Here is a 57671-nt window from a genome sequence, read left to right on the forward strand (position 1 = left end):
TGTGAAGAATCAAACTGAATATCAGCCCCAAGCTATTTAAAGAAAGCTTGAGGCTGGTTAGAAGAGATGGTATCTACGCCGATAATATTATTACCGAGCTGCTGCTCATTGTTAGCAATGGCCTCCCAAAAACCAAAAAAAGCCCTTATAAAAATAGTGCTTTTGTGTAGCAACGTAGTAATTACCTTGTCCTACCTCATCAACAAACAAGATAATTAAACCTTTCTCTCACTAAACCCCATTAAAATAAAATTTACATAGTTAACTTAGTGGTGATATAACTGAATGTGTTTTAGGAACGGAGTTGGTGATAAATCAAACCGTTAGCTGCCCGCTAAAAAATATTACTCAACTAGCTTACCCTCACACCTTTTACTTAAGGAAAGTAAAAACCCTAACTAAAACAGCGTTTACCACATTTTAAAATAACAAAAAGCACAAGTAGGTTGTACTAATGGAAGAGTATTTAATCGTTAAACAAAAAAGTAGATACCCTATCGCTGTTGCGGCTTTATTGCTGTTATTGGTTTTGGGCTATTTAATTAAGATACTACTTTTCTCAAGTGATATTCCTGAACGTTATTTAAAGCCAATACTAGTCTCTCAAGTATCATTACCCAATGTATTAAAAGGAATTGGTACAATAGAGCCTACACAAAGAGAGCTTTTGTCTGCGCCGCTAAAAGGCAATATCAACACACTTACAATTCGTGAAGGGCAAGCTATAAAAAAAGGCCAAGTATTGGCAAAGCTGACTAACTACGAATTGGAACAAGATATACATAATGCGAGTTACGAGCAGCTTAATTTAGAATCTCAAGTGGCTATTGATAAAAGCAATTTAGCAATCAAGCTCTCGCAAATTAAAGTCGACTTATCAAAAGCTAAAATGGCATTGCAACAGCAAGCGCTTGAATTAAATGCTAATAAAGTTTTAATGGAACAAGGTATTATTTCTGCAATTCGCTTTAAACAAAGCGAAATGCTTTACAAGCAAAGTGAACTTGAAGCTAATGCCAAACATGATGAACTTAGTCTATTTACAGAGGCATTCGATCAGCAATTAATTGCGCTTAATAACAAGGTAAACATAGCAAAAAATAAGCTTAGCTATTTAAAAAGGCGTCAAGAGCAACTAACACTCACAGCAAACTTTGACGGCACCGTAAGTCAAAATTTAGCTAAATTAGGCCAAGCGGTCACGCAAGGGCAATCACTGTTTGAGTTAATAGAGACCGACAACTTACTGGCTAAAATACAAGTCCCTCAGTATTCATCTAATCAGTTACGAATAGGCCAAAAAGCAGACATAGTTACACCCAGTGGCACAATTGCAGCTAAGGTTGATTACATTGATACAGTAATAAGAAATGGCGCTATTAATGTATTTTTAGTATTAGACACTCCCCCACCATCATGGCTTAGAAGCAGCCAAGCAATAGAAGCCCATATTTATTTGGAGCAATCTTTAGTAGTTCAAAATATTAAAAAACCGAATGATTTTGATAACTACAGCAAATGGAAGGTCTACGAAATAACACCATCGAGTAAAGCTATTCTTACCAATATAAATTATAAAACGACTGAGCAAGACACCTTGAGCTTTAATGAAACGCTAAAAAGTAATTATGTATTATTACTGCCTGCTGATTATGCCACTGAAAATAACTTTGATTTAATAGGCGCTTTTAAATGAGTTATTCGCTGATAGAGTTTAATAATGTTTTTTATCAATACCCTAATACCAAAATTAATACACTTAAAGCTATAAACTTTAAAATAAACAGTGGTGATTATATTGCAATTACGGGCACCTCAGGCAGCGGTAAAAGTACCCTACTTTCTATTTTAGGCTTACTAAATATACCTAGCCAAGGGCAATACACTATTTTAGGCACTAACACAGCAAACTTAATACCCGATGCGATTGCAGCCATTAAAAACAGAGAACTTGGTTTTATATTTCAAAACTTTAATTTGTTAAATCATTTAAGCGTATTTGATAACGTGGCTTTGCCACTCAGTTACAACAAATCGGTGTTAAGAAAGGATTATCAAAAAAAAGTAGAAGCTGCGCTTAATAAAGTAAACATGCTGGAGTTTATTGATAGAAAGCCAAGCCAATTATCAGGCGGGCAACAACAAAGAGTTGCTATTGCTAGAGCATTAATAAATGAGCCCTCTGTTATTTTAGCCGATGAGCCAACTGGTAATTTAGATTCGAGTAATAGCGAACAAATATATCAGTTACTCAATAAGCTAAACGACGAAGGCAAAACAATTTGCTTAATAACACATGATGAAAACCATGCTAAAACAGCAAAAACGCGTTTGTATATTCAAGACGGACAGCTTAGTGCGCAAGGTTTTTAATGCTGAACTTAATTACTGATCTGACCTTAAACTGGCTAAAATATGCTAAGCAAAATACTAAATTATGGCTTAGCTGTTTGTTGCTGAGTATTCCTTTATGTTTAATTTTAAATATAAGTAATATTCATAGTCAGTTTTTATCAGCCGATTACACGGCAATAAATAACATCCCAAAGATTAAACAAGTTTATTTAAGTGACACTCAAAATGACTTGCCCGTTGATGAGTACATTTTTGATGAAATAACTGTATTGCACCAAGATTTAGTCGGCGTTTTTGAGCGCTCTATTGATTTATCACTAAAGCTTTCGGTTAATCATGATAGTGAGCCTGTTAAGGTAAGCTTTATATCGGGGGGGTATAAACAATTAGGTATCATTCCTGCCTTAGGCAGCTTTGAGAAATTAGATTACCCAAAACAAGGCAGCGCACTAAGTGCCGCGATTAGCTATTCGTTTTGGCATACTCATTTTAAAGGTGTCACTGATATTATTGGCAAACAGCTTGTTGTTAATAATAAAAGCATAAACATTGTCGCAGTAATGCCAAAAGAGTTTAAAAGCTTTAAACGTGCCTATGAACCTAAACTTGTTATTCCTTACTCGCAACTTAAACGTATTTTGCCTCAAGAAAGTAGCCTGACCCCAGATACATTTACGTATATTTTAGGGCACGTTAAAAATAAAACACTCTTTTTAAGCTTGCTAAATAAGCACTTACAAAACGAAATGTTTATATTTGATAATACCGAACTTAAGTTTAGTGATGGTATTGGCGTTAACCCAACTCACTTTAATAAAATAATAAAGCGCCTAAATTTATTGCAGTTACTTTATTATATTTTGCTCTTATTTAGCTTTATTGCCTTTTGTGCATTTTACTGTGCAGAGTCAATTAAAAAGCAACAAGAAGAAACTATACGCAAATTATGCGGAGCCAATAACACACACATTTTTGTGCAGCAAATTACTGATATCGTACTCACAAGCCTACTACTTGTTATTGTAATGTGCGTTTTGTATCCACTGAGCGACCGCATCAGCGCAATTTTATTACCAAGCCTGAACCAGCTAAACAGCTCTTTTTCATTATTTACGCTGGCGGTATTTTACATTGTTATTATTACTTTTTTATCGGCGCTTAGTTATTTTCAACGAAGGTGGATACACAGCAGTATTGGACGCGGCCAAAGTGCAACAACAAGCGAAAAAGTACAAGTGTTCTCATTGCTTTCGCTACTTACTAGCCTTGCTATTACAAGTGTTTACATTAGTAGTTTGGTTATTTACAGCCAGATTAATTTAAATAATAAAAGTATGGGTTTTAATGCAGATAATATTCTAATTGCCAGCTTTAGTTTTCCACAATCACCTAGCGAGGCCTTTAATGCAAATAACTCTGCTCAACAATTAATTCAGCAATTAAATTCACTGCCCATTATTGAAGAAGTATCACTTAGCTCTGCTCCGCCACTATCAGATCGCAGTGGGTTTAGTGCATGGTACACCGTTACCGGACAAGCTATCAGTTCGGGTAAAAGCGCCAGTACCGCAAGCCATAGAGTGAGCCCGCATTACTTTAAAACTATTGGCGCTAAGCTTATCTCAGGGCAAAGCGTGCAATGGCAACAGTATCAAAGCATTGTTGTTAACAGTGCTTTATGGGATCAATACTTTGCAGACACAGAACTAAGCCAAGCTTATTTATTAGCCCAATTTGATACTGGAAAAGTAAAGCATAAAGTAGTTGGCGTTGTTAATGATATTTATAATGAAGGAGCAGATACACCCGTTCAGCCCACTGTGTACAGTGTAATAAGCGCCCTGACAGGTTTTGAAACAATCATAATTAAAACTTATGCGCCCATCACACAAGTTGAAAGTGAACTCCAAACGGCAGTAAAGGCATTAAGTGTAAACTTTAACGATTTATCACTTACCCCCCTTTCGTCTTTAGTAAAAAATGAGCAAGCCCCTAGAAATGCATTACTTATAATTACCGTTGTGTGCTCCTCAATTCTTCTACTCTCTGCGTTTTTATACAACTACAGTAGTATTAAACAACTTACGGCTAAATCATCCACAGAGCTTGCGTTAAGACGTGCTATGGGCGCTCGCAGCTACCAAATATGCTATTTATTTTTAAAGCTCTTTTTCACTGCATTTGTGATAGCCCACATAGTTATTGTTGCACTATTTTTCACCCAACATGAAAAACTACAAACTTTTTTATTTCAACAATCCGTTTTTGACCTAAATATTATACTGATAGTGCATTTAGTCATTTTGTTAGCGGTTATATGTATTATTGCTATAGAGATTAAAAAAACACTTAACAACTCGTGGAATCACTTAACTTAAGGATAAACATGTACAAATTACTACTAGCTACACTACTTATATACGGCGGAAATACATACGCTGAGCAGTACAGTTTCTCTCATTACCAAATGGTTAAATCGCCCATTAATAATACCGCACCACAAATGTTTTTATTTAACAGCAAAGGCGAGCTGATGCATTACTCTGATAAATATTTACCCAATATTTTATCCATTTTTAAAAATAAACAAAGCCATCCTGATTCTGATTTAATTAAAAGTAATTTAGAGCAGCTATTAACAACATTGCCCGATTTTACCCAGCAAAAGTATACGTTGTTTTACACCTCAATAGATGAAGGTATAGGCCCCTGCCCGCCTTGTAGGCAACAAGAAAAAACCATCGACATGCTTAAAAGTAAGTTTTCAGATAAGCAGCTAAAGGTTCATTCAATTTCTATAATTGCCAGTGACTACGGTATATAAAAAAAACCCGCTAAATAACTTTAGCGGGCTTTTTGTTGCGAAGGTTAAATCTTTAAAAAGTTTACAGCGCGTTAAATACGTCGTCAGTTTTAGCCGCGCAAATAAAATCGTTTTTGTGTAGGCCTTTGATTGAATGGCTCCACCATGTAACGGTTACTTTGCCCCACTCGGTTAATAAACCTGGGTGATGGCCTTCGTCTTCTGCCATGTCGCCTACTTTGTTAGTAAACGCGATAGCCTGTTTGAAGTTTTTAAATTTATAAACACGCTCAAGCTGCATAATGCCGTCGCGTACTTCTGGTACCCAGTCTGGGATTTTAGTAATTAATTGCGCTAACTCTTCGTCAGATACTTTTGGCGCATCTACATGACAGGCTTCGCATTTTTGTGCACTTAATGAAGACATTATAAATCCTTACTTTTAGCTTTTTTAGCATTAATGTTTAACTGGCTAATTTTTCTTTTGGTGGAAATTTTGGGTCGTGCAAGCCAAGCTCTTTAGCTCGCTCAACCAAAGTCATAATATCCATTTGCGATATATCAAACAGATCATGAATCGAATTTATGGTGTAGTACTGTGGTTGCATAATATCAATACGGTACGGCGTACGCAGTACATCAAGCACATTCATTGGACTGATTTCTGGCGTGTTTGAATATACGTACTGGGTTTCACCTGGGCTTGATAAAATACCGCCGCCGTAAATACGCAGGCCATCTTCGGTTTGCATTAAACCAAATTCAACCGTAAACCAGTATATACGTGCAAGGTATACACGGTCCTTTTTCTGCGCTGCGTAACCTAATTGCCCGTACTTATGCGTAAACTCAGCAAAGTCAGGATTAGTTAGCATGGCGCAATGGCCAAATATTTCATGAAAAATATCTGGCTCTTGTAGGTAGTCAAATTCTTCGCGGCTACGAATAAATGTAGCTACCGGAAACTGCTTGTTTGCCAGTAATCTAAAAAACTCATCAAAGTCGATAAGCGCAGGCACTGGCGCAACTTGCCATCCGGTAGTGGCAAGTAATACTTCGTTTAATTCGCTTAACTGCGGAATACGATCGTGCGGCAGGTTAATCTTTTTTAACCCTTGCATGTACTCATTGCAGGCTTTGCCTTCTATGCACGCAAGTTGGCGTGCTACAAGCTCAGACCAAATTTTATTTTCTTCATCACTCCAATGTATAACACCATTTTCGTCTGGTGTTTTGGATGTATATTTACTTGCTTTAGCCATAAGTACCTTCTTGGGTGTGAGCCCTAAATCGGTGTCAGTGTGATACTCAAACCTAATGAATATCGAATGACCCCATACTATGCAAAAGTGAAGAAAAGTTTAATAGATAGGCTAACATCAGTATTTGGCACGATCACTACAATCGTAAAGTTAAAGCTACACCTGTGGAACATTAAAAATACATACCTTAAATTAAAGGCCTGCAGCTTGCTTTTATGTGTACACAATTAAATACACCTAACTAATTCGATTAAAAGCTTGGTCTAAATCACTAATAATGTCGTTAACATCTTCAAGCCCAACCGAGAGCCTGATCAGCCCATCACTTATTCCAGCGGCAGCTCGCTCCTCTGGCGTATAAGGCGAGTGAGTCATTGAAGCTGGATGCTGAATCAGTGTTTCAGCGTCGCCTAGGCTTACAGCAAGTGTACAAAGTTTCATACAATCAATAAATTGCGCGCCGTCTTGCTGTGTACCTTTTATTTCAAACGCAATAACACCACCAGCGGCTTTCATTTGGTTACCAATAAACTTATAACCTGGGTGCGATTTAAGCCCTGGGTAATATACGGTAGTTACTTGTGGGTGCGCTTCTAGATATTCGGCTACCGTTTGTGCGCTTTGACAATGGCGCTCTATTCTAATGGCGAGTGTTTTTAGGCCTCGATTAATTAGCCATGCATCGTGCGGGCTTATGGTTGCACCAATATCTTTTAGTACGGTCATTTTAATGTGTGTTATGTGCTCAAGCGATCCACATACAATACCGGCGACTACGTCACCGTGACCATTTAAGTACTTGGTCGCACTGTGCATTATAATGTCGATACCGTATTTTTTGGGTGATTGCAGTAGTGGCGTTAAAAAGGTGTTGTCGACTACACTAATTAAATTGTGCTGTTTTGCAACTGCGCCAATGAGTGCCAAATCAATAACCGCCATAGTGGGGTTAATTGGCGTTTCAACAAATATCATTTTTGAATTAGGTTTGATGGCAGCGCGTAGTTCGTCCTCGTTGGTCATATCAACAAACGTGACTTCGATTCCCCAGCGCGGCAACATATGCGAGAAAAACGCAAAGGTACAACCATACAAAGCACTTGAGGCAACAAGGTGATCGCCCTGCGATAAAAAGCTCAGTACTGAGGCTGATACTGCGCCCATACCTGTTGCTGTTGCAGCAGCGGCTTCACAGCTCTCTAGTTGGGCAACTTTTTGTTCAAGCTCTGTGGTTGTGGGGTTTCCTAAACGCGTATAGATATAGCCAGGTTCGTCGCCTGCAAAACGCGCAGCACCTTGTGCGGCATTTTCAAAATGAAAGGTAGAGGTTTGATACAAAGGAGAAGTAAGTGCGCCGTGCGGGTCGTTTGCTTTTTGTGGTCCGTGAATACACTGGGTGTTTATATGATGCTTGCTCATTGTAGGCTCATTTTTTGATTATTATGTTTTTGCGATTCAACAATCAAAACGTATGCGCTTACAAACAGCAAGCATGCCGGATGCTCAGATGGCTATTTGTGTAAAAACCATGCAGCGCACGTTTGTACACAAATATTGCCACTGCTAATCTAGTGTGTTGGTTCAGCCTTTTTACGGCTCATAATTTTACCTGCAATGCTTTGTACAGTGCCTTTTAGTAAGCTGCGTTTGTTTTCAAGCCTTGGTAATGGGCGGCTAAGCTCCATTGCTTTGTAACCAATACGTGCAGTAAAAATACCCGCGCTTACGCCCTGCGCAGCCCGTCCCGAAAGCTTACCTAGCAGCTCTGCGCTCAGTGCTGTAGCTGCAAGATCAGATACAAGCTCTGCACTGCCTACAAACATCACTTGCCTTATTAACATGCGGTATAACTTTATACGGCTTGCGTAGCCAAAACCAATGCCATAAATTTTACCAATTTGTTCAATTAACTTAGTACCGCGCCAAAGTACGGCCATCATATCCACCAGTGCCAGTGGGCTTAGGGCAACTAGCAGTGCAGATTCGGTCGCAAAACGATTTATAAGCTTTTTAGCTTTGGTGTCTTGGGTTATTAATAAACTGTTGGCGTACAGCGTCATTATTTCTTTGTCGCTGTGATGCATCGCTACTTGGTTTTTAAAGGTTTCAAAGTTATCAAGTTCTTGGTGTTTATTAAGCTTTTCGAGCCAAGGTAATGCACCGCCTACTTGCTCGCTGTTTAAAAGCCTGTCGGCTTCAACTCGGTGCAATTGGTTACGCTTTAAACTGCGCAGCATTCGGTACTCTCGCCACAATAAGCGCCCTATTAGCAGCACACCACTTACAACCGCAGTTAAATAAACACTGCCTAAAATAATTGACTGCTCGAAAGCAAATACTAACGAGTACGCAAACTCTAAAAGCACCAGTACTATAAAACTAATAGCAAACACACCTTTAAGCGTTTGCCACTTTGACTTTTTGTACACAGGCTCAAGATCAATTTCGGGCTCTAATGCTTCATCTTCAAGTTCTTCGTAATCACTTTGTCCGTGCTGAATAATTTTTGCAGGTGCTAAAACGGGTTCGTTTTGCTCAATGCTTTGCGTATCTATACGACGCCCTGCTTGAAATGGTTGGTTTGACTCACTCATGTTAATTTGTCTCCTAGCAGGTACTGCATGACATGATCTAATCGAATATGTTTTAGTTGTTTATCGGGGCTCGGCATTGGAGAGAACGATAAAAACTCAAATCCCTGTGCTGGCCACTCACTTTTATTTAGCATCCGCGTGGGAGGCTGCGGCGGTAAATACGTAAGCCAATCAGGCTCGTTTAATGGTTTACCGTAAATGCAATCAAGCGCTTGGCCTTTGTCGGTAATTTGGCGCGGCTGCGTTGCTGTAATTGACGACATAGCCATGGTTTCTATTTGCACACCATCAAACTTTAAATGATTACTCTGTTCATGCACGAGCGAATCAAGCAGCAGTGCTAAATCTTTATGGTGTTTTGCACTTATGTGGTCTGACTTATTAGCTGCAAATAATATTTTATCTATGTTTGGTTTAAATAAACGTTTAAAAAAGCCTGACTCACCATAGTTAAAGTGCGCGAGTAATTGGTTTATTACACTGCTTTGCTCTTGTAGTGTTTCGTGCCCTTCGTTTAGCGCACTAAGTACATCGACAAGTACAATTTGGCGGTCAAAGTGCCTAAAATGCTCATTATAAAATGGTTTTACAACTTCTTTTATATAGGCGTTAAAACGCTTAATTAAATGCGCTAAATTAGACCCCGCAACGACATTGTCACTGTTTATTTCACCCGATACCGGAAAAAACAATAACAATGGCGCGCCTTGTAAGTCGCCAGGCATAAGCATGCGCCCGGGTTGTAACATGGCAAGTTTGGTATCTTTTTTAAGCCCTACTAACATGCTTTGATAAAGCTGAGCAATATGAGCAAGTGCGTTTTCATCTACAGGCGCATTTAAATCAAGTTGCTCAACAGCAGCTAGAAAATCACTTGATGTATTTACACGCGAAGGCTGAGTTAGTAACGGATATTGCTGTTCGCACCATTGAGAATAGCTTTGCTCAAGCATAGGTAAATCAAGAAGCCATTCACCCGGGTAGTCAATAATATCTAAATAAAGCGTTGATTGCGGCGAAAAGTGCCCGCGCAGCCCTGCATTACTCTGATACTTTATTGCTAAGCGTAGTGTATTAATACGCTCGGTTGATGCAGGCCACGTAGGCATTCCATCGCTGGGTAATAATGAACTTAGCGCGCGCGTATAATTAAATGTAGGGACTTTTAACGCCTCTTGCGGCACAACTTTAGTGGCAACATGGCGATGCTCGCGCATTACATCAAAAAAAGGTAAGTTTTTATCGTCCGCTTGGGTTGTTAAGTGTTTAACAAGCGCGGTAATAAAGGCTGTTTTACCACTACCACTTAGGCCTGTTACGGCAAGTTTTACGTGTTGGTCTAAACTGCGATGAAGGGCTTTTTGTGCTTTGCCTTTAATGCTTTTAAAGGTCTTTTTTGCAAATGATTGGCTCATAAAGTGTCTTGCACCTAATTTGCCGTAATTTATCACGCTGCAAATAAGGTGCTATTAAATCCTTTAAAGTTTGTTAATTTCACGGCTCACCGTAAACTCACTTGAAGTAACATGGCGCTCCATATCTTGAAGGCGAGTATCTACACGCGTTAAACGCTCTTTTAAATCTTGCAATGCGCGGCGCGGTGGCTCGCCCTTTTGCCATACTTTAAATTTTACTTCTAGCGGATCGTCAGTTTTAGTTGAGCTGTTAGTTTGCGCTGTCGCGGGCTCTTTTTTATCTAAAATAAACCAGGCTGCAATATACGCTACCACAAATAATGGGCCACCCGTTAGCAGTACCGCACTAACAAATATAATGCGAACTAACCATAACTCCATATTAAAGTAGTCACTTAATCCCGCACATACGCCGGCTATTTTACCGCGTTGTGGGTCTCTTAATAATTCGCGTTTGGCACTCATACTTTGCGTCTCCATTGTGGTGACTCTTGATCAAGCAATGCTTCTAGTGTTTCGACTCTGTCGGCCATTTTTTCGGCTTTATGTGCAAGCTCAAGTAACTGGCGATGTTCGTGCTCACTTAAACCTTGGCTTACTTGTTTTTTGCTACGGTAATGTAAAATTAACCACAGCGGTGCAACAAAAATCATAAACAAGATAAATGGTGCAACTAGTATCTCTGGATCAAACATAATCCTCTCCTGACAATCCGTTTTGATGTTTTTAAGCAGTGGGGTACTTTAAGTACCCCTTTATAAGTTATTTATCAGCTAGCTTCTTTTTAAGTTCGGCTAGCTCATCATCTATCTTTTCATTTTTTTGTAGATTAGCAATTTCGTCCGCTAACGTCTTTTTACCTAAATCGTAAGACTCAATTTGAGATTCTAGTCCATCAATTTTAGTTTCGTAACGTTCAAAGCGATTAAGTGCGTCTTCTACTTTTGAGCTATCAAGTGTCTTTTTCACTTCAAGGCGCGACTCAGCCGAACGCTGGCGAAGTATAATTGCCTTTTGACGTGATTTCGCATCTGCTAGCTTTTCTTGTAGTGTCGTTACTTCTTGTTGTAGTTTCTCAATATGAGACTCTACATGTTCAAGTTCACTCGCTACTGAAGTAACTGCATCTGCCGACTTTTGCTTTTCAAGTAGGGCTGAACGCGCTAAATCGTCGCGGTCTTTACTTAAAGCCAGCTCGGCTTTATCTTGCCAATCACTTACTTGTGCTTTAAGTGTATCTAGGCGGCGTACGATTTCTTTTTTCTCAGCCAATGTTTTAGCTGATGTAGAACGTACTTCAACAAGCGTATCTTCCATTTCTTGAATAATCAGACGAACCATTTTTTCTGGGTCTTCTGCTTTATCTAAAATGGCGTTGATATTAGAATTAACAATATCTGCAAAACGTGAAAAAATTCCCATAACATTTACCTCTGTAATTAAAACTTAGTTAGTCTGCTATAACTAGTATCAATATGCTTGCCAACTTTTTAAAAGTTAAAATACACTTTATTTTCATTACGTTAAACTAAATATACAAATTTCTTTAGTTATCCCTACTTATGAAATACACTAACTGTTAGTAAAAATGACCAAGAGTTAGGAAATATGAGCCAATATCGCCAACAGGATAATTTACTCGGCCAATCAGATAGCTTTCTGTCTGTATTAGATCAGGTATCGCAACTGGCTAATTTAGATAAACCGGTACTTATTATTGGTGAACGCGGCACAGGTAAAGAGCTAATAGCAGCGCGCTTACACTTTTTATCAAAACGTTGGGATCAAAACTACGTAAAGCTTAACTGTGCAGCGCTTAACGAAAACCTTCTCGAAAGTGAATTGTTTGGCCACGAAAGCGGTGCCTTTACGGGGGCAAGTAAACGCCACGAAGGTCGTTTTGAACGCGCTAACAGCGGCACACTGTTTTTAGATGAATTAGCAAACACCTCAGCTATGGTACAAGAAAAACTACTGCGCGTTATAGAATACGGTGAGTTTGAGCGTGTTGGCGGCAAACAAACTGTAAAAGTAGATACACGCTTAGTGTGTGCTACAAACGAAGACCTCCCTTATTTGGCTGAGCAAGGTGAATTTAGAAGTGACTTACTCGATCGCCTTGCCTTTGACGTAATTACCCTGCCGCCACTGCGCGAACGCCAAGACGATATTATGTTGCTTGCTGAGCAGTTTGCGATGAATATGGCGCGCGATTTAGAGTGGGAACTCTTTAGCGGTTTTACCCGAAGCGCAACAGAAACACTGCTTAGTTATGATTGGCCTGGTAATATTCGCGAACTTAAAAATGTGGTTGAACGAAGCTTATATCGCCACGGTAGTGAACATATCCCCGTTCACCAGATTATTTTAGACCCATTCGACAGCCCATTTAGACCAAAAGCGCGCATTAAAGCACCTGTAGCGACTCAAACTGTTAATGTCGAGCCTATTGTAGTTGCACAGCCGATTGCTCAAGCAAGCGCAGATATAACCCTTGATATTCAATTTCCGTGTAGCTTAAAAGAACGTTCAAACGACTTTGAAATAAACATGATTAATAAAGCGCTCGAACATAGCCAATTTAATCAAAAGAAAACTGCAGAAGTACTTGGTTTAACGTATCATCAATTACGTGGTTATCTTAAAAAATACAACTTGTTGGATCAACAATAGTCAGAGGTTATGCGGGTGCATAAATTATTACTTGTTTTGCTTGCCACCACTTTGGTTGGTTGCCTTGATAGCAAAGAAGAAATCATAGAAGAAAAAAACCAAGGCTTAGTTTACTGCGCTGAAGCCAACCCTGTGTCGTTTAATCCGCAAGTCACGACCACCGGTTCAACTATTGATATAATTGCTAACCAATTATACGACCGTTTAATTAGTATTGACCCTGTTACGGCAGAGTTTCAAAGTGAGCTGGCGACCGATTGGAAAATTAGTAAAGATGGTAAATCGGTTACCTTTACCTTGCGTAAAGATGTAAAGTTTCATACAACTTCTTATTTTACCCCCTCGCGGGATTTTAACGCCGACGACGTTATATTTACCTTTAGCCGATTATTCGATGTCTATAATCCATATCACTTTGTGGGCGATGCCAATTACCCGTATTTTCAAAGTGTGGGGATTGATCAACTTATTCGTAAAATTGTGCGCGTGTCTGACTATCAAGTGCGTTTTGAATTGTTTAATCCTGAAAGTAGCTTTTTAGCCAATATGGCTACCGACTTTGCCGTGGTGCTTTCAGAAGAATACGCCATGAAACTTAAGAAAAACAATCAAGAAAACTTATTTGATCAGTACCCAATTGGTACCGGTCCGTATATTTATAAAGAATATCGTCGAGATCACCTTGTACGCTTTTATCGTAATCCACTTTATTGGAAGCATGACGTTGCTCTTGAACAATTGGTTTACGACATAACGCCTAATGGCACTGCGCGCATAGCCAAAATGCTGACTAAAGAGTGCGATGTAACGGCTCACCCAAGTAGTGCGCAATTAAGTATTTTAGCGCAACGCGATGATATAAATATCGAAAAAGAAACAAACTTAAACATAGGTTATTGGGCGTTTAATACAGAACGTGCCCCGTTTGACGATTTACGCGTACGCCAAGCACTCGCGCATGCAATAGATGTAGATAAAATAATGCAGGCGGTTTATTACGGTAACGGTACTCGCGCACAATCTATTTTGCCGCCAACCTCTTGGGCGTTTGAGCCACAAGAAGATATTCCTACGTTTGATCCAGAACTTGCTAAAAAGTTACTTATTGAAGCAGGCTTACCTGATGGCTTTGATATGACAATATGGGCTATGCCTGTGAGTCGTATTTATAACCCTAACGCACGTAAAATGGCTGAGCTTATGCAAAGCGATTTGCGCAAAGTAGGCGTTAATGTAAGTATTGTAGAATATGAGTGGAACACGTTTATTCAGCGTATTGGCGAGCACAGGCACGACAGCGTGTTACTTGGTTGGGCGGCAGATACACCCGATCCTGATAACTTTTTTAGCCCACTGCTCAGTTGTACCGCTACTTTTAGTGGCAAAAACCCAGCAAACTGGTGTAATCCCCAATTTGATTTATTGCTTACTCAAGCACTCGACACCACTGATTTAAACAAACGTAAAAAATACTACGACGATGCACAAAGTTTGATTATTAAAGAGCTGCCGTTATTGCCTATTGCTCATGGCCTGCGCTTTCAAGCGAGTAGCGCCGATGTGGAAGGCATAACACTTGGCCCGTTTGGCGCTATTTCACTTGCCAATGCGAGGAAAAAATAATGATCTTAGATTATATTTTACGCCGCCTTGGTTTATTCCTTTTTATGATACTAATGCTTAGTGTATTTACGTTTTCGCTGGCGTATTTATTTCCCGGTGATCCACTCAGTAATTTAAGTGGCATACCGAGCAGTAACTTTGCACAGCATAGTGAGCTTGAAGACAAATATTTATACAACAGCAATTACTTTATGCAATACATTGCCTTTTTAGGGCGAATATTTCAGGGTGATTGGGGGCTTTCGTTTGCCTCAGGTAACAGTGTCTTTAGCCATATTGTTGATTTGCTACCGGCCACTTTAGAGCTAAGCGTATACGCATTAATTGTATCGGTTGTTATTGGTGTACCGACTGGCATTTTAGGCTCTGGCTATCATAAACGTTGGCCCGACAAGCTTATAAACTCGACCACTATGTTGGGTTATTCAATGCCTGTATTTTGGCTCGCATTGTTATTAATAATGGTTTTTTCATTAAAGCTTGGCTGGTTTCCTATGTCGGGGAGAATGGGGCTCCTTTACGAAATACCCGCAAATACTGGGTTTATTTTAATTGATATTGCACTTGCTGGCTTTCCGTATAAAGGCATGGCTTTTGTTGATGCGCTGCGCCATTTAACGCTCCCTACAATTGTACTTGCTATGTATCCTACAACCGTATTAATTCGCTTTACTCGCGAGTCGATGCTTAAGGTAATGGATCAAAACTTTATTAAAACAGCTAGGGCAAAAGGCCTTAACCGCCGTCAACTTATCATGCACCATGCACTGCGTAATGCATTACTGCCGGTAATTAAGCAAATTGGTTTGCAATTTAGTACGCTAATAACGCTTGCGATGATTACCGAAGTTATTTTTTCGTGGCCGGGTATTGGCCGATGGTTAATCGATAGTATTTATCAGCGTGACTTTCCTGCAATTCAAGGCGGATTAATGGCGGTATCTTTATTTGTTATTTTAGCTTCTATTACAGCTGAACTTACTTACACTTTATTCGATCCACTCTCGCGGAATCAGGCTCATGGCAAAGTTTAATTTATTTTCTGAAGAGTCGAATAAATCGCCACTCGCGCGACTTTGGCGAAAATTTAAAAATAACCACCCTGCTTTGGTTGGTTTATGGATATTTATGGCGTTTGCACTATTAGCCGCCACCGCTCCTTTTTTAGCCCCGTATGGTGTAAACCAACAACACAGTGATGCACTGCTTATTCCGCCATCGTGGCGAGAAATGGGCGATGTACGCTTTCTTTTAGGTACCGATGATTTAGGCCGTGATGTACTATCGCGCTTAATGAATGGGGCTACGTATACGTTTGGCCTCTCTGTTGTAGCCGCCCTAATCACGACTATTTTTGGTGTGTTAGTGGGTACTTTTGCAGGGATTAGTAAAGGGCTGCGTTCAAGCTTTTTAAATCACTTGCTTGATATAACGCTTTCTATTCCTTCTTTGTTATTGGCAATAATCATAATCGCCATACTCGGCCCAGGTTTAATGAATACCGTATGGGCGATTATTTTAGCGCTACTGCCGCAGTTTATTCACTCAGTGCGTAACCTAATTGTTGATGAATTAAGTAAAGATTACATTACCGCATTTAAACTCGATGGCGCATCTAATTGGCATATTATATCGCGCGGTATTTTCCCTAATATTTATGAACATATTGTGGTTATATTCACGATGGCGCTTTCTACCGCTATATTAGATATTTCAGCACTGGGATTTTTAAAATTAGGGGCTCAGCCACCAACGACCGAATGGGGCGCAATATTAGCCGAAAACCTAGGCCTTATTTATTTAGCGCCGTGGACTGTAGCGCTACCTGGTGTGCTGTTATTTTTAGCCGTGTTATCTACTAATTTAGTAGGCGATGGCCTGCGACAAGTGCTTAAAGCACGTAAGGCTGATTAAATGCAATTACTCGATGTTCGTAACTTAACAATTGAACTACGTACCTCTGAAACTGTAATTAGAGCCGTAGACAGAGTGAGTTTCAGCTTAAAAGAAGGCGAAGTACATGCGCTTGTAGGCGAGTCTGGCTCTGGTAAAAGCCTAATAGCAAAAGCGATTATTGGTGTATTGAACGAACGCTGGGATATTACTGCCGACCGTATTCATTGGCGCGGCGTAGACTTAATGCGTTTAAGCCCAGAGAAGCGCCGTAAAATAGTAAGCCAAGATATAGCGATGATCTATCAAGATCCAAGCCGCTGCCTTGACCCAACCGCTAAAATATTTGATCAAATTGCCGAAACACTCCCTGAGGTAGCAACTAAAGGTTTCTTTTTAAAACGCAACCGCGAAAGAAAAGACAGAGTAAAAGCACTTATTCATAAAGTGGGCATTAAAAACCACGAAGCGGTACTAAGCAGTTACCCTCATGAGCTCTCAGAAGGCGTATGCCAAAAAGTAATGATTGCAATGGCCATTGCTCGCACACCTAAGTTATTAATAGCTGATGAGCCAACTACAGCGCTTGAAAGCACAACTCGCGCGCAAGTATTTAGGTTATTAAAAAGCTTAAACCAGCTTAAAAACATGTCTATTTTAATGATTTCTCATGAACTTGAAGAGATTGCACATTGGTCGCATGGTATTCATGTTTTATATTGCGGGCAAATGGTTGAAGCAGGCCCAACTCATGAAATATTTAAACAGCCTCGCCATCCATACACGCAAGCATTATTAAAAAGTTTGCCAGACTACGAACAAGGTTTAGCGCATAAAGAACCTTTTTATGCACTTAAAGGAACTATCCCTACTCTACAACATTTACCTATTGGCTGCCGCCTCGGGCCGCGTTGTCCGCAAGCACAAAAAGCCTGCGTGGTAACTCCCACCCTTACTAAGCATCATGGTCATAGTTATGCGTGCCATTTTCCGTTAATTAAGGACATGAAATAATGCAACCGCTACTCAAAGTACAAGCGCTATCAAAAACATTTAATGTGCGAGCTGGGCTTTTTTCACGTAAAAAGTTTGAAGTACTTAAAAATATTTCGTTTTGCGTGGGTAAAGGCGAAAGTATTGCCATAATTGGTGAAACAGGCGCAGGTAAAAGTACGTTAGCAAAACTACTTTCAGGAGCTGATACTGCTGATAGCGGGCAAATTTTGCTCGAGAATAATATTATCGAAGATAATGGCGTACGCGATAATCAATGTCGCCATATTCGTATGATTTTTCAAGATTCAGCTGCATCGCTCAACCCGGGGTTAACTATTGGCGAAATGCTTGATGATTGCCTGCAATATAATACTGAGCTTGATGAAGCCGAACGAACTGAAAAGATTGATGCAACGCTTTCAAAGGTGGGTTTGTTAATCGATCATAAACACTACTACCCGCATATGTTTAGTGTGGGGCAACTACAGCGTGTAGCGTTTTCTCGTGCATTAATCTTAGATCCTAAGGTGATTGTGCTTGATGAAGCCGTTTCGTCTTTAGACCCTTCTATACGCGCGCAAATAGTGAATTTATTACTTAAGCTGCAGCGCGACACAGGCCTTACATATGTGATGATCACCCATCATTTAAGTCTAGTGCGCCACATCAGTGATTATGTGGTTGTACTCGATAAAGGCGAAGTAGTTGAATACGGCCCTACTGAAGATGTTTTTCAAAATCCCCAATCAAAAGTAACGCAGCGATTACTTAGCTGCTAAACGCAGCCTAGCGTGTAATGTAATCTCCTTTATGAAGGTCTTTGTTAAATGCGCAATTTAACAACTAAAACCATAAAGAGGATCTATGCTAAAAAAAACATTACTCACAGGCATTTCATCATTAGCGTTACTACTGCTATCAACAACCTCAATAGCTGACGAAAACTCTACCTCTAAAAGTTGGGTTGGTGGCGTTGATCATTTAGGTTTAACCGTATCAAACTTAAATGCATCCAAAGCATTTTTTACTGATGTACTTGGTTTTAAAACGCTAGGAAGTGATCCAACCTACCCCGCTTATTTTTTATCAAACAATAAAATAACCATTACATTATGGCGCGTAAAAAATGATGAAAAACGTGTGGAGTTTAATCGGGCAGAAAATGTGGGCTTACACCATTTAGCACTCAGTGTAGAAAGTATCAAAAAGTTAAGCGAGCTACATACACACTTAGAAATGCAAAATAATATTACTATAGAGTTTGCACCAGAAAACTTAGGTAAAGGTCCAACCCAACATATGATGATAAGAGAGCCTAGCGGCAATCGGATTGAGTTTATTGCCAGAGGTAATTAATACCAATCCGCAATAATACTTAATTAAGCGAATTGGTAATATACCAACTTTATTTAAGACAATAAAAAAGGCGCTTTAAAAGCGCCTTTCTTTATGAGCTAAAATTAATTATTCAACAGTTTGTGTAGCCGTTGGTAAGTTAAGTTCAGCATTGGCTTTAAGCGCTTCAATAAATACCATGTAGTTTTTATTAGCTTGCGCCATAGTAATGCTTTGTTTTGCTTGAGGGTCAATATTAGCTGCAACTTGTGCATCTGTTACCGACTTAAGCGCAACAATTGCTGCATCACCATTATTTAAATTAACAAGCTCAACTACTGCCGAATCTGCTGGGTGAGCCATCTTAAATGCTTGAGTCACAATAGCAGGTGAAACAGTGTAGCTTTGACGCGTTAACTGCGCTTCTTGGCGAACCGTTAAACTTTGCTCGTTTGCTACATCGTTTAAGCTCTTACCTGCTTGTACTTCCGCAAATAAGCTACGCGCTTTTTCTTTAGCAAGCTCAGATGATTTTTCGTTAACTAAACGCGCTTTAATTTGCTCGCTTACTTCATCCAGTGGTTTAGTCGCAGCAGGTTTATGCTCGTTAATACGAACAATAATTGCGTGCTCTTCACCCAGTTCAATAACTTCAGAGTTTACTTTATCTTCAAGTAAATCAACTGATGTTAGTGCTGTTACAACTGCAGGACTGTTTAACGGCTCTGGTAAAGCATTAAGTGCTAAAAGAGGTGTAGATTTAACTTCTACTTCAGCAACTTCTGCAGCGTCGTCTAAGCGGTCTGAAATTTCAAATGCAAGTGCACCCATCTCAGTTTGCTTTTCGTAAAACGCATCTACTTTTTCAGCTTGTTCTAGTTCAGCACGTAAGTCAGCTTTAACATCATCATAGGCTTTAACTTGTTGTGGTTGAATATCTGTCAGTTTAATTATGTGATAACCAAACTCAGAAGCAACAACTTCAGAAATATCACCTTTGTTTTGAAGTGCGAAAGTCGCGTCTTCAAATGCAGGGTCCATTACGTCACGTTCTATCCATTCAAGATCGCCGCCCATTTCGCCACTAACGATATCGTCAGATGATGATTCTGCTAACTCAGCAAAGTCTGCACCTTGCTCTAGTTGTGCGTGAAGTGCATTAGCTTTTTCTTTTGCTGCGTCATCGTCTTCACTGTTATCAATTAAGATATGTGATACGCGACGCTTTTCTGGCTCAACGTATTGTGCTTTATTTTGCTCGTAATACGCTTTAACGTCATCCTCGGTTACCGATTCAACATTAATATCTGCTGCTTTAAGCTCAATGTAACTTACCGAAATAAGCTCTGGGGACAAAAATTGTGATGCGTTTAGGTCGTAGTAATCAGACACTTCTTGATCTGATACTTCAACGTTCGCGGTAAGCGCTTCTTTGTTTACTACTACATAATCAATACTACGAGTTTGCTGCTGTAGAGCAATTGCGCTTTTAAGCTCGCTCTCTAGTGCAAAGTCTGTACCTGCAACAGCTGATACTACTTGGCTGCGTGTCATATCTTTACGTAAGTATTCACGAAAAGCATCTGGTTGAAAGTTCATTTGACGAATTACTTGTAAGTAACGGTCGTTATTAAATTTTTCACCAATTTGAAAGTACGGTAGTTCTAAAATTGTTTTACGTACACTTTCATCACTTACGCGAAGGCCTAAATCAGCCGCTAGCTGTGATTGCAATTCTTGTTGTACTAAGCGGTCAACTACACCTTGGCGAATTTGCGCCATGTAATTTGGATCAGCAGCAATTTGTGTAAAGTATTCACCAAATTGTTGCTCTAAACGGCTACGTTCATTTTGGTAAGCACGGTTAAAATCGGTTTGACTAATTTTAATTCCATTTACTTCAGCAACGGGTTGTTCTGTGGTTTGACCTAAGTAACTACCAATCCCTGCTAAGGCAAAAGATAAAATCACCGCGCCTAAAATTATTTTGGCTACAGGTCCTTGCGAACCTTCTCTGATTTTCTCAAGCATTTGTTTATCTCTTTTTGATCAAGGTATTTTACCTTGTCACATGTAAAAAAAGCGTATCTTACCAGATACGCTTTTTCACTTGAAGTAACTGGCGGTAAAGTTACTTAATTCATCTGTTGTGGTGAATCAGTAACTTTACACTCGCCATAACTAATGTGTTTAAAACAGTGATTAGTTTACTGCGTCTTTAAGCGCTTTACCGGCTTTAAAAGCAGGAATAGTTGCAGCAGCAATTTGGATTGTTTCACCAGTTTGCGGGTTACGGCCTGAACGTGCAGCACGGTCACGTACTGAGAAAGTACCAAAACCAACAAGTGCAACTGAGTCGCCTTCTTTTAGCGCGCCAGATACAGATTCGATGAATGAATCTAGTGCACGACCTGCAGCCGCTTTAGAAATGTCAGCATCAGCTGCGATTTGATCGATTAATTGAGATTTATTCACAATATCATCCTCTTTCATTGTTATTATCAAGAGCGATGGTTTTTTAAACTAACATCACTGTTTTGAAAATTTTAGAGCAAACTTTTAATGCTCACATGATTATATTTTTCTTAAGCCTACGCCCCATAAGGGCTAGGCTTGAAAACCAGTGCTTAACTTATCATACCGTTTAGATTTGAAAAGCCCTAAAAAGCACTTTTTTTAGCTTTTTTCTTGGTTTTTAGGTGTTTCGACCGAAAAACTCTCAACAGGATGCACTAAAGCAAGCTTTAACACCTCGTCAATCCACGTAACTGGGTGAATATCCAAGCCTGCCAGTACGTTTTCTGGGATCTCTTTTAAGTCACGTTCGTTAATTTTTGGAATGATGACTGTTTTAATTCCACCACGATGCGCTGCCAATAATTTCTCTTTTAAGCCACCAATAGGAAGTACTTCACCACGTAGCGTAATTTCACCGGTCATTGCAACATCTGCGCGTACAGGATTACCTGTTAAACTAGATACAAGACCCGTTACCATTGCTGCGCCCGCACTTGGACCATCTTTTGGTGTAGCGCCCTCAGGTACGTGTACGTGAATGTCACGTTTTTCGTAAAAGTCGCTATTAATACGAAATGTATCTGCACGATTACGTACTACCGTCATTGCCGCTTGAATCGACTCTTGCATTACATCGCCCAGTGAACCGGTATAAGTTAACTTGCCTTTACCTGGTACAGCTGCACATTCGATTGTTAGCAAATCACCGCCAACTTCTGTCCATGCTAAGCCTGTAACTTGACCAATGCGGTCGCCATCTTCAGCTTTACCATAGTCAAAGCGTTGTACACCTAAAAAGTCTTCTAGGTTATCTTGATTGATAGTTACTGTTTTAGTGTCTTTTTCAATTAAGATATTTTTAACTGCTTTACGGCATAATTTTGAAATTTCGCGCTCTAGGTTACGTACACCCGCTTCACGTGTGTAGTAACGGATAATGCCAATAATTGCACTATCATCAATTACAATCTCATGCTCTTTTAAGCCATTGCGCTTAACTTGCTTGGTGATTAAGTGTTCTTTTGCAATGTTTAGCTTTTCATCTTCGGTGTAACCCGATAAGCGAATAACTTCCATACGATCCAATAATGGGCCTGGGATGTTAAAGCTATTTGATGTAGCTACAAACATAACATCAGATAAATCGTAATCTACTTCGAGGTAGTGATCGGCAAAGTGACTGTTTTGCTCAGGATCAAGCACTTCTAATAGTGCTGATGCTGGATCGCCACGCATGTCTGATGACATTTTATCGATTTCATCTAACAAAAATAATGGATTTTTAACGCCCACTTTTGTCATGTTTTGAATTAGCTTACCTGGCATTGAACCAATGTATGTACGACGATGACCACGGATCTCAGCTTCATCACGTACGCCGCCAAGCGCCATACGAACATACTTACGACCAGTTGAACGCGCTATAGATTGCCCAAGTGATGTTTTACCAACACCTGGTGGCCCAACTAAACATAAAATTGGCCCTTTAAGCTTATTAGTACGCTGTTGTACTGCGAGATACTCAATAATGCGTTCTTTTACTTTATCTAAGCCGTGGTGATCGCTATCAAGAATTTTTTGCGCGCCCGCTAAGTCTTTTTTCACTTTAGAGCGTTTTTTCCATGGCACATTAATTAATGTATCAATGTATGAACGCACTACAGTCGCTTCTGCAGACATTGGCGACATCATCTTAAGCTTATTAAGCTCTGTCGTCGCTTTGTCTTGTGCCTCTGCTGGCATACCCGATTCTTCGATGCGTTTTTTAAGTGCTTCAAATTCATCAGGTACATCGTCAAGCTCACCCAGCTCTTTTTGAATGGCTTTCATTTGCTCATTGAGGTAATACTCGCGCTGAGACTTTTCCATCTGCTTTTTAACGCGGGTACGAATTTTCTTCTCAACTTGCAGTAAGTCTATTTCGCCTTCCATTAATGCCATTAAATATTCAAGACGTTCTGTAACGCTTGAAATTTCGAGCACTTTTTGCTTTTCAGGTACTTTAAGCGGCATATGGGCTGCCATTGTATCGGCAAGGCGTGCTGGCTCATCAATACCTGAAACTGAAGTTAGTACTTCAGGTGGAATTTTTTTGTTTAGCTTTACATAGCCTTCAAACTGGCTAATTGCGCTACGAATAAAAATATCTTGTTCTTTCTCATCTACCGAATCAGATTCAATAAATTGAGCATTAGCAACAAAAAAGTCATCGTTATCTACAAATTCTTCAATTTGTGCGCGCTGTGTACCTTCAACTAAAACTTTAACTGTACCGTCTGGTAATTTTAATAACTGAAGTACAGTGGCAATAGTACCGATACGATAAATATCATCTTGCTCTGGTTCATCTACAGTTGCATCTTTTTGTGCAACCAAGAAAATTTGTTTGTCTTTGTCCATTGCCGCTTCTAGGCATTTTATTGATTTTTCACGGCCAACAAAAAGCGGGATCACCATGTGCGGGTATACCACAACATCGCGCAGTGCAAGGACTGGGATTTCGACTCGGTCGGTTCTCTCAAGCGTCATTATAGTTTCTCTTCGCACTTCATTTATTTTAAAGATTACTCAAGTATATGGGGATAACCTAATTAAAGTTCAACAATTTTCCCATACTCGATTAAATTAATTATAAAAAAAGGAGCCTAAGGCTCCTTTTTTCATTCAAATAGCTTAAAAACTATTCTGATGCAGCTTTATCTTGTTTATTATTTTCATAAATCAAGATTGGGTCTGACTCACCTTTAATAACGGTTTCATCAATAACCACTTTGCTTACGTCATCCATTGAAGGAAGTTCGTACATAGTATCAAGTAACACACCTTCAACGATTGAACGAAGACCACGTGCACCTGTTTTACGCTCCATTGCTTTGTGGGCAATCGCAGCTAAGGCATCATCGCGAAACTCAAGTTCAACGTCTTCCATACCAAACAATACTGAGAACTGTTTAGTAATCGCGTTTTTAGGTTCACTCAATATTTGCACAAGAGCAGCTTCGTCAAGTTCTGTTAACGTAGCAACTACTGGCAAACGACCTATAAACTCAGGAATTAAGCCGTATTTAACTAAATCTTCTGGTTCTACGTCTTTAAAAGTTTCACTTAAAGAACGACTCGCCGCAGATTCTTTTACGCTAACGCCAAAACCGATACCGGTATTTTTATGGCTACGTTGCTCAATTACTTTATCTAGGCCTGAAAATGCACCACCACAAATAAACAAGATTTTAGACGTATCTACTTGTAAAAACTCTTGTTGTGGATGTTTACGACCACCTTGCGGTGGAACAGAAGCAACGGTGCCTTCAATCAGTTTAAGTAGCGCCTGTTGAACGCCCTCACCCGATACATCACGTGTAATTGACGGGTTATCTGATTTACGAGAAATTTTGTCAATTTCATCAATGTAAACAATGCCACGTTGCGCTTTTTCAACATCGTAATCGCATTTTTGTAAAAGCTTTTGAATGATGTTTTCAACATCTTCACCTACATAACCTGCTTCGGTTAATGTAGTGGCATCGGCCATAGTAAACGGCACATCAAGTAGACGCGCTAATGTTTCTGCAAGTAATGTTTTACCACTACCTGTTGGGCCGATAAGCAAAATATTACTTTTACTTAATTCAATGTCTTGCTTAGTCGATTGGTTACGTAGGCGTTTATAATGGTTATAAACGGCAACAGACAATACTTTTTTAGCATGATCTTGACCAATAACATAATCATCTAAGTGTTTACGAATTTCTTTTGGTACAGGTAGTTTGTCAGACGTATCATGCTTAGGAGCAATGTCTTTGATCTCTTCCCTGATAATATCGTTACACAACTCTACACATTCATCACAAACGTACACTGAAGGGCCTGCAATTAATTTACGCACTTCATGTTGGCTTTTGCCACAAAAAGAGCAGTATAACAATTTATTACTTTTGTCGCCGTCTGTAGGAGTGTCAGACATTCAGCTACCTCATTTTATTACGTTGGCCACCAAAACTGTTGGCGGCTATTTCAATACGCTTTAACTATACCAAAATTTATTGGTTTTCGCATAGTAACTCAAAGTGGCAAACAGGCAATCCTGTTCGCCAAGCGCTTACTTTTTGTCGCGATTTGTAAACACAGAGTCTACCAAGCCGTAATCTACAGCTTGCGTGGCACTCATAAAGTTATCACGATCTGTGTCTTTAGAGATAATATCTAATGGTTGGCCTGTATGCTCAGCCATTAAGCGGTTAAGCTTATCTTTAATAGACAGAATTTCTTTAGCATGTATTTCAAAGTCAGATGCTTGACCTTGGAAACCACCTAATGGTTGGTGAATCATCACACGTGAGTTTGGTAGGCAAAAACGCTTACCTTTAGCGCCAGCAGTAAGTAAAAAAGCACCCATGCTTGCAGCTTGACCTACACATATTGTACTTACATCTGGTTTGATGAAGTTCATTGTGTCGTAAATAGCCATACCCGCAGTTACTGAACCACCTGGTGAGTTGATGTATAAAAAGATATCTTTATCAGGATTTTCTGATTCTAAAAATAGCATTTGCGCTAAAATCAGATTTGCCATGTTGTCTTCAACTTGACCTGTTAAAAAGATAATACGCTCTTTTAATAATCTCGAATAAATATCATACGAGCGCTCGCCTTTCGGTGTTTGTTCAACAACCATTGGGACCAATGCATTTAGGGGATCTGTAATACCAGTATTCATACTTATTTAATTCCTTATGCGCTTATACTTATCCTTATTATAAGGAAGCATAGTTATCGTTTTTCGCAAATTTAGAGCCAAAAACTAAAATGGCCCGGGCACGCTGTATAAACAGAGTAGCACGAGCCATTTAATCGTTAGCGAGAGCTTAAGTCAATGACTTATTAAGCACCTTGCTGTGGATTCATGATGTCATCAAATGCTTTTTCAACATCAGTAACAACTGCTTTAGCTAAAATAGCTTCAACAGCTTGCTCTTCCATTGCTACATTACGCATTTGCTGCATAAGTTGATCATTACCTTTGTAGTATTCTACTACTTCAGTTGGATCTTCGTATGCAGAAGCTACCGTTGCGATTAATGCTTCAACTTTAGCGTCATCAACTTTAATCTCGTTAGCTTTAATCACTTCACCTAATAAAAGGCCAGTTTTAACACGTGTTACAGCTTGCTCGTGGAACAATTCAGCTGGAAGCTCTGGCATGTTTTGAGCGTCGCCGCCAAAACGTTGAGCTGCTTGCTGACGTAGAGCATCAACTTCTTGATCAACAAGTGCTTTAGGCACTTCGATTTCGTTGTTAGCTAAAAGACCTTTGATTGCTTGGTCTTTAACGCTTGCTTTAACCGCTTGGTCTAGCTCACGTGTCATGTTCTTTTTAACTTCTTCTTTAAGCGCGTCTACGCCGCCTTCGGTAACACCGAATTTAGTTGCAAACTCTTCGCTTAATTCTGGTAATTCTTGCGCTTCAACTTTTTTCACTGTGATAGTGAATTGAGCCGCTTTACCTTTTAAGTTTTCAGCGTGGTAATCATCAGGGAAAGTTACATCAGCAACTACTTCTTCGCCTGCTTTTTTACCTACGATGTTATCTTCAAAACCTGGGATCATACGACCTTGGCCAAGTTCTAATGGGAAGTCTTCAGCTTTGCCGCCTTCAAATACTTCACCGTCGATAGTACCTACGAAATCAACTGTTACACGGTCGTTTTCGCCAGCAGCTGCATCAACATCAGCCCACGCTGCGTGTTGCTTACGAAGTGTTTCTAGCATGTTAGCTAAATCTTCGTCAGTCACTGTTACCGCTGGTTTCTCAACAGTAATTTTATCTAAACCTTGAACTTCAACTTCAGGGTAAACTTCAAACGTTGCTGAGAATTCTAAATCTTTACCTGCTTCAAGTGATTTAGGTGCGAATGTAGGCGCGCCAGCTGGATTGATTTTTTCAGAAACGATTGCTTCAATGTAATTACGTTGCATTACTTCGCCAGCAACTTCTTGACGAACTGCAGGGCCAAAACGCTTGTTAATTACAGATACTGGAACTTTACCAGCACGGAAACCATCTATACGCTGTGTTTTTGACAGTTGTTGTAGGCGTTTTTTTACTTCGGTCTCAACGTTCTCTGAAGGAACGGTGATAGTTATACGGCGCTCAAGGCCTTGGGTCGTCTCAACAGAAACTTGCATGATTTACCTCAATATTCAATTTTGGCGACTGTTCGCCTTCCTTTACAAACAAAGTGATCTGCATGAGTCTTGATAAAGTTTAAGCGGTTTTTCACACTTAAAAGCATCCGTCGCTACCATGAGATACCATTGCTGCTTTGCCCTTCGGGCACTATGTTAAACAATAGACGCGGCATTATAACCTAATATTTATGATAGTCGAGTATAGGGGGCAATTATTTGGACTAGATAAGGGACTATAGAGACTAACTGAATAAAAAACAGGCTAACTAGGCATTGAATGGATTAAAGTAGAAATTATTTAATAGAATTATAGGCTAACAGATTTAGATTTATAACTTAGAGGAATTTACTTATTATTCTTATTAGATAAGAAAATGGTCGGCGATGCAGGATTTGAACCTGCGACCCCTTGGACCCAAACCAAGTGCGCTACCAAACTGCGCTAATCGCCGACATTGAAGAGTTAACTTCTTTTTTCATACTGAACACTTAAACTGAGAGTTTAAGACCATTTTAAGAAAATGGTCGGCGATGCAGGATTTGAACCTGCGACCCCTTGGACCCAAACCAAGTGCGCTACCAAACTGCGCTAATCGCCGAAACTTATTATTGTTAGCGAGTGACCTCGTTGACAACGGGGTGCATAATAGTGATTTGACGGGGTTAGGTCAAACGTTTTTTTAATAAAACCAATCAAGTGCTCATTTTTAGTGCACAATGGTTAAATATTACAATAGTAGGCTGAAATTTAAACTATTTAATAACTCAAATGTTATATACATTAAAAGCAACTTGGCGCTGCTATGCTTTTCTGCGAAAATGGTAGGCACATTATAAAACGAGTTAAATAAAGAGTATGTTTTCTTTATTAGCATTTTTACCCCTATTTTATTATGCATTCGTTTTTAGAGTATCGGTATCTAGTTAATTAACCCCAATTAAAGGTCACCCATGACGGCAAACATCATTGATGGTAAGGCAATCGCAAAACAAGTACGTAGCGCTGTAGCAGAACGCGTAAGTGAACGTGTAGCAAATGGTTTACGTGCACCAGGACTTGCAGTAGTACTTGTAGGACTTGATCCAGCAAGCCAAGTTTATGTTGGTTCAAAACGTAAAGCCTGTGAAGAAGTAGGTTTTATCTCCAAATCATTTGATTTACCAGCAGACACGCAAGAGCAAACTCTTTTAGATTTAATTGACGAGCTAAATAATGATGCCGAAGTTGATGGAATTTTAGTGCAGTTACCACTGCCAAAAGGTCTTGATGCTGAAAAGATTTTAGAACGCATTACCCCACATAAAGATGTTGATGGATTTCATCCATATAACATTGGTCGATTAGCACAGCGTATGCCTGCCCTTCGCCCATGTACCCCTAAAGGTATTATTACATTACTTGATTCAACGGGTGTACGTTATAAAGGGATGCATGCAGTTGTCGTTGGCGCATCAAACATTGTTGGTCGTCCTATGTCGCTAGAGCTTTTATTAGCCGGTTGTACTACCACAGTGTGCCATAAGTTTACTCAAGACTTAGAAACTCATGTTCGCCGCGCTGACTTATTAGTTGTGGCTGTAGGTAAACCTGAATTTATACCTGGAGATTGGATAAAAGAAGGCGCTATCGTTATCGATGTGGGTATTAACCGTTTAGATACGGGTAAATTAGTTGGTGATGTTCAATACAGTGTGGCTGAACAAAAAGCGCATTTTATTACACCTGTACCAGGTGGCGTTGGCCCGATGACGGTCGCTAGCTTAATTGAAAACACACTTGAAGCGTGTGAGAAATATCACAGCTAAGCTGTTAAAAAATTAAAAAGGGTTGCCATTTGGCAACCCTTTTTTAGTTTAACGTGTATTATTTTAAACGCTTATGCTTTACGCCACGTTGTTTTACCGGCTGAATCTTCAAGTATTACACCTAACGCATTAAGCGCATCACGTGCTTCATCAGCAGCAGCCCAGTTTTTACTCGCACGTGCTTCATTACGTTTTACAATTAATGCTTCAATTGTCGCAACTTCGTCGTCATCTTGTCCGCCTTGTAAAAAAGCCTCCGGTGCTTGTTGAGCAACCCCTAGCACTTCACCAAGGCTGCGCAGTATAAACGCTAATTTGCCAGCTTGACCTGCATCAGTGTCTTTCACGCGGTTTAACTCTTTAGCAAGTTCGAACAACACAGGTAGTGCTTCTGGTGTATTAAAGTCGTCATTCATTGCTTTTCTAAATTTAGCAACAAACTCATTGCCTTCTAAATCACACTCTACAGGTTCTACATCACGAAGCGCTGTATAAATACGTTCAAGTGATGAACGCGCTTGGTCTAAATTTTCTTGCGAGTAATTTAGTTGGCTGCGGTAATGGCCTGAAATTAAAAAGTAACGAACAGATTCAGGATCGTATGCTTTTAAAACTTCACGTACAGTAAAAAAGTTATCTAACGATTTAGACATTTTTTCTTTGTTTACTTGCACCATGCCAGTATGAATCCATGTATTCACATACTTGCCGTTATTGGCACAGCACGATTGCGCAATTTCATTTTCATGATGTGGAAACTGTAAGTCAGAACCCCCACCGTGAATATCAAAATGTTCACCTAGATGCTTTGAGCTCATTGCCGAACATTCGATATGCCAACCCGGTCGCCCTTCACCCCACGGTGATGACCATGATGGCTCACCTGCTTTTGCTTTTTTCCATAAAACAAAATCAAGTGGATCGTCTTTGTCTTGCGCTACTTCAACGCGAGAACCTGATTGCAGCATCGTTAAATCTTGCTGAGAAAGCGCACCGTATTGCTCAAACGTTGATACATCAAACAATACATCGCCGTCGGCAGCAACATAAGCATGACCCTTTTCAATCAAACGTTTAACCATAACGATAATTTCGTCCATATGGCTTGTAACTGTTGGCTCTACGTCAGGGCGCAGCATGTTTAAGCTATCAAAATCTTCATGCATTGCTTTAGTCATGCGCACAGTTAAGTCGTTTATTGACTCGCCATTTTCGTTCGCACGTTTAATTATTTTATCGTCGATATCTGTAATGTTACGCACATATTTTAAATCGTAACCAATATGACGTAAGTAGCGCACAATAACGTCAAAACCAACAAAAGTACGTGCGTGTCCAATATGACAGTAATCATAAATGGTGATACCACACACATACATGTCGATTTTTCCTTCGACCATAGGTTTAAATTGCTCTTTTTGTCGCGTGAGTGTGTTGTATATATTTACCATTTACTTTGAGTCCTTGACTATTTACTTGAACAGTTATGTTACCACTTGAAAAGCCCCTGCTCTAGCGCTTTATAACAAACCAAACATCTACTTTGTTAATCTTAGCCAACTACGATAAAATAGCGCCAATATTTAAACCGGATATAGGAAAACACATGGTTGTTCTACACACTAATTTTGGTGACATCACCATTAAAATGTTTGAGAAAGAAGCTCCAAACACAGTTAAAAACTTTTTAGAGTATGCAAATGCTGATTTTTTCAACGGCACTATATTTCATCGTGTAATCGATGGTTTTATGGTTCAAGGCGGTGGTTTTGTTCCAGGTATGGAACAAAAAGACGTAAACGACCCAATTCAGAATGAAGCTAATAACGGCCTGTCTAATAAAGTAGGTACTTTAGCTATGGCACGTACACCTGATCCTCATTCAGCTACAGCACAGTTTTTCATTAACGTGAACAACAACGACTTTTTAAACCACAGCAGCGAAACATCGCAAGGTTGGGGTTATTGTGTTTTTGCTGAAGTAGTAGAAGGCATGGACGTAGTAAATAAGATTAAAGCAGTTGCAACAGGTAGTACTGGTTTTCACCAAGACGTACCTCTTGAAGATGTGATCATCGAAAGCGTTACTGTTAACTAGTAACGTTTACTCATATTATGTGAGTATATAAGCGGGTGTGTACTATTAGTATATGCCCGTTTTTTTAAAACTAGAATAGACTGACCTATGACTCGCCAAACTTACTTTATTGCAGATTTACACCTAAGCGAAAACCGCCCCGACATTAGCGCTGCATTTTTTGACTTTTTAAATACACATATATTAAATAAAGATGTAGATGCACTTTATATTTTGGGTGATTTTTTTGAAGTATGGGTTGGAGATGACTACATTACAGCACTGAGTGCCGATGTAGCAAAACATTTAAGCGCCGTTAATGATGGTGGCACACCTGTTTATTTTATACATGGCAATCGTGATTTCATTATGCGCAAGCAATATGCCGACATGGCCGCAATGACATTACTCGATGAACAAACAGTCATTGATTTATATGGCACGCCTACCGTTATTTTACATGGCGACGAAATGTGCACTCAAGACACTGAATATCAAAACTTTCGTAAAAAGAGCCGTGGTTGGTGGTGGCCAAAATTGATGCTTGCAATGCCGCTTTGGTATCGTAAAAAAATAGCGCGTAATGCCCGCGAAAAAAGTAAGTTAAGCCAAGCTGATAAACCTATCGAAATTTTAGACGTTGTCGATGAGGCTGTACTTGCCACCTTTGCCAAACATAACGTTACGAATATGATTCATGGTCATACTCACCGCCCTAATGTTCATACGTATAAAGTTAATGAACAAACACTTACTCGCACAGTGCTAGGTGACTGGTATACCCAAGGCTCTTATTTAGTCGTTACCCCTCAATCACAAGAATTAATTAGCACGCCTTTCGCATAATTTAAAATTCTGACTATTATTTATCTATATATATGAATAATAGTGAGAGGTTGAATGATTAAGCTGTTAATTTTCATCGTAGTAATTGCCATTCCTACACAAGTATTTAGCAAGCAAACATGGCAAATTGTTACAGAAAACTACCCTCCCTATTTTAGCGAAAACCTACCTAGTAATGGCTGGCTATATGAAATAGCCGAATCAGCGCTTAAAACGCAAGGTATTAATAGCGAACCAGAATTCACGACATGGGATCGCGCTTTAAAGCTATTAGAAAAAAACAGAAAAACCGCTATTTTAGGTGCTTTTTATTCATTAAAAAGAAATGAAGTTTTTTACTACTCTCGTCCACTTGCAGTTGCTCACTCAGGAGTTTTCAAACGAAAAGAGAGTGTTATTAGTTTCGATGGTACAGTTCAATCATTAACACCTTATAGTATTGGCACAGAAGACAATGCCTTTGTAAGCCAAGAGTTTGCTAGAAATAGGGAGCTGGCAATAACGTCCACTAAAAGCCTTCCTACAAGCTTATATTTACTACAACAAGGGCGTATTGATTTAGTCGCGGGTACTAAAGAGGTTGGAAATTATTGGCTTGAACACACTAAAACCGAAGATTCAGATGATAATAATATTGAGTACTTATCGCCAGATCTTGCTTCTCATAAACTATATTTAGTTGTCTCTAAATCAAATTATAGAGCCAAAGAATACTTACAAAAATTTAATAGAGGAATTGATATAATAACTAAAAATGGACGCATTGCTAAAATTATGAAAAAACATAATTTCAGCAATCAGAAAATAGCAGAATATATTAATTTTTTAAAAGAAAATGAGGGTATTTAAACAGTGGGAACACCGCTGTGAAATTTAAAATCAGTATCGGTTGTCGAAATTAACTCTTTTTCTTTTTCACCAAAAAAGTTTACGCGATCGGTAATATCAAAATCAGCAATTTCTTGCGCTAGAGTTAAATAATCTTGGTAATGACGCGCTTCTGAACGTAGCAACGAAATATAAAAATCACCTAAACGTTTGTCAACATGCGGTGCAAGCTTTGCAAAACGCTCACACGAACGCGCCTCAATATAAGCGCCTACTATTAGCTTATCGACTAATGCATCGGGCTCGAACGTTTTAACATGACGAAGCATACCTTTTGCGTAACGACATGGTGTAATACTTTGATACTCAACACCGTACTCGTCCATAATTTCGAGCACTTGATAAAAGTGATGCAGCTCTTCTTTTATCAGCAAAACCATTTTATCGATTAGACCTTGCCCGTATGGAGAACTCGATTTAGGAATTATTGATTTAGTGAGCTTATTTTTAGCAGCCAGATCGCGCCAATTCCCTTCTCGTTTGTAAATAAGCGTTTCAAATGGCTTTAGCCACTCGAGTAATGCATCACTACCCTCTTTATCTACCGCGTATTTACGTATTAAAAACATCGCACTTTGAGCTGCTTTTAATTCACAAATTAAGTGATCTATTAAAATGACTGATAAGTTTTCTTTTTTAATTGCTTGCTCCACCCATTGCTCTGGGGTGGTACACAATAAAAAGTTATTAATCGGCTCTAAAAGTTGGCTATGTGGCACGTTGACTGCTCATTACTAAATAAATTTGATAGACCGTTATTTTAACACGAAATTTTGCTTGGGATAAATCAAAGCCCTTATCTGCGTCTAAATGTTAATAACGAGTTAACTTGACTTTGCAAAATAAGTGAACCATAACTGTACATAGACTGTATAAAAATAAATCAACCAAAACAATAATACGTTCCTTTTATGGAGTAAGTACTATGATACTAAATCACCTCTGGGGCATTTATGCTCACCCACTTGAAGAATGGCAAACAATAGATAATCGCCATGAAAGTTTAACCTATAGTTTGTCGCATATTTTACTGATTGCTTTATTTCCTTCAATAATGGGCTACTACTCATCTGTTTATTTAGGATGGAGCATAGGTGCAGGCAATCCCGTATTTTTAACGCACGATAGTGCACTGCTAATTGCAGGTGCAATGTATTTTGCTTTAATAGCGGGTGTTTTTGCATTGGCGTATTTAGCCCATTGGATGGCGGTTACATTTGGCTCTAAACCTACATTTACACAAACACTTGAACTTGCAGCATATACTGCAACACCAGTGTTTATGTCGGCACTCGCCGCTTTTTGGCCTGTACTTTGGTTTGTAGTGTGTATTGGAATTATTGCACTGGCTTACTCGGTTTATTTACTCTACACCGGCGTACCAATACTTATGCATATCCCAGAAGAGCGTGGCTTTATTTACGCCAGCTCGGTAGTAACGTGTGGATTAATATTACTGATTATTATTTTAGCTGTAACAGCTATGCTTTGGACAAATGGGATTGTTAGCCCAATGTTTACTTAATAAATTTCACCTAAAAAAAGAGTCGTGTTTGATAGAAATGTTCCCTTTCTTTCCTTCGCAAAAAAGGAGCTAATTAGCTCCTTTTTTTATGTTTAATGATTTTTACTAATAACCATTAATCAGCTTCGTTTTCGTCTTGGTTGTGTATTTCTAAACCTGAAGACATTGCACTTTCGCGGGTGCTTTTTGCTGAATCGTTACGTAGCTTATCAATACGGTTTAAATAGTTTTGATCAATATCGCCAGTAATATATTGGCCATCAAATACTGAAGTTTCAAACTTAGTAATTTCAGGGTTTTCTTGGCTAACCGCAGCAATTAAATCTTTTAACGATTGAAAGATTAAACCGTCAGAACCAATACTTGCATTAATATCTTCTACTTCACGTCCGTGAGCAATAAGCTCAGCGGCTGAAGGCATATCAATACCGTACACATTAGGGAAGCGTATTTCAGGTGCCGCTGATGCAAAGTAAACGTTTTTAGCGCCAGACTCTCGGGCCATTTCAACAATTTGTGCTGATGTTGTACCACGAACAATTGAGTCATCAACTAATAATACGTTTTTACCTTTAAACTCGCGATCAATTGCGTTTAGCTTTTGACGCACTGATTTTTTACGCATCTCTTGGCCAGGCATGATAAATGTACGACCAATATAACGGTTTTTAACAAAACCTTGGCGATACGGTAAATCAAGTACACGTGCGATTTCCAGTGCTACATCACATGAAGTTTCTGGGATTGGGATAACTACATCAATGTCTTTATCAGCCCATTCACGTGCAATTTTTTCGCCTAGTTTAGTCCCCATGTTTACGCGTGTTGCGTACACAGACATACGGTCTATTGTTGAATCAGGTCGAGCAAAATAAACAAATTCAAAAATACACGGCGAGTAAGATGCCTTATCAGCACAACTAAGTGAATGGAATTCACCTTCTTCTGTAACATATATAGCTTCACCAGGGGCTACATCACGTACAAACTCAAAACCGTCCGGTTTCAACGCAACGCTTTCTGAGGCAAACATGTACTCAGTACCTTTTTCGGTTTCGCGTTTACCAAATACAAGTGGGCGAATACCATTAGGGTCGCGAAAAGCAACAATGCCGTGGCCGATAATCATAGCAATAGTTGCATAACCACCGCTTACTTTATTGTTTACTTCGGTTACCGCAGTAAAAATATCTTCAGGGTCTAAATGCAACTTATCAGATTTGCTTAATTCATGTGCCATGATATTAAGTAAAATTTCAGAATCTGATGTTGTATTAACGTGACGACGTGCTTCTGAGAATAACTGCTCTTTTAAAGCTTCTGCATTAGTAAGGTTGCCATTATGGGCAAGTGCTATACCAAACGGTGAGTTAACATAAAAAGGCTGTGCTTCAGATGAGCTTGAAGATCCTGCTGTAGGATAGCGCACATGGCCAAGACCAATTGTACCTTGTAGTCGTTTCATATGACGTGTGTGAAAGGCATCTTTCACAAGGCCATTTGCTTTGCGCAAGCTAAACGTATTATTCTCAATGGTAATGATACCCGCGGCATCTTGACCACGGTGCTGCAAAACAGTTAAGCCATCATAAATCGCCTGATTCACAGGGGATGTTCCGACTATTCCAACGATACCACACATGTAATTTATCCTCGCCGATTAACGGTTTACTGAATTTAAAAAGCTCGAGTTGTTTTCTAGGTACGAAAAGAACCATTCAACAACAAAGCCAAATTCTGGAATCAAAATAGAATTGCCCCACCAGTGCGTATTGGGTGCACCAGTAAAAGCATCAAGAAAGAAGAGTAACGCGCTCACGACCAACACGCCTCGTAGAGCACCAAACACTATGCCAAAGACACGGTCGGTACCCGATAAACCAGTACGATGTACAAGTTCACCTAAAATGTAGTTTAGTAAACCGCCTAACAGTAGCGTCGCAAAGAATAATATGGCTATGGCCGCAGCATTTCTTAAAAGGGGTTCAGAAATGGTTGTTAGGAAGGAAGCTAAATATTGGTAAAATAAGCTAGAGATGATAAAGGCGCCAGCCCATACCGCTAATGACATTGCTTCTTTTACAAAGCCGCGTATTAAACCGATGATGGTAGACAATGCAATGATGCCAATAATGGCGTAATCAACCCAGATCATAAGAACCAATTAGTCGCTAATTTGGGGCGCATTCTATACCCAAACATCGTTAGTATGCAAGTTTAAACGGGAGATTACTGGGTTGTAGTCAATACAAAAAATTAACATTATAGAATGGGTATTGTGAGATAAAGATAATGATAAAAACAAATATAAATAAATAAAAAAAGGCTTGTGATACAAGCCTTTTTTTAATTATTTTGTTACTTCGTATTGCGTAACTTTACCATTTAATTTAGTAAGCTCTTTCAGCTGGGGAAGCTGCTTTTGTAATTCATTTTTATCAAGCGAAGGACCAACAAATACCTTGGTTAACGTCCCATTTGGGGTTTTAATCGGTTTAGTAAACGTTTTAAACCCTTCAACTTTTAATTTAGCCTGTAATGCTTTTACATTTGCAACATGTGAAAAACTACCTAATTGAATAACGTAAGCCATACTTGTTAGGTTTTCATCACTTTTACGAGGCGCAATAGGTTTTGGTTTAGCTTGAACCGGTGCCTTAGTGCTCGGTGTAGCTTTGGGTTCAATAGTCGCTTCAACAACTTTATTCTCTACAGCGTAGTCACTCTCATCCATAGCGTTTTGCTGCTCAAAAGCTTCATCGTCAGCTTGAATATCTTCAATTTCATCTTGTTTTAGTGGCTCAGCATTAGCCATGTTTTCATCAATTGACTCTTGAAGATCGATTGTTTTGAACTCAGGGCGATCAGGTATCGCTTTAAAGCCTTCTTTATAATGCACTTTTTCGCCATCGAGTATATTAGGGATAAACACAATTGCTGCGATCACTACTATACTTGTTCCGACTAAGCGATTAATAAAACTTGAGTTCACCGACATCCTCTCTATTTTTTAAAGTAATTAATAGCGCCGGCCACTGTAAAAAATGAACCAAATACAATCAACATAGTATCACTTTGTTGTTTTGGTAAAATTACACTCAGTGCCTGTGCCACACTATCATAGCTATTGATAGTATTATGATGAGATATACCCTGCAGCGCATTTTGTAAATTACTTGCAGTGTCGCCTCGCGGACCACTTAAGCTCGCTAATGACCACTCATCGACCAAGTGACTTACTTCTTTAAGTACACCCACTTTATCTTTATCAGCAAGCATAGCGGCTAATGCATGAATTTTAAAGCCTTTATCTTTATAGCTTGATAACTTATTGGCTAAATAACGCGCCGACTCAGGGTTATGTGCTACATCGGTAAAGACTAAAGGCTCAGCGCTTAACTGCTGAAACCGCCCTTCTACAACTAAATTAGCGAGGCAACTTCGTATGACTTGCTCACTTGGTAATAAGTTTAAAACGCTTAGCGCAGTTAACGCCGTTGCTGCATTTTGACACGGTATTGCTGGCTTATCTATTACAAGATTATGTTCTTTATATTGCCAATTAAAGCTCTCAGTATTCTCTTTGAAAATAAAGTCACTGCCCGACAACGTCATATTGGCATTAATTTCTTTGCCGTAATCAGTCATTGTGTGAGGAATATTTAAATCCCCTATAATAGCAGGCGTATTTTCACGAAAAATACCGGCTTTATCATAAGCCACTAACTCTCGTGTATCACCTAGGTACTCTTTATGATCTAAATCGATAGTGGTGATCACGCTTGCAAAGGGAGTTACTATATTTGTAGCATCAAAGCGCCCGCCTAGACCAACCTCTAGTAATACATAATCGACCTTACAGCGTTTAAAAATTGCCAACGCACCCAAAGTACCATATTCAAAATAAGTCAGAGGAGTGTCTTTACGGCCTTGCTCAAGCTGGTGAAAAGAATCTATATGGAGTTGGTCTGCCAGTTCTTCGCCATTAACTCGTACACGCTCGTTATAACGAATTAAATGAGGAGATGCGTAAGTGCCCACGCTAAAACCTTGCGCTAGTAATAGCGACTCTAAGCAACGTGCAGTGGTGCCCTTACCGTTTGTACCGGCAATAAGAATAATTTTACTTGGAGTGTTTAAAAGGCCAATATTGTTGGCAACATTAGCAACTCGTTCTAAACCCATTGCAATGTTAGCTGGGTGAACACTTTCTAAATAAAAAAGCCAATCATCAAGGCTTGATGATTGGCTAGGAATTGTTTTTGTCATAGCGTGTAATCAGTAAAGCTGAAATTTACGCTACTCTATGCTCTTGTTCCGTAGAAGGCAAGTTCATAAATTTAGCTAAAATGCGTGCAAGGGTATCGCGCATTTCACGGCGGTCAATAATCATGTCAATTGCACCATGTTCTAGCAAAAATTCACTACGCTGAAAACCTTCAGGTAATGTTTCGCGAACAGTCTGCTCAATAACACGAGGACCTGCAAAACCAATTAACGCTTTAGGTTCAGCAACGTTAATATCACCCAGCATAGCAAGTGATGCAGATACACCACCCATTGTCGGGTCGGTCATTACTGAAATAAATGGAAGACCTTTTTCCGTCATTTTTGCAAGTGCAGCACTTGTTTTAGCCATTTGCATAAGCGACATAAGCGCTTCTTGCATACGTGCTCCGCCTGATGCAGAAAAACAAATAAGCGGCATGTTATGCTCTAAACATTGATCAACAGCATCAACAAAGCGAGCGCCAACAACAGAAGCCATTGAACCACCCATAAATGAGAACTCAAATGCTACCGCTGCCACTGGAATACCTTTTAATCGGCCTTTCATAGCTACAAGTGCATCTTTTTCACCACTTGCTTTTTGGGCTGCACTGATACGGTCAGAGTACTTTTTAGAATCTTTAAACTTAAGAATGTCTTTAGGCTCATGTTGTGTACCAAGCTCTTGACGATCACCTTCATCTAAAAAGTGCTCTAGGCGCTTACGGCCACTAACACGCATGTGATGGTCACACTTAGGACATACGTTTAATGACTTTTCTAATTCAGCTTTATATAAAATTGAATCACACGATGTACACTTAGCCCAAACACCTTCTGGGATTTCTTTACGACCTGATGATTTTGTCGTTTTAGGTAAGATTTTTTCTAGCCAACTCATTTGCAACTCTCTTAATACTGTTCTGTGTCGCGAGCCTGCTAATAGCAATTAGCAGACAAATTTTTTCAATTAAAACATGAATTACACTAACGCGGTATAAAAAACTGGTCTTAGTAGTTAAAAGTGCTCATAAAAAGTACTTATACCACATCTATATCAGGCAAAAATAAAGGGCCTAAAGGTGTTTGAGGAATATTAAATTGCTCAGGGTAGTCAACATCCACTAAATACAAACCAGCAGCCTTAGCGGTAGCACTGGCCTTTGCGCGTTCTTTACAATCAAGTAGCTCTTTTATCCATATAGGTTGTTGTTTATGTAAACCAACATCCATTAAGCTGCCTGTGATATTACGTACCATGTGATGTAAAAATGCATTCGCTTTAATATCAATAATAACGTAAGTACCTTGGCGCTGTACCGACAGATGATGAATTGTTCTTGTCGGTGTATTCGCTTGGCAATGTATCGCTCTAAAAGAGGTGAAATCGTGTTTACCTATTAAGTACTGACACGCCTCTTGCATCTTTGTTTCATCAAGATGATGATGAAAATGCGTAACCCCCTCGTTTAATACCGCACCTCGTAGGGGGGAGTTATAAATAACATAGCGATAACGACGAGCTGTAGCACTAAAACGGGCATGAAAGTCATCAGCAACCGGTTGGGCAAAGCGAATAGCAATATCTTTAGGCATTAAAGTATTCATACCTAGTGTAAATGCGACCATATCGCGATCGGCTTGCGTTTCAAAGTGTATTACTTGGCCTGTACCGTGCACACCAGCATCTGTACGCCCTGCACATATAACTTCAACAGGATGATTACAAATACGCGACAACGCTTTTTCTACTTCTTGCTGTACGCTATTTACATGTGATTGACGCTGCCAACCACTATAACGTGCGCCGTTGTATTCAACTCCAAGTGCTACTCGCATAATTACCGTTTTACCTACTGTGCTAATGAACGAGGCATTTTATGCTATCTAACGATGCAATAAAAGGAGACCTGTCGTAATCAAACCAATACACATAAAAAAACCCGTATTTAGCTAAGCTAGATACGGGTTCTTATAAACATTTTAATTATTTTAGTTTAGCTTTTAAGCTAAGTGCTTCCTCTTGAACTTCTTCAGGACCTTTGTTAATGACATCCTCAATAACTTTAAGCGCAGAATCAAAATCATCAATTTCAATATAAGCACGCGCTAAATCAAGTTTAGCTGAGTAGCCACCACTTTCAGCATCAACATCCGTTGGGTTATCACCTGCAAGTAATGCATCAAACTCACTCAAACCGACATCCATATTAACGTCGGTGTAAGGTTCGTGTTCAAGTTCAGCGTCGTCACTTTCTTCTAATAATGAATCAATATCTACAAATTCGTCATTATCAAGTTGCTCAACATCACTACCTTCAACAAGTGACTCTGTTGTAGTTAATGAATCATCTGTCTCTAAGTCTTCTTTTAGCAAGCTGTCAAAGTCAACATCAAATTCACTGCTGTCATCAACACTTAAGTCTTCAGGCTCTGCTAACTCACTAAGTAATGAATCAAAATCAGTTTGCGTCAAATTCGACATAAACTCTTCATCAAGTTCATCGTCAGAGCTAATATCAGTGCTACCCACTTCATCTAAGCTTGTTAACTGTGCTTCGCGCTCTGCATTTGTTTGCTCTTGCGATTCGTCTGATAACTCATCAGTTAGCGCTTGCTCTAAACTATCTTCGTCAAATTCAGCATCTAATTCAGAAAAATCATTTTCAATTAAAATCTCATCATCAAAATCATTTTCTAAACTATCTAAATCAGCATCTGCCATAAGTGCGTTTGCTAAATCTTGCTCAGCTTGGCTGGAAGCGACTCCCGGTGCCTCACCATCTAAATCATCCCCTTGTAATTCTTCAGGGATAAATGGCAACTCACTTTCTAATGTTTCTTGAACTTCATCAAGGTTAAGAGGTTTGATGTCATCTTCAATACTTGGTGGTTCAACAGAATCAACCTCATTATTAATTTCTTGAAGTAAATCATCATCAAGCGACTCATCTTCAATCTCCGTTTCAGTTTCTAATTCAGAGAAGTCATTATCAATTAATAGTTCATCATCAAAATCATCTTCTAAACTATCTAAATCACCATCTGCCATAAGCGCATTTGCGAGATCTTTCTCTGTTTGACTAAGTGCTACTGCATTTTCATCACCCGATGCATCTCCTTTAAGCTCTTGCGGCTCAAACGAAGGCTCATTCTCTAATAATGATTGATCATCGTCTAATTCAAGTTCAGGATATTCATCCAACTCTTCACTTGGCGTTACAAGCTCGCTATCAAGCTGCTCTTCAATTTCAGTAAGATCTGAGTCATCGTCGCCCGCTAGCGGATCGTCACCAAGATCAACTTCTATTTCTTCAAGATCATCATCAAGCTCATCTAAAGACCAATCAGGTGTTTCTATATAGTCGTCATCAGTGGCCTGTTGTAGCTCACTTAAAAGCTCATCAACGCTCTTTAAAGTATCATCTGTGTATTCTTCAAGTGCATCTTCAGGATCAAGAAGCGACTCTGATGTGTCTGAAAAATCATCAACCGTTACATCTATAAGTTCTGGCTCTTCTGCAAGCTCTGGCTCTTCTTCAAGTTCTGGTTCTTCTTCAAGCTCTGGTTCTTCTTCAAGCTCAGGCTCTTCTTCAAGCTCAGGCTCTTCTACAAGTTCTGGTTCTTCTTCAAGCTCTGGCTCTTCTTCAAGCTCAGGCTCTTCTAAAGGCTCAAGTTCTTCTTCAAGCTCTGGTTCTTCTTCAAGCTCAGGCTCTTCTTCAAGCTCAGGCTCTTCTACAAGTTCTGGTTCTTCTTCAAGCTCTGGCTCTTCTTCAAGCTCTGGCTCTTCTTCAAGCTCAGGCTCTTCTTCAAGCTCTGGCTCTTCTACAAGTTCTGGTTCTTCTTCAAGCTCTGGCTCATCGTAAAGCTCTGGTTCTTCTTCAAGCTCTGGCTCATCGTAAAGCTCCGGCTCTTCTTCAAGCTCCGGCTCTTCTTCAAGCTCTGGCTCTTCTTTAAGCTCAGGCTCTTCTTCAAGCTCAGGTTCTTCTTCAAGCTCAGGTTCTTCTGTAAGTTCAGGCTCATCGCCAAGCTCGGGTTCTTCATTTAATGATGAAGCAAGCGACTCAATATCATCAACATTTAATTCTTCTTGAGCATCTGCTAAATCCTCAACTGAGTCTGCTAATGCATTATCAATTTCTGAATCTCTTACATCTGAATTTTTTAGTTCATCATCAATTAGGTTATCTATGTCGTCTAAATCAAAATCATCGCTTTGTTCAACTAATGAATCATCTACAGTATCTACTGCAGCCTCATCAATTAAGCTATCTATGTCGTCTAAATCAAAGTCGTCACTTTCCTCAACTAATGAATCATTTGCAGTATCCACTGCTGCCTCATCAATTAGGTTATCTATGTCGTCTAAATCAAAGTCATCACTTTCCTCAACTAATGAATCATTTGCAGTATCAACTGCTGCCTCATCAATTAGGTTATCTATGTCGTCTAAATCAAAGTCATCACTTTCCTCAACTAATGAATCATCTGCAGTGTCAACCGCTGCTTCATCAATTAAGCTATCTATGTCATCTAAATCAAAATCGTCGCTTTCCTCAACTAATGAATCATCTGCAGTGTCAACCGCTGCTTCATCAATTAAGCTATCTATGTCATCTAAATCAAAATCGTCGCTTTCCTCAACTAATGAATCATCTGCAGTGTCAACCGCTGCTTCATCAATTAAGCTATCTATGTCATCTAAATCAAAATCGTCGCTTTCTTCTAGAAGTTCATCTTCGTCGAGTAACTCTGCATCAATTGAGTCATCTACCACATCACTTTTTGGGTCATTCGCTTCATCAATTAAGCTATCTATATCGTCTAAATCAAAGTCGTCGCTTGTATCAAGTTCAGCTGAAGTGTTATTTGAGGTATCTAATTCTGTTGATGTTTGATCTAATAATTCATCTATATCAAAATTATCATCATCTGCAAGCTCCTCACTTAAAGCCGCCATTTCATCATGAGACTCTAAGCTATCATCCTCTACAGCTTCGCTTGTTTGCGGTGCATCAAACTCAGGTAGACTATCGTCTTCATCAAACAAGCTATCTAAATCGTCATTAGTTAGAATTTCATCATTGTTTATTGAGTCATCAGATAAGTCTAAATCAATATCTTCAGCGTTTTCATCTGAAGGTTGATCAAACCCTTGCTGCATAAAAATATCGAGTTCATCATCGTCATCGGTATTTTCATCATCAAAAACAATGTCATCACTTAGTAGACTTTCAAGCTCATCCTGATCGAGTAAATTCTCACCACCTGAAAAATCATCTAGGCCGTCATCTAAATCATCATCAGGCAACATATCATTTTCGAGATTATCATCAAGTTGAACACTCAAGTCATCTAAAGGGTCGGGTACAATTGGATCGTCATTTAAGCTTGGGCCTAAATCATCATCGCCAGTGTAAATTGGGGTTTGTGGTAAAAAGTCATCATCGTTTTGTGGCTCTTCTTGATTACTTGCTCGTTTGCGTAAAAACATAACAATTGCAAAAATAATCAGTAGCCCAGGAATAAACATTAATAAACCCAGCACTATCGGATTTGAAAATAATGAGCTTAAATCAAACGATTCTTTTGGTACTATCTCTTGTTTTTTTTGCTGTGCAATAATCTCGTTTTGCTTAACAATTAGTTCTTTTAATTGATTTTGAATTTCACTGTCTTGTCCTAACTGTAAGCGTAAGTTTTCGAGTTCGTTTGAAATACCTGATAATTGTTTTTTAAGATTATTATTCTCAACTAAAATTTCTTCTACATTGCTTACAGAATTTTTAAATTGTTGTTGTAACTCAACCAGCTTAGTACTTTGCTCTGTTTTTATTTCATTTAATTCTTTCTGTATCTCTTTTTTGGCATCGTCTACGTCGACTTTACGAGCTTGGGTTACTTTTGTTTGTGCTGAGGTAATTTCGCTTTGCGTAAGTGTGCCATTTTTTTTCTTTTCCCATAATGCATCATCTTGCTCTGAGCGTTGTTTTGCAAGCTGTGTATTTACACCTTTTATTTCGGCTAAAGTAGGGATTTTTAAATAGGCACCATTTTGAATATGATTAAGATTTTGTTCTAAAAATGAGTTGGGGTTTTTGTTATACAAGGCCTGCATAACTTGATAAATGCTGACGGAGTTATCTGGGCGCACTTTAGCCGCTATACGCCAAAGTGTGTCTGTTGGTTTAATTGGCCCAATAGATCGCCCTTGCGCACCATAGTCAACGCCTTTAGGCCCCTTTAATTGGGTACTGTCTTGAGAGTAAACTGGCGTTACTATCAATGCAGACGCTAATATAATAAGTGTAACTAAACCGCGCATGCTGATCCTTTAATATTTAAATATTAACAAAACACTTAAAGCTTAAGTGCATAAATATTGTTGATTATTGCTGTTATCAGCCAAATGACTGACTCGCATTTATTATTACAATCTATTTTTATTGCAAGCTCTATTCCAATTACAAACTATAAACCAGTTAAGGCTTAATATCCATCGCAACACCTTGAAAATAAATGCCTTAAAACATCTTTATAAATATTAATTTATTGAGTGTTATCAATCAGTTTTTATACTTTCAAAAATAAACGGCAAAAAATTGACAAGCTCTATAAACAAAAAGCGGCAAACAAATAATGTTTACCGCTTCGAAAGTGTGTTCAGCGCTATTAACTATTACATGTAATTAGCAATAAGCTCTTCTGCAATTTGAATACTGTTAGTTGCAGCACCTTTGCGAGTGTTATCACTTACAACCCACATGTTTAATCCATGAGGATGAGAAATATCAGCACGTAATCGGCCTATATAAACAGTATCGTTACCACTAGCGTCAGACACTGCTGTAGGGTAATCACCTTCATCATCAATTAGCTCGACACCAGGCGCGTCTTTTAAAAGTTGCTTAACGTGTTCAAAGTCATAAGGCATGCGCGTTTCAATATTAATTGATTCTGAGTGACCAAAAAACACGGGAACACGTACACATGTAGGATTTACTGCAATAGTGGTATCACCCAAAATTTTATGAGTTTCATTTACCATTTTCATTTCTTCGCGTGTATAGCCATTATCCTCAAAGCTATCAATTTGAGGAATAACGTTAAATGCAATTTGCTTCGGAAATACTTTATTATCCATAGGGCGTGCATTCATCAAGTTAGCTGTTTGCTTTGCAAGTTCATCAACCGCTTCTTTACCTGCGCCCGATACAGCTTGGTAAGTAGATACGTTAATACGGTCTATTCCGTAAGCATCATAAATTGGTTTAAGTGCTAACATCATCTGAATAGTTGAACAGTTAGGGTTAGCAATAATATTACGATTCCTAAAATCAGCTAGGCTTGAAGCATTAACTTCTGGCACCACTAGTGGGATTTCAAAATCATTTCTAAAGTGCGATGTATTATCGATTACAATACAGCCGGCATCAGCAGCAATAGGAGCATATTTTTCAGATACACTACCACCAGCAGAAAACAAACCTATATGCGCTTGGCTAAAATCAAAGCCTTCAACGTCAAGTACTTCAATGGTCTCACCACGAAACTTTATGTCTTCACCTGCGCTGCGGCTGCTCGCAAGTAAAAAAAGCTGATCTACAGGAAACTTACGATCTGCTAGCGTTTCAATGATTTGACGGCCTACTAAACCAGTAGCGCCAAGTACGGCAACGTTATATTTTTGCGACATATTTCTTCCTCTATAAACGACATTAAAACAACATCGTTAGTTAAATAATTATTTAGCTATGCTAAAGCCAAGTTGACTAAGTGCTGCTAGTTGTGGGCTATCACCTTGTAGGAATAAGGTGCTAAATTCTCGCCTTACCGGATAATTTTTACGTAAACTATCAAAGCCCTCACCTTCTAAATGACGAAGTAAAATTCCGTCATCGCGGCGTACGTCATAAATTAAATGCACCAAACGGGCAATATCTTGCTCGCTTAGGCTTTGCGTAACAGTTGCATTTGTAATAGCAGGTATTGGTAAAAAATCATCCAACGATTTACTCACCTCTACACCTTTTAGGTCACACAATTTTTGATACAACATTTGTGTACCTCGTGCTTTCCCCTCAAGTGTATGCCCTGCGATATGCACACTGGCATAACGTACATGCTCTAGTAATTCAGTTTGAATATTGGGCTCTTTTTCCCATACATCAAGTACTATATCTAAATCAGCCCCAGCTTCCATTACCTCAAGCAATGCTTGATTATCAATTACGTCGCCTCGGCTTGCATTAATTAGCGTGGTTCCTGGCTTAAGTGATTGTAATCGCTCTTTATTCATCATGTGCAGCGTTTTGTGCTCGCCACCTTTAATAAGTGGAACATGAAAAGTAACAACATCTGATTGCGCTAATAACTCATCAAGCGCTACATGCTCTTGTAGTAAGCCCTGTTCGTGCTTAATTGGATCGCATAACAGTACGTCGACATTTAATGCTTTTAATTTTTGCGACAAACACGTGCCAATGTTACCCATTCCTACAATACCAATTGTTTGACCACACAATGGGCGCGCATTTTCTTGGCTTAATGCAAATAAACTACTAATTACATATTCAGCTACAGCAACTGCATTACAACCAGGAGCACTGGTAAAAGCAATATTTCTATCATGTAGTAATTGCGTATCAATATGGTCAATGCCAATTGTAGCAGTGCCCACAAAGCTCAGCTTGTTAGCTTGTGCCAATAGTTCATGATTAACATTAGTCACTGAACGAGTAAGGAGTACATCTACATTTATTAATTGTTCAGGCGTTAATTTACGACCATCAAAACGCTCAACCTCACCAAAGTCTGCAAAGTACTGCTCAACTAAAGGCATATTTTGATCGGCAAGAATTTTCATCACTGAGTCCGTTTGGCAATTAAGTGGCGCCATTGTAACGAACAACCAAGCCTTTACACAAACTAAAAAGGCGCATTTTAGCTGATACAAATACTTAAAAGTGGTTATGTTGATTGTTTTAAATCAGCAATTTAAATTAGGGATTTAAATTATGTGGATAATAATTTTACTATTGAATATATAAAGGCCGAATCACAGCATGATTCGGCCTTTGTTATGAAAAATAAACGTCAATTACATTGAATTTTATTTACTTGATTTTAGTTTATAGCTCAAAATCTTTTTTGAATTTCAAACCAAATTCACTGCGGTCATTACTACGCATTACACCAACAAAACCTGATTGTTGTAGGCGACCAACATCGTAAACTTCGTTTAGAACGTTTTCACCATACAGTGTAACTTCCATATCGCCATATGGATTAGTGTACGAAATATTAAAACCAACTAGTTCACGAGAATCAATGGTCTCACTTTGGTTGTAAACTGATTGACCTTGCATTTCACTGCGATACGAATAATTAGCATTAAACGCAAGTGTTGCGCCACTCTCTAAATCCATAAAGTAAGAAGGTGCAACCATGACAGTCCAGCGTGGCGTCAGTGCTGGTGAATCGCCTTTACCTATGCCTTGTACACCCTCAGCCACTTCTGTTATTTCAGAATCTAAATAACCAACTGCACTACGAATAGTAAAGTCATCGGTAATAGCAACAGTTGTTTCAAGCTCAATACCTTGCGCTTTAGATTGACCTGCATTTTCTACAATTGTTACAAAGCCACCACCCGCTGTTGGATCTGAAAACGGCAATGCTAAATCGGTGTAATCAGTCACAAATACCGCAAGCATCATAGATACATTTTCGTGTACTTGGCCTTTTAAGCCCATTTCGTAGTTAATCGCTTTTGTTTCGTCAAACGATACAAATTGATCTGGTCCACCAAATGGACGCGGTGGAAAACCACCTGTTTGATAGCCTTTTTGAATCTGGCCATAAACATTCATATTATTGCTAAGCTGATAAGATGCATTTACATCCCACGTAACCGCATCAAAATCTGCACTTACATATTTACGAGTTGGAAATGATGGGAATATAGCATTTGCATCTTTTTCATCTTTTGAATAACGAAGGCCACCACCTACCGTTAAATCGTCAGTTAAATCGTAGCTAGCATTTATATATGCTGCATACGAATTAGTTTCTTGGTTAATTTCAAATTCGCCGTAACCGCCAAATGATTCTGTTACACCATCATTCAACAAGCCATTAGGTGTATTAAATGGGCTAAATACAAACGGGCCTGAACGTGTAAAGCCATCTTCATTAAAAAAGTAAAGACCAGATACAAAGTCCATATTATCGAATGTTGCATTTAGCTGAACTTCAAATGAGTACTGATCAGCACCGCCTTCCTCTGGAAACTCAGACAAGTTTAAAGGTGATGCATCATCATCTAGGCCACCTTCATACTCAGATGTACGGTAGCTTGAGATAAACTTAGTGGTATAAGTATCGTTAATTGCCCAATCGGCTGAAAACGATGTGCCCCAACCTGAGTAAGAGGTAGATTCAATACCCGCAACAGTTGTGCCTAAATCATCAGGGTCTGATGGAATTAAATCTTGAGTCAATAATGGGAAGTCGCCATTAAAAACATCATTTGAGTCTAGTGGGTCTGTCAATTCAATTGTATAAGGCGATTGGCCAGATTCGTTATCAACACCATCTAAAGAAAAAGTGAATGCTAAGTCGGTATTTGCTTGCCATTTAAGTGCAACACGACCACTAAATTCTTCTTCTTCACCAATTTCTTTTTCTGGGTTTGCTAAATTAACAGCTTCGCCCACACCATCACGTGTTTTGTACGATGCACTTGCAGACATACTTACATCATCTGTTAGTGAGTTATTAAAATAAACATCACCGGCAATACGTCCACGACTTCCCAGCTTAGCTGTAGTAGTAACAATCCCTTCATCACCAGGTTGCTTTGTAATTACATTTACAGCGCCCCCTAATGTATTACGACCATATAAAGTACCTTGCGGGCCACGAAGCACTTCAACACGCTCAACATTAGGTAATGATAAGTTAGAACCCATTTGACGACCTAAGTACACACCATCAAGATACACACCCACACCCGGATCGGTAGTTATTATGTGATCTTGCAAACCTATACCGCGGATAAATACAGACGCATGCGCAGAATTGCCCACGCCATAGCGGGTAATATTTAAATTTGGAACATATTTACCAATATCTTCTAGGTTACTCATATTGGCTTTATCAATTAGGTTAGCGCCAATTGAAGTGATAGCGGTTGGAGATTCAAACAGGCTCTCTGTACGTTTACGAGCTGTGACTTCTATCTTTTCAAATGCGTCTTGTTTAGCTGTTTTTTTAGTTTCTTCGGCGTTTACAGAGGTAGTGAGTGCAGCAAAAATTGCTAGACTTAGCTGTGAGAGGTTACGTAATTTCAAAATATTCTCCAAAGGATACCGTGTGATTTAGTTATGCATTTATACTTAAGAGTATAAATTTCAGGCATAAAAAAAGATGCGTAATGCATCTTTCCTCTGGATGGGTATTATATGACGGAATTGTGAAGAAATGTATAAATTATTTGAATAAATGTATAAAGAATAAAAGCAATTTAGACATTGTTAGCTTTAGGTGGATTATCATAAATAAAGAACATTAATATCAACCTCACTAAAAAGCTGTTTTAAAACAAAAAACCGCATAAATACAATTTTAAAAAGCACATAAAACGTACTTTACACATGTACTTTAGTGTATAAAAAAAGAGCTACAACACATTCTCCTATCATTGAAATTAACTAAAAATAAGAATATAGTACTAAAATGTAGTCTATGGATAGAATATTATGAATATTGAAAACACAGCTGATAAAAGCCTCAAATGCTTCACAAATCCAAATTACACTTCACTTTTTTGTGTTGCAGCTGACTTCAACGTTTTACTTGTTAATTATCAAGCTTTAAACGTCATTACCAATTATGAACTTATTAATCAATTCATGCTAAAAAATGGTCACCAAGGACTGGTAATTTTTGATGTCCCAAAAGACTGCGATGTACTAGCATTAAAAGAGTGGCCAAATTTAAAAGGATTGTTTTACGAAGGCACTGACGAAGTACTACTTCAACAAGGATTAGAAGCCATTGAACAAGGAAAGTTATGGTTCCCTCGTGCAGTAACCGATGATTGGATGAGGCAAATGCTAGCGAGTGAACAACAAACTACGCTGCAATCAAACAACTTAACCTGCAAAGAAATGAAAGTATTAAACTTATTATTTTCTGGCTTACATTCAAGTGCAATTGCCGACACTTTATTTATAAGTGAAGCTACTGTTCGCGTTCACCTACACAAGGTTTACCAAAAAATTGCTGTAAAAAATAAGCAACAAGCATTACTTTGGTGTCAAAAAAACTTAAATAGAATTAATAGTTAAGTGGGCTTATTTGAAACCTTATTATGTCAGAATATTCACCGGCAGCTTGCCTTTCAAAATCATTTAGCTGAATTTTTAAAGGTAATAAGTAAACGGTTTGCCCTGAATATGAGAATTTATGTTGTGATACGTTATTTAGTTCAAGCCAACTTCCTGCCAGATCTAGACTGTAATTAATTGCATATTTATCTCTATAGAGACTGTGTATTAATTTACCATTATTATCTGAACTTACAGATAATTGAATATCTGAATTAGTAACAACTTGTAAACTAGGTAACATAGTGTATTCCTTACCCGGTATTAGCTCTCCCAAATTAATAGTATTTGAAAATGTATTATACCCAAGTACAGAAAGACTTGTTCTAGGCACAATATTTTCTTGAATGCTATATTCTCGTTCATCTAACAACTTGCTCCCCTGATCGTATAATTTCATTTGGAGTCTATCTGTATAGACACCAGCTTTAATCGGTGTTCCTGATGGTATTAGTAATGACAATATCGTCGAAGAATTAGTAAAGCTCAACTTTAAAGTTGATGTGCTAACTAACTGACTCTGTATACTTTGCATTTGGTACGGAACACTTTGAAATTGCCCTTTTAACTGAGCTTGGTTCTCACTTGTAATCACGAGCTGTAATTGACAACTCTCATCATTAATAACGCTTATACGTAACTCTTTCTTAGAGTCTATTTGCTGTAAGGCATGGTAGCTTTCAAAATCATCATAAATATGTTCAACCTTATCGAACCTAGCAGCACATTGCGCATGAATTAAAGGCGTAAAAATAAATAGTGCTAAACCACCCAATAATAAACTTACTTTTTTATTGTACATAAATAGCTCCTTTGCGCTGTAATTGTTCACCTTCAGATACTTCAATCGTAAAATATGACTTTTCTGCATTCTTAAGTGTAATTTCATAATTACAGGCGGTTAAACCTGTTAATGCAAATCGTCCTTTTTTATTCGTAAAAAATGTATGCTCTTTCTTACTACTATTATCTAAACAAATAGCCGTTCCAACCTGTAACGATAGTGGCTTTTTTTGTTGGTCGTACAGCGTTGCAATGACTGATATGTTAGCGGCAGTCCCTATTGTAATTGCATGACCCGTTCGATAAGGTGAATAAAGAGTAATAATACCAGAACCTATATCATACCCTGGCGCTAAGTTATCAATATCGACTGCAACGTTGGTTGAGGCGTATGAACTTATATCGTTCAATAAAATAGTCTCGAAGTCTTCATTATCTGCCCTATATTCATCTTCATATTGCCCCAATATAACTTTTTTTCCTTTAAGGCTAGAGTGAGGTTTTACTAAAGCGAAGCTATCGTATATGGGTTTCCCAACAGCCCAACTATTATCTGCAAATGCTATACTTGACGCCAAGCTTAATCGGCTCTGATGGTAAGCTGAGTCCTCATTAAATTGCTCGTAAAAACTCCCATGATCAAAGTTCATAACAAAACGATTCGCGTTATATTGAGTATTTAGATCAAAAATAGCTTCATTTTGATCATTTTTTTCAAGCCCAGCTCTTATGTTCAAAGCTCCAACATAGCGCTGATTACTATCTTGAGAGAATTCTAAACGTGTTTTTTCACGCCTAGATTGATGAGATAATTTAGCCCGTCGAGTATTAGAAAACTTATAAGTGACAGACAACCTTACATCCCATTGACTTTCTTCAGCGAGACCCTCCCACTGCCCACCTAAACTATATCTCCATTGGCTATTATCGATCTCACCAGAAAGACTAACCCCAATTGATTTATCAAATTGAGCTTCATCATATGACCTTGATAAGCTTGTAAAAAAAGATGTTTGCGTATTATCGCCCCAAAAAAAACTATAATTAGCCTGAATATAATGCTCTCTTAAGCGAGAACTAGATTGAGAATCAGGCCGATAACCAAGGCCTGTAAAATATCTTGATGAGTATTCATAACCCACCGTAATGTCAGTGTTATTATCACTATGATTTCTATAGTTACTATAAACAATGCGATAAGCATGGCCTGTTTTTTCATTGAAACTTATCGCATTTTCAAACGCAATCTGTCCAATTTTAGCTGCATAAATATTTTTAAAACCAACCTGCTGAGAATACTCATCACCCTGTACTGCCGCACCAGCTGTCCAGCTAGGTGTAATGCCATAATCAAGATAAAAGCTGGCTAGTGGCTCGTCGTAATCATAATCTAGCTCACTACCTAAGCGTGAAGGAACGCCTAAATGAAACTCATATTCAAGTTGCCCTTGAGCAAAAAGATCTAAACCTGTCGTTACGTCAAAATCAACAAAACGCACAACTCCTGCTATATCAGTGATCCTCAAAGTAATATTATTGCTTCCTTCATTAAGGGGAATATCATCAAGAGAATATATACCTGCGGCTAAATTAAGTTTTTGTACTATCCGCTCGCCAACTAACACCTCTACAGAGGATGGACTCTCTAAGGTAAAGCTACGAGAAGCACTGGGTCTGATAGGTCTGTCAGAAACTAGCGAAAAATCATGTGAAAGCGACAAACCTAGTACCCGTGCTGTTGATTGAAAATAACTACCTGAGCTATAATTATCACCGACTGATATACGTAACCCACTAAGCGGTAGGTCATGTATTATACGAGTACCTAAGCGCCTAATATTTGATGAGGTAGGAGCTACTTCAGATAAATACTCCACTTCGTTTTCTAAAACCCAGCCTTCCCAGCTCACTACCATTTCAGAGCGAATAGCTAAGAGCTCATCTGTTGTGTCCTCGCCTTTATCTTGCTGATAAAAATAGCTTGAATAAGCATTAACAAATCCACTTAGTTTAGCGGGTTCCGATGCTGTTAAATTCCTTGAATCAGATTTTAAACTTAGCTGTTGAGGGCGAGTCAGTGTAAGAGGTACTGATATTTCTAAGCTAAAATCACTCATATCGAATGAAATATTATATCCAAATGACTCTAATGCTTTTGTATCAATGACATTCTTATTAACTTTAGACTCTAAAGAATCAAAATCTTCTGAAAATAAAAGTCGTTCGAATGACACTTTAATTTCACTCCATTTGAGTGATAAATTATCATTTGGGTCAACTGCAAGAGTTAATTTACCAATAGCATTTTTATTCAGTTCTGCTTCAACGCTGAGTTCGATGGTTCTTTTAGACGGGTTAATTTTTGAATAACATAATTGAGTAAAGCTCAATAAAAATATGCATAATAAAACTCGCATAACTAGCGAGCCAGCACTAAACGTAGATGATTTAAACTTCCTTCCTGTAAAGATTGTGGCATAGGGACTTTTATGACACTGGTGCTATGAGGAGCAAAAAAAACATCGTATCCGTTTGCTTTTAATTGATCTTTTAAAATTCGATCGCTCAGGGTTTTATTTTTAGTGATTTTTATTTCATAATCACTTAATCGTCCTGCCCCTTTTCCTTCATTTAATACTTCAGTGACGATAAAGCCATCCTCAACATGAGGCTCTTTTATAGTCAGTTTAGGAACTAATCGAGGTTGATCCAAATGAACAATTAAATTTATATTTAACAACATCGTAAGTTGTGACTGTTTATTTATAGACTGGTTTGCAATGGGCTGCTCAATCAAACTAACTTGATAGCTTTTATCTGTACTAGGAAGTTTTTTATCTAACCATCTAAATTGCAACTGCTGGCTTTGCCCTGGTTGCAAAAATAGCGATGGAGGAAAAACCCACAATGGAGAGTCATCTAAAGAAATTAATTTAGGCGTGCCTTGAGAAAAGTCAATTTCGTAAATTTGGATATCAAAAGCAATGTCTCTTGGTAACTGATTGTGAACCAAGCTAGAAGCGTTACTTGAACGACTATCAGGGGAGAAAGTAACCACCATAGGCGTTACTTCTACACCAAAGGTCGGTGCAATTACAATTACATATATAAGAAAGTAACTGCATATCCGCAGCATTAAAAATTGACCTCAAGATCACTGCTTGCTGCATTAAATTTTGTTGGAATTTTTATTGAGACCTCACGGCTAGATTTTGGTAATAAAATTTTTCCAGTCAGTGCTTTACTCAATTCAGCCCCTTCTAATAATAGCTCTTGATCATCGCCTTTAATAAGCCACTGTGCCTGCGATAAGCGAATATATTTATTGCCTGTATTTTCCAGAAGCACATTCCATGTTTCTGTATCTACTTGGCGTTTATTTTTAATTAATAATTTTGCCTCAGCACCTTTAGGCACCACATTAAATAAAGTCCTAAAGCTAACTGACATACCAACGCCTGACTGCCCCGCTTTCTCTAAATCAACAGATACCTGATCAATGGCTACACGGTACGCTTTCGAATTTTCTAATATTGGTTCCCCAATATATCGAACAATTACCGACTGACTTTTCCCGGACGGAATAATTGTAGTCATGGGAATAATTAAAAAGTCTTCTTCATTCGCTTTTAATGTTTCATCACCGTTAGGTGCAATTAGTAAATCAAAAGCTGATATCTCAATAGTTAAAGAACTATCTGAAGGGTTAGATATACGAATTGTTTGTTGTGATTGGCTACCTGATGATTCAAGCTCTGCGACCATTGGTTTAACTTGAAAAGCCAGTGTAGAATAAGAGCTGAGTAAAAGTATCATTAAAAAGATATAACGCATATAGAGTCCCTCCTGCTAAATTAAAAGGCAGTAATTACTGCCTTTTATTATGCTAATTAGTTAGCTGTTATTGCCAACATCAGCGTATCTGCATAAGTACCGGCATAAACGGGTGCTTGTGTTACAGTTAGTAAAATATTTCCAGCTACGCCACCTGCTGCAAGCGTTGGAGAACCAGCACGGCTTTGCGACTCAGATTTATCATTTTGGCCATTCTCAGCCGAAAGCGTAAAATCAAATGTCCCTGCAGTTAACTTGGCAGTGTAGCCGACACCACGATCTTCATGGTCAGCATTTTGCAAGTGCCCTTCAGATGTTGTTAATGACATTGTTGCACCATCAACATCATTACACTGCAAATCAAAGCCTACATTTTTAGTTGCACCATCTGATAATGTTTGAAAGAATTGTGTAGTGTTAATGTTGCTCACCCCACAAATCGATGACACTGCACCACCTACATTTAGATTTTCAGCAAATGCTGCGCCAGATGTTAGAGTTGCGATTGCTGATAACACGATTAACTTTTTCATTTTAATATTCCTTATCCATGTGACATATTTGTTTATATTTAATAGTTAGTGTTTTACCAAACTCCACCAGATACAACCGATGGTGTCATTTCTATGCGAAGCACATCCTGGTAACTTCCGGCATAAATTAAAGGCTCATCTAGTTTTAACTGTAATTTAGCTACGCTGTTAAATAAAATCTTATCAACATCAAAATTGTACATAGATTTGAGCTCAAGTGCTGTTGCAGAAACGTCGCTTGAAACCCCCTCTATTGACCAATTAATGTTATAAGCATTTATTTGAGTACTTTGCTGATGGCGCAGGCCACCATTTTCAGATTGCATTGATACTCGCATAGGTGAATTACAATTAATCACTAGCTTTGTACTCGCAAGGCCATCTGAAGAAAACTGAAGGTTGTTATTTTGAGTAGTAAAGCCGCACACTGGTGAAATATGACCTACCAGAGTTAAACTTACTTCATCGTTACTGTATGCATTCATTGCAAAGAAACATAATAAAAACCATATTACCTTCTTCATCCGCGCCATCTCCTTTGACCGACCTCGCTAAGACAGGACTGATACTATGATAAAATTGCAGTTTAGAAAGTTGTTATTTGCTTATGATTAGCTTTACTTATTGATAATTTCGACTATGTAACAATATAAAATATAAACATTTAAACTAAATAACTTATGTAAAACACTTATAATTAAATGTTAACAAATCTATATGGTAGTAAATACAATACTTACGGCTTGTAAGTTACATTAAGACGTTATAAACAAAAATCACCAGGCGTATATTTTATATCCAACCCCAGTACTAAACATTTTTAAACACAAACATTCGCACCTGATTAATTAAAAAACAAAATAATATTGACTAAAAATAAAATAAAAACCTTAAACAGTTCTGTTTATTAGATAAATACTCGTTATGCACTTATACTAATAAAGAAATCAACATTTAAATAACAAATAGGAACAACATATGAAAAAGCTATCTGTAGCAGTGGCTGTATGTGCAGTTTTAGCATCTAGCTATGCTAGTGCTGAGGTAAGAATTAATGGTTTTG

General features: G+C 38.7%; 50 protein-coding genes and 2 tRNA genes (1 of these 52 running past the window's edge). 18 read left to right on the forward strand and 34 right to left on the reverse strand.

Annotated elements, in window-relative coordinates:
* Positions 1 to 454 precede the first annotated feature (454 nt).
* Genes I6F50_RS03065 through I6F50_RS03080 form a run of 4 tightly spaced genes read left to right on the forward strand, consistent with a single transcriptional unit; the run spans position 455 to position 5179 of the window.
* Entirely contained in the window at positions 455 to 1696 is a 1242-nt protein-coding gene (locus I6F50_RS03065) for an efflux RND transporter periplasmic adaptor subunit (protein WP_197175296.1), read from the forward strand.
* Positions 1693 to 2373, forward strand: coding sequence for an ABC transporter ATP-binding protein (locus I6F50_RS03070; RefSeq protein ID WP_197175298.1), 681 nt, complete (start codon positions 1693 to 1695; stop codon positions 2371 to 2373). Before I6F50_RS03065 ends, I6F50_RS03070 begins: the two co-directional genes overlap by 4 nt.
* Entirely contained in the window at positions 2373 to 4733 is a 2361-nt protein-coding gene (locus I6F50_RS03075) for an ABC transporter permease (RefSeq protein ID WP_197175301.1), read from the forward strand. Before I6F50_RS03070 ends, I6F50_RS03075 begins: the two co-directional genes overlap by 1 nt.
* A gap of 8 nt (positions 4734 to 4741) precedes the next feature.
* A complete protein-coding gene (locus I6F50_RS03080) occupies positions 4742 to 5179 on the forward strand; it encodes a hypothetical protein (protein WP_165728523.1) in 438 nt (145 codons plus the stop codon).
* A 61-nt stretch (positions 5180 to 5240) separates the two neighbouring features.
* Here I6F50_RS03080 and I6F50_RS03085 read toward each other — a convergent pair whose 3' ends face one another.
* The 8 genes from I6F50_RS03085 to pspA form a co-directional block, all read right to left on the reverse strand.
* On the reverse strand, positions 5241 to 5585 hold the full coding sequence (locus I6F50_RS03085) for a 4a-hydroxytetrahydrobiopterin dehydratase (protein WP_002958326.1): 345 nt from the start codon (positions 5583 to 5585) through the stop codon (positions 5241 to 5243).
* Between the two features lie 37 nt (positions 5586 to 5622).
* Positions 5623 to 6420, reverse strand: coding sequence for a phenylalanine 4-monooxygenase (phhA, locus tag I6F50_RS03090; RefSeq protein WP_002958327.1), 798 nt, complete (start codon positions 6418 to 6420; stop codon positions 5623 to 5625).
* A 237-nt stretch (positions 6421 to 6657) separates the two neighbouring features.
* Positions 6658 to 7839, reverse strand: a complete 1182-nt coding sequence (gene megL / locus I6F50_RS03095; RefSeq protein WP_197175303.1) for a methionine gamma-lyase — start codon at positions 7837 to 7839, stop codon at positions 6658 to 6660.
* 149 nt (positions 7840 to 7988) lie between these two features.
* Positions 7989 to 9014, reverse strand: coding sequence for a TIGR01620 family protein (locus I6F50_RS03100; RefSeq protein WP_197119482.1), 1026 nt, complete (start codon positions 9012 to 9014; stop codon positions 7989 to 7991).
* A complete protein-coding gene (locus tag I6F50_RS03105) occupies positions 9011 to 10429 on the reverse strand; it encodes a YcjX family protein (RefSeq protein WP_197119481.1) in 1419 nt (472 codons plus the stop codon). The genes I6F50_RS03100 and I6F50_RS03105 overlap by 4 nt, the downstream gene beginning before the upstream one ends.
* Positions 10430 to 10492: 63 nt before the next feature.
* Positions 10493 to 10894 (reverse strand): envelope stress response membrane protein PspC, encoded by a 402-nt coding sequence (pspC, locus tag I6F50_RS03110; RefSeq protein WP_149591832.1) that lies wholly within the window; start codon positions 10892 to 10894, stop codon positions 10493 to 10495.
* Positions 10891 to 11124, reverse strand: a complete 234-nt coding sequence (gene pspB / locus I6F50_RS03115) for an envelope stress response membrane protein PspB (protein ID WP_024612319.1) — start codon at positions 11122 to 11124, stop codon at positions 10891 to 10893. Before pspB ends, pspC begins: the two co-directional genes overlap by 4 nt.
* A 67-nt stretch (positions 11125 to 11191) precedes the next feature.
* Positions 11192 to 11851: a phage shock protein PspA gene (gene pspA / locus I6F50_RS03120; RefSeq protein ID WP_197160136.1), complete on the reverse strand. Its 660-nt coding sequence runs from the start codon at positions 11849 to 11851 to the stop codon at positions 11192 to 11194.
* 186 nt (positions 11852 to 12037) lie between these two features.
* On the opposite strand from pspA, the gene pspF reads away from it, so the two are divergent.
* The 7 genes from pspF to I6F50_RS03155 all read left to right on the forward strand — a co-directional run bounded on the left by pspF (position 12038) and on the right by I6F50_RS03155 (position 18970).
* Entirely contained in the window at positions 12038 to 13102 is a 1065-nt protein-coding gene (gene pspF / locus I6F50_RS03125) for a phage shock protein operon transcriptional activator (RefSeq protein ID WP_165740565.1), read from the forward strand.
* Positions 13103 to 13117: 15 nt separating this feature from the next.
* Entirely contained in the window at positions 13118 to 14725 is a 1608-nt protein-coding gene (locus I6F50_RS03130; RefSeq protein WP_165740564.1) for an ABC transporter substrate-binding protein, read from the forward strand.
* On the forward strand, positions 14725 to 15759 hold the full coding sequence (locus I6F50_RS03135; RefSeq protein ID WP_165740563.1) for an ABC transporter permease subunit: 1035 nt from the start codon (positions 14725 to 14727) through the stop codon (positions 15757 to 15759). The genes I6F50_RS03130 and I6F50_RS03135 overlap by 1 nt, the downstream gene beginning before the upstream one ends.
* Positions 15746 to 16639: an ABC transporter permease subunit gene (locus I6F50_RS03140; RefSeq protein ID WP_197119479.1), complete on the forward strand. Its 894-nt coding sequence runs from the start codon at positions 15746 to 15748 to the stop codon at positions 16637 to 16639. The genes I6F50_RS03135 and I6F50_RS03140 overlap by 14 nt, the downstream gene beginning before the upstream one ends.
* The gene (locus I6F50_RS03145) at positions 16640 to 17632 is read left to right on the forward strand and encodes an oligopeptide/dipeptide ABC transporter ATP-binding protein (protein WP_166421609.1); all 993 of its coding nucleotides are present in this window, start codon (positions 16640 to 16642) and stop codon (positions 17630 to 17632) included.
* The gene (locus tag I6F50_RS03150; RefSeq protein WP_197119478.1) at positions 17632 to 18393 is read left to right on the forward strand and encodes an ATP-binding cassette domain-containing protein; all 762 of its coding nucleotides are present in this window, start codon (positions 17632 to 17634) and stop codon (positions 18391 to 18393) included. Before I6F50_RS03145 ends, I6F50_RS03150 begins: the two co-directional genes overlap by 1 nt.
* A gap of 85 nt (positions 18394 to 18478) precedes the next feature.
* Complete coding sequence (locus I6F50_RS03155; protein ID WP_007580948.1) at positions 18479 to 18970, forward strand: VOC family protein; 492 nt, start codon at positions 18479 to 18481, stop codon at positions 18968 to 18970.
* 108 nt (positions 18971 to 19078) lie between these two features.
* Here the strand turns inward: I6F50_RS03155 and I6F50_RS03160 are convergent, their stop codons facing one another.
* The 8 genes from I6F50_RS03160 to I6F50_RS03195 all read right to left on the reverse strand — a co-directional run bounded on the left by I6F50_RS03160 (position 19079) and on the right by I6F50_RS03195 (position 28254).
* A complete protein-coding gene (locus I6F50_RS03160; protein ID WP_197175305.1) occupies positions 19079 to 20980 on the reverse strand; it encodes a SurA N-terminal domain-containing protein in 1902 nt (633 codons plus the stop codon).
* 171 nt (positions 20981 to 21151) lie between these two features.
* Positions 21152 to 21442 carry an HU family DNA-binding protein gene (locus I6F50_RS03165; RefSeq protein ID WP_157823336.1) on the reverse strand — a complete coding sequence of 97 codons (291 nt, stop codon included), beginning with the start codon at positions 21440 to 21442 and terminating at the stop codon, positions 21152 to 21154.
* Between the two features lie 183 nt (positions 21443 to 21625).
* On the reverse strand, positions 21626 to 23995 hold the full coding sequence (gene lon / locus I6F50_RS03170; protein ID WP_165741432.1) for an endopeptidase La: 2370 nt from the start codon (positions 23993 to 23995) through the stop codon (positions 21626 to 21628).
* Between the two features lie 151 nt (positions 23996 to 24146).
* Complete coding sequence (clpX, locus tag I6F50_RS03175) at positions 24147 to 25430, reverse strand: ATP-dependent protease ATP-binding subunit ClpX (protein WP_002958344.1); 1284 nt, start codon at positions 25428 to 25430, stop codon at positions 24147 to 24149.
* 135 nt (positions 25431 to 25565) lie between these two features.
* A complete protein-coding gene (gene clpP / locus I6F50_RS03180) occupies positions 25566 to 26183 on the reverse strand; it encodes an ATP-dependent Clp endopeptidase proteolytic subunit ClpP (protein ID WP_007580937.1) in 618 nt (205 codons plus the stop codon).
* 164 nt (positions 26184 to 26347) lie between these two features.
* Positions 26348 to 27652, reverse strand: coding sequence for a trigger factor (tig, locus tag I6F50_RS03185; RefSeq protein ID WP_007580935.1), 1305 nt, complete (start codon positions 27650 to 27652; stop codon positions 26348 to 26350).
* Between the two features lie 378 nt (positions 27653 to 28030).
* Positions 28031 to 28107: transfer RNA gene (locus I6F50_RS03190), tRNA-Pro, on the reverse strand.
* Positions 28108 to 28177: 70 nt separating this feature from the next.
* Positions 28178 to 28254: transfer RNA gene (locus I6F50_RS03195), tRNA-Pro, on the reverse strand.
* A gap of 352 nt (positions 28255 to 28606) precedes the next feature.
* On the opposite strand from I6F50_RS03195, the gene folD reads away from it, so the two are divergent.
* Positions 28607 to 29461, forward strand: coding sequence for a bifunctional methylenetetrahydrofolate dehydrogenase/methenyltetrahydrofolate cyclohydrolase FolD (gene folD, locus I6F50_RS03200; RefSeq protein ID WP_002958348.1), 855 nt, complete (start codon positions 28607 to 28609; stop codon positions 29459 to 29461).
* A gap of 71 nt (positions 29462 to 29532) precedes the next feature.
* On the opposite strand, the gene cysS is transcribed toward folD, so the two are convergent.
* Positions 29533 to 30912 carry a cysteine--tRNA ligase gene (gene cysS / locus I6F50_RS03205; RefSeq protein ID WP_197118723.1) on the reverse strand — a complete coding sequence of 460 codons (1380 nt, stop codon included), beginning with the start codon at positions 30910 to 30912 and terminating at the stop codon, positions 29533 to 29535.
* 155 nt (positions 30913 to 31067) lie between these two features.
* On the opposite strand from cysS, the gene I6F50_RS03210 reads away from it, so the two are divergent.
* The 3 genes from I6F50_RS03210 to I6F50_RS03220 all read left to right on the forward strand — a co-directional run bounded on the left by I6F50_RS03210 (position 31068) and on the right by I6F50_RS03220 (position 33233).
* The gene (locus tag I6F50_RS03210; RefSeq protein ID WP_197118722.1) at positions 31068 to 31559 is read left to right on the forward strand and encodes a peptidylprolyl isomerase; all 492 of its coding nucleotides are present in this window, start codon (positions 31068 to 31070) and stop codon (positions 31557 to 31559) included.
* An 87-nt stretch (positions 31560 to 31646) separates the two neighbouring features.
* Positions 31647 to 32384, forward strand: coding sequence for a UDP-2,3-diacylglucosamine diphosphatase (locus I6F50_RS03215; protein WP_007580929.1), 738 nt, complete (start codon positions 31647 to 31649; stop codon positions 32382 to 32384).
* Positions 32385 to 32438: 54 nt separating this feature from the next.
* Complete coding sequence (locus I6F50_RS03220; protein WP_165741005.1) at positions 32439 to 33233, forward strand: ABC transporter substrate-binding protein; 795 nt, start codon at positions 32439 to 32441, stop codon at positions 33231 to 33233.
* Here I6F50_RS03220 and miaE read toward each other — a convergent pair.
* The gene (gene miaE, locus I6F50_RS03225) at positions 33230 to 33991 is read right to left on the reverse strand and encodes a tRNA isopentenyl-2-thiomethyl-A-37 hydroxylase MiaE (RefSeq protein WP_010553847.1); all 762 of its coding nucleotides are present in this window, start codon (positions 33989 to 33991) and stop codon (positions 33230 to 33232) included. The genes I6F50_RS03220 and miaE overlap by 4 nt on opposite strands.
* A gap of 206 nt (positions 33992 to 34197) precedes the next feature.
* Between miaE and I6F50_RS03230 the strand changes: the two genes are divergently transcribed.
* Positions 34198 to 34797: a Yip1 family protein gene (locus I6F50_RS03230; RefSeq protein ID WP_197175307.1), complete on the forward strand. Its 600-nt coding sequence runs from the start codon at positions 34198 to 34200 to the stop codon at positions 34795 to 34797.
* A gap of 115 nt (positions 34798 to 34912) precedes the next feature.
* Here I6F50_RS03230 and purF read toward each other — a convergent pair whose 3' ends face one another.
* The 10 genes from purF to I6F50_RS03280 form a co-directional block, all read right to left on the reverse strand.
* Entirely contained in the window at positions 34913 to 36439 is a 1527-nt protein-coding gene (gene purF, locus I6F50_RS03235; protein ID WP_007580920.1) for an amidophosphoribosyltransferase, read from the reverse strand.
* A gap of 18 nt (positions 36440 to 36457) precedes the next feature.
* The gene (locus tag I6F50_RS03240) at positions 36458 to 36952 is read right to left on the reverse strand and encodes a CvpA family protein (protein WP_007376853.1); all 495 of its coding nucleotides are present in this window, start codon (positions 36950 to 36952) and stop codon (positions 36458 to 36460) included.
* Between the two features lie 195 nt (positions 36953 to 37147).
* Entirely contained in the window at positions 37148 to 37789 is a 642-nt protein-coding gene (locus I6F50_RS03245; RefSeq protein WP_165725402.1) for an SPOR domain-containing protein, read from the reverse strand.
* Between the two features lie 11 nt (positions 37790 to 37800).
* Entirely contained in the window at positions 37801 to 39066 is a 1266-nt protein-coding gene (folC, locus tag I6F50_RS03250; protein WP_165728735.1) for a bifunctional tetrahydrofolate synthase/dihydrofolate synthase, read from the reverse strand.
* Positions 39067 to 39091: 25 nt separating this feature from the next.
* Positions 39092 to 39967: an acetyl-CoA carboxylase, carboxyltransferase subunit beta gene (gene accD, locus I6F50_RS03255; RefSeq protein WP_007376856.1), complete on the reverse strand. Its 876-nt coding sequence runs from the start codon at positions 39965 to 39967 to the stop codon at positions 39092 to 39094.
* Between the two features lie 140 nt (positions 39968 to 40107).
* Positions 40108 to 40905, reverse strand: a complete 798-nt coding sequence (truA, locus tag I6F50_RS03260; RefSeq protein ID WP_007584098.1) for a tRNA pseudouridine(38-40) synthase TruA — start codon at positions 40903 to 40905, stop codon at positions 40108 to 40110.
* Positions 40906 to 41053: 148 nt separating this feature from the next.
* On the reverse strand, positions 41054 to 45391 hold the full coding sequence (locus tag I6F50_RS03265; protein ID WP_197175309.1) for a FimV/HubP family polar landmark protein: 4338 nt from the start codon (positions 45389 to 45391) through the stop codon (positions 41054 to 41056).
* A gap of 354 nt (positions 45392 to 45745) precedes the next feature.
* On the reverse strand, positions 45746 to 46762 hold the full coding sequence (locus tag I6F50_RS03270; protein WP_007586655.1) for an aspartate-semialdehyde dehydrogenase: 1017 nt from the start codon (positions 46760 to 46762) through the stop codon (positions 45746 to 45748).
* Positions 46763 to 46810: 48 nt separating this feature from the next.
* The gene (locus I6F50_RS03275) at positions 46811 to 47932 is read right to left on the reverse strand and encodes a 4-phosphoerythronate dehydrogenase (RefSeq protein ID WP_197175311.1); all 1122 of its coding nucleotides are present in this window, start codon (positions 47930 to 47932) and stop codon (positions 46811 to 46813) included.
* A gap of 265 nt (positions 47933 to 48197) precedes the next feature.
* Positions 48198 to 50420, reverse strand: a complete 2223-nt coding sequence (locus I6F50_RS03280) for a TonB-dependent receptor (RefSeq protein WP_197118718.1) — start codon at positions 50418 to 50420, stop codon at positions 48198 to 48200.
* Between the two features lie 408 nt (positions 50421 to 50828).
* Between I6F50_RS03280 and I6F50_RS03285 the strand changes: the two genes are divergently transcribed.
* Positions 50829 to 51419: a LuxR C-terminal-related transcriptional regulator gene (locus I6F50_RS03285; RefSeq protein WP_010553852.1), complete on the forward strand. Its 591-nt coding sequence runs from the start codon at positions 50829 to 50831 to the stop codon at positions 51417 to 51419.
* On the opposite strand, the gene I6F50_RS03290 is transcribed toward I6F50_RS03285, so the two are convergent.
* The 6 genes from I6F50_RS03290 to I6F50_RS03315 all read right to left on the reverse strand — a co-directional run bounded on the left by I6F50_RS03290 (position 51409) and on the right by I6F50_RS03315 (position 57132).
* Complete coding sequence (locus I6F50_RS03290; protein WP_024594058.1) at positions 51409 to 52260, reverse strand: hypothetical protein; 852 nt, start codon at positions 52258 to 52260, stop codon at positions 51409 to 51411. The genes I6F50_RS03285 and I6F50_RS03290 overlap by 11 nt on opposite strands.
* Positions 52250 to 54658 carry a fimbria/pilus outer membrane usher protein gene (locus I6F50_RS03295; RefSeq protein ID WP_197175313.1) on the reverse strand — a complete coding sequence of 803 codons (2409 nt, stop codon included), beginning with the start codon at positions 54656 to 54658 and terminating at the stop codon, positions 52250 to 52252. Before I6F50_RS03295 ends, I6F50_RS03290 begins: the two co-directional genes overlap by 11 nt.
* Positions 54659 to 54660: 2 nt before the next feature.
* Positions 54661 to 55302 (reverse strand): hypothetical protein, encoded by a 642-nt coding sequence (locus tag I6F50_RS03300; RefSeq protein ID WP_231609639.1) that lies wholly within the window; start codon positions 55300 to 55302, stop codon positions 54661 to 54663.
* A gap of 74 nt (positions 55303 to 55376) precedes the next feature.
* Positions 55377 to 56075, reverse strand: a complete 699-nt coding sequence (locus I6F50_RS03305) for a molecular chaperone (RefSeq protein WP_197141442.1) — start codon at positions 56073 to 56075, stop codon at positions 55377 to 55379.
* A 56-nt stretch (positions 56076 to 56131) separates the two neighbouring features.
* A complete protein-coding gene (locus I6F50_RS03310; RefSeq protein WP_024594053.1) occupies positions 56132 to 56608 on the reverse strand; it encodes a hypothetical protein in 477 nt (158 codons plus the stop codon).
* Between the two features lie 53 nt (positions 56609 to 56661).
* Positions 56662 to 57132: a hypothetical protein gene (locus tag I6F50_RS03315; RefSeq protein ID WP_024594052.1), complete on the reverse strand. Its 471-nt coding sequence runs from the start codon at positions 57130 to 57132 to the stop codon at positions 56662 to 56664.
* Between the two features lie 454 nt (positions 57133 to 57586).
* On the opposite strand from I6F50_RS03315, the gene I6F50_RS03320 reads away from it, so the two are divergent.
* Positions 57587 to 57671, forward strand: the 5' end (the start) of a protein-coding gene (locus I6F50_RS03320; protein ID WP_165728728.1) for a porin. It continues 1046 nt past the right edge of the window; the window shows 85 of its 1131 coding nt (coding positions 1–85); the start codon lies at positions 57587 to 57589; the stop codon falls past the right edge of the window.

Source organism: Pseudoalteromonas sp. NZS127_1, assembly GCF_015864295.1.
Classification (GTDB): domain Bacteria; phylum Pseudomonadota; class Gammaproteobacteria; order Enterobacterales; family Alteromonadaceae; genus Pseudoalteromonas; species Pseudoalteromonas arctica.

Coding starts and splice junctions, on each gene's coding strand:
- I6F50_RS03315 (WP_024594052.1), bottom strand. CDS start 57,132: ATGAAGAAGGTAATATGGTTTTTATTATGTTTCTTTGCAATGAATGCA.
- I6F50_RS03265 (WP_197175309.1), bottom strand. CDS start 45,391: ATGCGCGGTTTAGTTACACTTATTATATTAGCGTCTGCATTGATAGTA.
- I6F50_RS03270 (WP_007586655.1), bottom strand. CDS start 46,762: ATGTCGCAAAAATATAACGTTGCCGTACTTGGCGCTACTGGTTTAGTA.
- pspB (WP_024612319.1), bottom strand. CDS start 11,124: ATGTTTGATCCAGAGATACTAGTTGCACCATTTATCTTGTTTATGATT.
- I6F50_RS03135 (WP_165740563.1), top strand. CDS start 14,725: ATGATCTTAGATTATATTTTACGCCGCCTTGGTTTATTCCTTTTTATG.
- megL (WP_197175303.1), bottom strand. CDS start 7,839: ATGAGCAAGCATCATATAAACACCCAGTGTATTCACGGACCACAAAAA.
- I6F50_RS03230 (WP_197175307.1), top strand. CDS start 34,198: ATGATACTAAATCACCTCTGGGGCATTTATGCTCACCCACTTGAAGAA.
- clpP (WP_007580937.1), bottom strand. CDS start 26,183: ATGAATACTGGTATTACAGATCCCCTAAATGCATTGGTCCCAATGGTT.
- pspF (WP_165740565.1), top strand. CDS start 12,038: ATGAGCCAATATCGCCAACAGGATAATTTACTCGGCCAATCAGATAGC.
- purF (WP_007580920.1), bottom strand. CDS start 36,439: ATGTGTGGTATCGTTGGAATAGTCGGAACATCCCCTGTGAATCAGGCG.
- I6F50_RS03285 (WP_010553852.1), top strand. CDS start 50,829: ATGAATATTGAAAACACAGCTGATAAAAGCCTCAAATGCTTCACAAAT.
- I6F50_RS03140 (WP_197119479.1), top strand. CDS start 15,746: ATGGCAAAGTTTAATTTATTTTCTGAAGAGTCGAATAAATCGCCACTC.
- I6F50_RS03220 (WP_165741005.1), top strand. CDS start 32,439: ATGATTAAGCTGTTAATTTTCATCGTAGTAATTGCCATTCCTACACAA.
- I6F50_RS03290 (WP_024594058.1), bottom strand. CDS start 52,260: ATGTACAATAAAAAAGTAAGTTTATTATTGGGTGGTTTAGCACTATTT.
- I6F50_RS03300 (WP_231609639.1), bottom strand. CDS start 55,302: ATGGTGGTTACTTTCTCCCCTGATAGTCGTTCAAGTAACGCTTCTAGC.
- I6F50_RS03160 (WP_197175305.1), bottom strand. CDS start 20,980: ATGCTTGAGAAAATCAGAGAAGGTTCGCAAGGACCTGTAGCCAAAATA.
- I6F50_RS03240 (WP_007376853.1), bottom strand. CDS start 36,952: ATGATCTGGGTTGATTACGCCATTATTGGCATCATTGCATTGTCTACC.
- cysS (WP_197118723.1), bottom strand. CDS start 30,912: ATGGTAAATATATACAACACACTCACGCGACAAAAAGAGCAATTTAAA.
- folD (WP_002958348.1), top strand. CDS start 28,607: ATGACGGCAAACATCATTGATGGTAAGGCAATCGCAAAACAAGTACGT.
- I6F50_RS03165 (WP_157823336.1), bottom strand. CDS start 21,442: ATGAAAGAGGATGATATTGTGAATAAATCTCAATTAATCGATCAAATC.
- I6F50_RS03215 (WP_007580929.1), top strand. CDS start 31,647: ATGACTCGCCAAACTTACTTTATTGCAGATTTACACCTAAGCGAAAAC.
- accD (WP_007376856.1), bottom strand. CDS start 39,967: ATGAGTTGGCTAGAAAAAATCTTACCTAAAACGACAAAATCATCAGGT.
- I6F50_RS03155 (WP_007580948.1), top strand. CDS start 18,479: ATGCTAAAAAAAACATTACTCACAGGCATTTCATCATTAGCGTTACTA.
- phhA (WP_002958327.1), bottom strand. CDS start 6,420: ATGGCTAAAGCAAGTAAATATACATCCAAAACACCAGACGAAAATGGT.
- I6F50_RS03310 (WP_024594053.1), bottom strand. CDS start 56,608: ATGAAAAAGTTAATCGTGTTATCAGCAATCGCAACTCTAACATCTGGC.
- I6F50_RS03295 (WP_197175313.1), bottom strand. CDS start 54,658: ATGCGAGTTTTATTATGCATATTTTTATTGAGCTTTACTCAATTATGT.
- I6F50_RS03100 (WP_197119482.1), bottom strand. CDS start 9,014: ATGAGTGAGTCAAACCAACCATTTCAAGCAGGGCGTCGTATAGATACG.
- I6F50_RS03070 (WP_197175298.1), top strand. CDS start 1,693: ATGAGTTATTCGCTGATAGAGTTTAATAATGTTTTTTATCAATACCCT.
- I6F50_RS03065 (WP_197175296.1), top strand. CDS start 455: ATGGAAGAGTATTTAATCGTTAAACAAAAAAGTAGATACCCTATCGCT.
- pspA (WP_197160136.1), bottom strand. CDS start 11,851: ATGGGAATTTTTTCACGTTTTGCAGATATTGTTAATTCTAATATCAAC.
- clpX (WP_002958344.1), bottom strand. CDS start 25,430: ATGTCTGACACTCCTACAGACGGCGACAAAAGTAATAAATTGTTATAC.
- I6F50_RS03210 (WP_197118722.1), top strand. CDS start 31,068: ATGGTTGTTCTACACACTAATTTTGGTGACATCACCATTAAAATGTTT.
- folC (WP_165728735.1), bottom strand. CDS start 39,066: ATGACAAAAACAATTCCTAGCCAATCATCAAGCCTTGATGATTGGCTT.
- lon (WP_165741432.1), bottom strand. CDS start 23,995: ATGACGCTTGAGAGAACCGACCGAGTCGAAATCCCAGTCCTTGCACTG.
- I6F50_RS03080 (WP_165728523.1), top strand. CDS start 4,742: ATGTACAAATTACTACTAGCTACACTACTTATATACGGCGGAAATACA.
- tig (WP_007580935.1), bottom strand. CDS start 27,652: ATGCAAGTTTCTGTTGAGACGACCCAAGGCCTTGAGCGCCGTATAACT.
- I6F50_RS03105 (WP_197119481.1), bottom strand. CDS start 10,429: ATGAGCCAATCATTTGCAAAAAAGACCTTTAAAAGCATTAAAGGCAAA.
- I6F50_RS03145 (WP_166421609.1), top strand. CDS start 16,640: ATGCAATTACTCGATGTTCGTAACTTAACAATTGAACTACGTACCTCT.
- I6F50_RS03275 (WP_197175311.1), bottom strand. CDS start 47,932: ATGAAAATTCTTGCCGATCAAAATATGCCTTTAGTTGAGCAGTACTTT.
- I6F50_RS03075 (WP_197175301.1), top strand. CDS start 2,373: ATGCTGAACTTAATTACTGATCTGACCTTAAACTGGCTAAAATATGCT.
- I6F50_RS03150 (WP_197119478.1), top strand. CDS start 17,632: ATGCAACCGCTACTCAAAGTACAAGCGCTATCAAAAACATTTAATGTG.
- truA (WP_007584098.1), bottom strand. CDS start 40,905: ATGCGAGTAGCACTTGGAGTTGAATACAACGGCGCACGTTATAGTGGT.
- I6F50_RS03305 (WP_197141442.1), bottom strand. CDS start 56,075: ATGCGTTATATCTTTTTAATGATACTTTTACTCAGCTCTTATTCTACA.
- I6F50_RS03085 (WP_002958326.1), bottom strand. CDS start 5,585: ATGTCTTCATTAAGTGCACAAAAATGCGAAGCCTGTCATGTAGATGCG.
- pspC (WP_149591832.1), bottom strand. CDS start 10,894: ATGAGTGCCAAACGCGAATTATTAAGAGACCCACAACGCGGTAAAATA.